Below are 57289 nucleotides of genomic sequence, written 5' to 3' on the forward strand. Positions count from 1 at the left end.
TATGGGCACTTTAGCCGCACTGCGCTTGATGGAAGAAATGGAATCTCATATACGCTCAGCCATTTTTATAAATCCTTGCTTTGATTTGAAGCATCATTTTAACCACGAAATGCAAAATCGTCTTTTCTTTAAGCGGCTAGTAAGGGAAATTAGTTCCGCTTACAATATAGAGGAACTTAAAATTGCCTCGCTAATTGATCAACTTCCTGAAATTATAGATTTATATGCAACAACACCCGTGAAAATATGGCATGCTGCAAGGGGAGTTTCATTTAATTTTAGAGATCATAGCAGAATTTATGAAAGAAGAAGACTCGAACTCAACGCTCCAATATCACTTTTAATCCATGTACCAGAAAATACATTCAATCCCGCTAGAGCCTTCAGGGAATTTTTTAGAGAAAATGAAAAAGTGCTATAACCCCATTGTTTCTTTTTAAAAAAGGGCAATGGGGTTTCTGCATGTAAAAAAAGTATCGTATTCTTGGCTTTTCTCCCATAGGATAATAAGAAGAGAAAAATGAAACTGGAGGCTCATACATGAAAAAGGCATTTGTTACTGGAGCAGCAGGGTTTATCGGTTTTCATTTGTGCAGCCGTTTGTTGGATGAAGAAGTTGATGTTGTCGGAATTGATATGGCAGAGTCACCAGACCGCATCGATTATATTGCACGCCATGCTGGTTTTCAATATCTGCCTTATGATATAAACGATACAGATCTGCAGCCATACACAAAAGACTGTGATGTTATCTTTCATCTTGCCTGCTCTATTAAACCTGCTGCACCGTGGGCAAATATTGAAGATGAAGTTCAAAGACATGTTTCCGTTCTTAAAAAAGTCGCTTCGTTTGCCAACCCGCAAACAAAGCTCATATATGTTTCTTCATATGATGTCTATGGAAAGAGGCAAGGAGAAGTAATCGAAAATTCTCCAAAGAATCCTGAAACACTTTTTGGTCTTATTAAATTAACAGAAGAAAATATGATAAAACAATTGGCAGAACAAAATGATTTTCCATTTGTCATTATGCGTTTGCCAACCGTATATGGACCAGGACAACCGGAGCATCACACCTATCAGCAAGTGATAGCCAAAGATGATAATAGACAAGAGCAAATATCAAAAGATACAGTTACTGAAGATGTTTTATTTGTAGAGGACGCTGCAGAAGCATTATTTTTAGCTGGTAAAGCTCCCGCCAAAAATGAAATTTACAATATTTCAAGCGGAAAACCAAACCATTGGCTCGAGGGCCTTACAGAATTAAAAGCCGAAAAGCTGACTTTCACAGAGAAAAGGAAAATGCGCATTAAGGGAGAGAAAGCTGAGCTTGAGCTCGGCTTTCGAGCAAAGACAAGGATCAAAGAAGGCATACAAAAACAGATCATGCATTTTAAAAACAAGAAGTCAAAGCCAAAATCAAATGAAATCTAAATTATGAAGATGGTTCCAGACAGTTTGATAAGTCTGGGACCATCTTTTAGTTCAACTGCAAAAAACTCATTGTCATAATAAAGTGTTTCTTGAATTCCTTTTTTTCTTTATAATATGAAGGGGCTAAATTATTGCCCATTTACATAAAGAGGAGGCAACTTTAATGATGAACAACGAACTTAACATGAAATTTATGCAGATTGCGATGTCTCATATGCCAGAGGCAAAAGCATTTTTAGAGCAAAAAGGCATTGAGCTGGGAATGGAAGATATTCAGCCGATGCTTCAGCTTTTAATGAACGTAATGAATGACGCATATGAACTCGGAAAAGAAGAAAACATATAAGATATGTAAACAAAAAGCCAACCTGAGCGGGTTGGCTTTTTTTACTTCTTTTTAAACGCAGAGAAAATTGGGGATATCTGCTGTGCAACTTTTACAGATTGATCAATCACGGCAAAAATTTTATTGTAGTCCAGAGATCCTTCCTGCGTTCTGAAAGAATGTAAAAATGGACGCGGTGGAAACGGCTGCTGAAACGGTGCAGGCATTCCTCTAAATCCAGGCCCTCCAAAGGATTGAGGAGGAATTCCCTGTCTCATATGAAGGGGCTGCTGCTGGCCGTGGCCGATTGGATAACGTCCAGGAAACTGCGGAGGATACATTGGCTGTTGTTGATGCAGAGGATTGTGCATTTTGAACCACTCCTAATATCAATTTCACCAAACTTACATTTTTCTTCTTTACAGGATATGCCCTAAGCCCTTTATTGGTGAAAGAAAACAACTTTAACTAGACAAAATAACGAAATTGGCATAAAATTAGTACCAGGTCATAATATTTGATATTAATTTATTTAAAACTATAGGCAAAGGGGTAATGGTATGAATGCAGGAATCATAGGGATGGGAAGTTATATCCCGGAAAAAATTCTGGCGAACTCCGACCTTGAAAAAATGGTAGATACGAATGACGAGTGGATTAGAACTCGTACCGGAATCGTAGAACGCAGAATTGCAGCAGAAACTGTAACAACTTCACATATGGCAAGACATGCTGCTGAAGAAGCATTGAAAGATGCAGGCATAAAAGCTGAAGACCTCGACATGATTGTTGTAGCAACCGTAACACCTGATAATCCTTTTCCTTCTGTAGCGTGTCAGCTTCAAGATTATTTAGGAGCAAAGAATGCAGTTGCAATGGATGTCAGTGCAGCATGTGCAGGTTTTATTTATGGGATAGTGGTTGCAAAACAATTTATTGAAACAGGCACTTATAAAAACGTACTAGTAGTAGGGGCTGAAAAGCTATCCAAAATTACAGATTGGAATGACCGCAATACAGCTGTATTGTTTGGTGACGGTGCAGGTGCAGCAATCCTTTCACCAGTAAGTGAAGGAAGAGGGATCCTTTCTTTTGAACTAGGTTCTGATGGGACAGGTGCTAAACATCTTTACCAGAATGAATTTATTCATATGAACGGACGGGAAGTTTTTAAGTTCGCTGTAAGACAGATGGGAGAAACATCGTTGAGTGTTGTTCATAAAGCAGGACTTACTAAAGAAGATGTAGACTTTTTGATTCCCCATCAGGCGAATATTAGAATTATGGAAGCGTCCAGAGAAAGATTGGAACTTCCGAAAGAAAAAATGATCGTAACCATTGATAAATTTGGAAATACATCATCAGCGTCAATTCCAATGGCATTAAAAGAAGCACTAAAAGATGGTAAAATAAAAGAAGATCATACAATCGTACTTGTCGGATTCGGCGGGGGCTTAACATGGGGTGCACTTGCACTTCGATGGGGCAGATAAGCTGAATTTAACAAACCTGATAAAGGAGAGTAGGTTTTACAATGAAAAAAAGAGTAGTCGTAACTGGTTTGGGAGCCGTAACTCCTCTTGGAAATAGTGTTGAAGAAACATGGAAAAAGATTTTAGAAGGACAAAGCGGGGTAGGACCGCTAACGAGAAGAAACGCTGAAAAGTTTCCGGTAAAAGTTGCTGCAGAAGCCACTGAATTTGATCCAACTGATTTCATGGATAAACGTGATGCACGCAGAATGGATCGTTTTACACAATTTGCAGTAGCTGCATCACTGATGGCAGTTAAAGATGCCAACCTGGAGATCACAGAAGACATTGCACCTCGCGTTGGCGTATGGATCGGTTCAGGTATTGGCGGAATGGATACACATGAAGAACAGTTCAGGATTTTTGAAGAAAAAGGCGTAAGACGTGTTAGTCCATTCTTTGTTCCAATGATGATACCTGACATGGCTTCAGGCCAGGTTTCAATTGCAATTGGTGCGCAAGGAATGAACTCTTGTACAGTAACCGCATGTGCTTCAGGTGCAAACTCGATCGGAGATGCATTCAAAGTTATTCAGCGCGGAGATGCTGATGTTATGGTTACTGGCGGTACTGAAGCACCTATTACAGATATGGCATTAGCAGGATTCTGCCAGGCAGGTGCTCTATCAACAAATCCGGACCCGAACACAGCAAGCCGCCCTTTCGATAAGAACCGCAGCGGTTTTATTATCGGAGAAGGAGCAGGAATTCTTATCCTTGAAGAATATGAATTTGCTAAAAAGCGCGGAGCTAAAATTTATGCCGAAATCGTTGGGTATGGAGCAACTGGTGATGCCTATCACATTACCCAGCCAGCTCCTGGCGGAGAAGGCGGTGCACGTGCAATGAAGCAGGCTGTTGAGGACAGCGGTCTTGCTTTAGAAGACATTTCATATATTAACGCACATGGCACAAGTACTGATTTTAACGATAAATTTGAAACAGCAGCGATTAAAGCTGTCTTTAATGAGCAAGCATACAAGATTCCTGTAAGTTCAACTAAATCAATGACAGGACATCTGCTTGGTGCTGCAGGTGGTATTGAAGCTATTTTCTCAGTAAAAGCGATTCAAGAAAACATTCTGCCTCCAACAATCAACTATGAAACACCTGACGAAGAATGCGATCTTGATTATGTACCGAACAAAGCAAGACAAGCAGAAGTGAAAGCTGTACTAAGCAACTCGCTAGGTTTTGGCGGGCATAATGCGTCACTTGTATTTAAAAAAATAGAAGAATAATGAATAAGAACCCCGTTTTCTTTGAGGAAACGGGGTTCTATTTTTCGATTTGCTAATTGCCTTATTTTAGAATAAAAAGGACAACCTCTGACTATACTGATTTTAAATACAAATCGGTAAAAAAGTGAGGGGTACAAATGTTATACTTACGTGATGTTTGGGTCAACTGGTTTGAAGGAGAAGAGAATGGCTATAACGTTTGTGAGTTCCATGAATGGAGAAAAGACGACTATATTGAGCTGCTGGATCAAGTACCCATTATCAAGATTGAATCAACACTTTTTCATTACATCGAAAATGATTTAAACGATCTTCCAGATGCATTATTAGAAGAAGTGCATCAAAAAGCGTATGTCAGAAAGAACAACCAGCGCGTACAGCTAGAACATTGCTTTATCATAACGGATGAGAAAAAATCGTTGATTGTAGATACAATGGGTTATAGAATACCAATACGAAAGAGCAGACTCATTCCAAGACAAGAACAGCTCGTTTTTGAGATGGCGGAGCAAACAGAAACAAAAGTTTACACATTCAGCGCAAAGCAGATGAGCAAAGAATATCACATATTGTCACCAAATCCAGACAGCATGAGAGGGCTGACAAGAAAGGAAAGACAGTTAAAACAACTGCTTTTTATGGCTCTTGATCAATTGCATTCGACAAAAAATGTAGCTGAAATGAGATATTGGTGCACAGAGTGGATGCCTGAACAATACGGGAAAATTCAACGAATGGATTTTGACGAAGCATGGGACGCACTTTATTGCGAATTAAAGAGCGGCTGGTCGAAGCAGCATTTAGATATGTGCGAAAGACTTGTAAAAGGACAGCCGTACTTTGAAAAGATTTGGGAACTTGAAAATGGAACTCACGTTAATTAATAAAACCAGCGGATTTTAGATTCCGCTGGTTTTTTGTATTTATTTTGGCTTTATAGAAGCAGATCTCCGCTTCAGATGCTCGTTTCTTGAGGAGAAAAGCCTTTTTACGGTACGTGTTCTTAAATCTATTTCACGTTCGCGCAAAAACCATGTACTTTCACGCAAAAGGATCTCAGTTTCACGCGGGATTACATGAGTTCCACGCCGAATCTCGCTGCTACCACGCAAAATAGAACTAGTTTCACGCAACAGACACAGCTTCAAGTAATCTTATACACGTTTACGGGCTAATCCCATAGCACGTTCAGCCTTATTCAGAGTTTTGTTTGCAACACGGTTCGCTTTTTCTGCACCTTTATCAAGAATGGCATCCAATTCATTAGACTCTAGATATTCTTTATAGCGTTCTTGAATTGGTTTTAAAGTGTTAATGATTGCTTCAGCTACACCTTGCTTGAAATCTCCGTAACCTTTTCCTTCGTATTTTTCTACAAGTGATTTAATGCTCTCACCAGTAAGCTGTGAGTAAATAGTCAGCAAGTTTGAGATACCTGGCTTCTTTTCTTTGTCATAAGCGACAACTCCATCAGAATCTGTAGTTGCTCGCTTAATCTTCTTTAAGATAACAGATTCGTCATCCAGCATAGAGATAAAAGAATTCTGGTTCGGATCTGATTTGCTCATCTTCTTCTCAGGATCAACGAGTGACATAATTCTAGCACCTTCAGAAGCAATACGCGGTTCAGGAATAACGAAGACTTCTCGGTATTTTTTATTAAAACGCTCGGCAATATCACGTGTCAGCTCAATGTGCTGTTTTTGGTCATCGCCAACTGGAACGATACTAGTGTTGTACAAAAGAATATCTGCCGCCATCAGTGGAGGATAAGTTAATAAGCCAGCAGAAACAGCTTCCTTGCCAGAAGACTTATCCTTAAATTGTGTCATGCGTTCTAATTCCCCGATATAGGAAACGCATTGCATCATCCATCCCATTTTTGTGTGCGCCGGCACCTCTGATTGAATAAAAATAGTTGAAATTTCTGGATTAATTCCAGCAGCTAAATAAAGAGCAGCTAAATTCCGGCTGTTTCTTTTTAACTCAACAGGATCTTGTGCCATAGTAATCGCGTGCTGATTAACTACACAAAAGTAGCATTCGTGCTCATGCTGAAGCTTAACAAAATGTCTCATAGCTCCAATGTAATTGCCGATGGTTAAGTTACCGCTCGGCTGTATGCCTGAAAAGATTACAGACATGATTCATCTCTCCTTTTTTTTAAAAATCAATATAAAAAGGCCCACTCGTCGCCTTATGCAAGGGACGAATGGACCGCGGTGCCACCCTTATAATTCTCACGTAATATGAAAATCACTCGAATACGTACAGGAAATACCGATACGCTGTCCATTTATATCGTGCGGACATATACACGTCTGAGCCTACTAAAAGGTTCGGTCAGAATGCTCCAAAGCCCATTCCATCATGATCCACTGCCTGTTTTCACCTGCCACAGGCTCTCTGAGAGCTTCTCATCATGTACTCTTCTTCATCATCACATTAGTCATTTATTTTTTAGTAGTATACACAAATTACAATACATATGCAACGGCAATTGAAAGAAATGTTAAAAATAATCCGCTATATAAAAAAGATTTCATATAAGAAACATTTACTCTTTCTGATAAATGAAAGTTGGTTTTAAAAGATACTTCATTATGAACATCAGGCGTTCTCGTTAATGCTTTCGCTACTTTTTTAAAACTGTATGAAAAAAAGTCAAAAAATCCACCTTTCACTACATATAAAGCAATACCGATCAATGCAATAGAAAGTGCAAAGTAAAAAAGAGTGTTTACGTATTTTTCAAGGGTAAATGGTCCAGAAGATAAGAGAGCAATGATCAAAGCAATGATCACAGGGAATGCAGAAATAACAAGAATTCTTCTTATGTGTACGTTCATTGATTAAGCCTCCAAGTAGTAAAAAATACACCATTAACATCTAAAAATGTACCACGAATTTCAAAATATGCCGTCAGACTATACTCCCATTGTAACAAATGAAATATAAAATTGACGAATTATAATTCAAAATGAGGCATTGTCTATCTGCACAGGAAATCGAGAATGTAATATTCATGCTAGTTTACATATAATTTTGGTAAAATTTGTAGAATAATCAGAAAATACACACTCACACATTATAGGTCTTTGTACCTATTTTTTGTTAAGGAAAAGTAAATATCATGGGCTTTTTGTAAAACTCTTAAAAAAAATAATTCCACAATTGTTTGAAAACTTGTATAATCGAACTTGTAGATGAAATGTCTGATAATTCTTGAGACTTTCGTCTGCTAACAAATTAACAGGATAAAAAGGGGAGGTCGACTCATGAAGAAGTCAAAATGGTCATTGCTTCTTACGCTAGTTCTTGTTCTTAGCATGTTCTTAGCTGCTTGTAGTGGCGGAGAAAAGAAAGAGACTGGCGAAAAGAAAGGCGGCAACGAAGGCGATAAAACTGAAAAGCCAGCTGAGCCGCAAGTACTTAACATCCTTGATGGAGAAGAAATTCCTTCAATGGACTCTTCACAAGCAACAGACTCAGTTTCATTCGAAGTAATGAACAACGTTATGGAAGGTTTATATCGTCTTGATAAAGAAAATAAACCAACTCCAGGTGTGGCATTAAGCCATGACACAAACGAAGATGGAACAGTTTATACGTTCAAACTAAACCCTGAAGCAAAATGGAGTGACGGATCTAAAGTAACTGCTAACGATTTCGTTTACTCTTGGAGAAAAGCTTTACACCCAGATACTCTTTCTGAGTATGCTTACATCATGGGACCTGTAAAGAACGCTAACGCGATCCAAACTGATGGTGACCCATTATTCGGTAAAGTAGAAGAGCTAGGTGTTAAAGCTGTTGATGAATCAACTCTTGAAGTAACTCTTGAAGCTCCAGCTCCTTATTTCTTAGGATTAACTGGATTCGCAACTTTCTATCCGCAAAAAGAAGAATTTGTTAAGGCTCAAGGCGACAAGTACGCTTTAGAAGCTAACACTCTATTATACAACGGTCCTTTCGTGCTTAACGAGTGGAAACACAACGAAGGATGGCAGTACAAGAAAAACGATAACTACTGGGATAAAGACAGCGTTAAGTTAGACGAAATTAACGTAAAAATCGTTAAGGACGTTGCTACAAGCGTAAACCTATATGAAACTGGTCAAACAGATATCACTGGTCTAAGCATGGAATATGTTGACCAATACAAAGATCACGAAGATCTTTACACTCGCGGAGAAGCTACAGTATTCTTCTTGCGTTTAAACCAAAACTCTAAGAATTCTGATGCTCTTAAGAACGCTAACATCCGTAAAGCGATCGACATGGCTTATGACAAGCAATCTATGGTAGATGTACTTCTTAACAACGGATCTACTCCTGCTTACTACCTAGTACCAGGTGAGTTCACTCCAGGTCCAGACGGAGAAGACTTCCGTAAAACAAACGGCAACTTCGGTGGCTATGATTTAGAAAAAGCTAAAGAACTTTGGGCTGCTGGTCTAAAAGAACTTGGCAAAGAGTCTGTAGAACTTGAACTATTGAACTACGATTCTGATGGTGCTAAGAAGATGGGTGAGTTCTTCAAGAACCAACTTGAAAAGAACCTTCCTGGAATCAAAGTTTCTATTAAAGCACAACCATTTAAGCAAAAGCTAGAACTAGAATCTAAAGGTGAGTATGACTTCTCTTATGCTGGTTGGGGTCCTGACTACCAAGATCCAATGACGTTCCTAGATATGTTCGTAACTGATGGGGCTCATAACCAAATGGGTTATTCAAATCCTGCATATGACAAGTTAATCAACGATGCGAAAAAAGAAATGGATCAAGAGAAGCGTTGGGAAATGATGCTTGAAGCTGAGAAAGTTCTTTTCGAAGATCAAGCGATCTCTCCACTATACCAACGTGGTGTAACTGGCCTTCAAAAGCCATACGTAAAAGACTTAGCTCATCACTTATTCGGAGCTGATGTTTCTTACAAGTGGGCTTACATTGAAGGAAAACAATAAGCTCTATTGAAAAATAGTAAATAGTTTTTCTCAGGAGAGTACATGTGTTCCTGACATGTACTCTCTTTTTGCCTTGTAAACAAGGATGGAATATATTGTGTGATGAAGAAAGAAATCAGAAAATGTCGAAAAAAAAATATTTTCTATTGATATAAAATATTTTGTCCCTTAAGATAGATATTACAGAAAGATTTCAGAACATTAAGTTTGAAACATTTGGGGGAGGTGTTTGTAATGTTGCGCTATATAACGAAGCGAGTGTTTGCGATGTTTTTAACACTGCTGATCATTGCAACGATTACATTCTTTTTAATGAAATTATTACCTGGTTCTCCTTTTAACAATCAAGAGAAGTTAACTGAGTCCCAGCGCTATGCACTTAACGAAAAATACGGGTTAAATGACCCGGTGCCTGTTCAATACATTAATTATCTAGGGAAATTGGCACAGGGTGATTTAGGATATACGTTCCAGTTTGATGGACGTACCGTTAATTCTATGATTGCAAACGGTATGGGCCCATCTGCAACAGTCGGGTTTGAAGCACTGGTGTTCGGAACATTAGTTGGCTTGGTATTAGGGATCGCAGCAGCATTAAAGCATAACTCGTTTATTGATTACGGGGCTATGGTCATGGCTGTATTTGGAATAGCAATACCGTCCTTCGTATTTGCAGGACTTTTGCAATACTACGTTGGGGTTAAGCTTGGATGGCTTCCAGTAGCATTCTGGAATGGTCCTGAGTATCACATCATGCCAGCATTCTCTCTATCCGTAGGAGTAATTGCTACAGTGGCACGTTTCATGCGTACAGAAATGCTTGAAATTTTAGGGACAGATTATATTTTAATGGCTAGATCTAAAGGGATTAGCAAACAAGCAGTTATTATTAAACACTGTGTACGAAACAGTATGATTCCAATCATTACAATCCTTGGACCTATGGCAATCGGCCTAATTACTGGGTCACTTGTAATTGAAAACATTTTTGCAATACCTGGTATAGGTGAACAGTTCGTAAAAAGTATCAACCTAAATGACTATCCAGTTATTATGGGAACTACTTTGTTCTATAGTTTCTTAATTATAGTAATCATCTTAGTTGTCGATATCCTTTATGGAATCATCGATCCTCGTATTCGTGTTGCGGGAGGTAAATCATAATGAGCATGTCTGAAAGAAAACTAACACCTGATTTATTTCGCCCTGCAAATTTAGGTACAGGTAAAGGCGATGAAATTACGAAGCCAAGCTTAAGCTTTTGGCAGGATGCTTTTAGACGATTAAAAAAGAATAGAGCAGCGATGCTTGGACTTTTTGCAATCGTATTCATTATTGTGTTTTCACTTATTGCACCAACGTTAAGTAAGTATGGCATGGACGATCAAGAACTAATGCGTGCAAACTTACCTCCTAAAATTCCAGGATTAGAGAAGATTGGATTCCTTGGAGTGGACGGAGTAGATATTCGCGGCGTAGATCAGTATGAAATGAAGAATGTACCAGCTGAAGATAAATTCTGGTTTGGTACTGACCCGCTTGGGCGTGACCAATGGGTTCGTGTTTGGAAAGGTACACAAATTTCACTTTATATCGCATTTTTAGCAGCAACAATCGATTTGATCGTCGGTGTTGCATACGGTGGAGTTTCTGCCTTTTATGGCGGCAGAGTAGATGACGCGATGCAGCGTGTAGTAGAAGTATTAGTAGGTATTCCGAATCTGGTTGTAATTATCTTGTTTATTATCATACTTGATCCAGGGATACTCTCAATCACACTAGCTCTCGTTATAACCGGCTGGATAGGAATGTCGCGTATCGTACGAGCGCAGATCCTATCATTAAAAAACAGAGAATTTGTATTAGCATCAAAAACACTCGGCTCAACAAACGGCCGATTAATTACAAAACACTTATTGCCAAATACACTTGGTGCAATCATTGTTACAAGTACATTTACAATTCCAGGAGCTATTTTCTTCGAAGCATTCCTAAGCTTTATCGGCCTCGGTATTCAACCACCGACCGCTTCACTAGGGGCTTTGATTGCAGACGGATTTAGATCATTGCGTATCTATCCTCACTTAGCTATCTATCCTGCATCCATCATGTGTATCCTGATGATCAGCTTTAACTTGCTAGGGGACGGATTGCGTGATGCACTTGATCCGAAAATGAGAAAATAGTACAGGAAGGAGATTTTATAAATGGAAAAACTTTTAGAACTAGAAAACCTTCATGTCTCCTTCCAGACGTATGGGGGAGAAGTAAAAGCAGTTCGAGGTGTAAGCCTATCTTTAGATAAAGGGGAATCACTTGCAATCGTAGGTGAATCCGGATCTGGTAAGTCTGTTACTTCAAAAGCAGTAATGCGTCTCTTGCCAAACAAAATTGGTTCAATTAAAGAAGGAGCGATTCGCTTCCAAGGCAAAGACCTCGCGAAAGCTTCTGAGCGAGAGATGGAAAAAATTCGCGGTGCTGAAATCTCAATGATCTTCCAAGATCCGATGACATCATTGAATCCAACGATGACAATCGGGAAGCAGATCATGGAAGGACTGCGTAAGCACCAGAACATGAGCAAGAGCGAAGCAAAAGAGCGTTCAATTAACCTATTAAAGCTTGTAGGTATTCCAAATCCTGAACTTCGTGTAGATGAATATCCTCACCAATTTTCAGGCGGAATGCGTCAGCGTGTTGTTATCGCGATTGCATTAGCTTGTAATCCGAAGGTATTGATTGCGGATGAACCGACAACAGCACTTGATGTAACGATTCAAGCTCAGATCTTGGACTTGATGCGTGATCTTCAAGACAAGACAGGAACTGCAATTATCCTTATTACGCATGATTTAGGAGTAGTTGCAAACCTCGCTCAGCGTGTAGCCGTAATGTACGGTGGTATGATCGTTGAGACAGGTACTGTTGATGAAATCTTTTACAAGCCGAAACATCCATATACATGGGGTCTGTTAGCTTCCATGCCAAAATTAAATGCAGATTCAAAAGAACTATTAGCAATTCCAGGAACGCCGCCTGACCTAATGAATCCTCCGAAAGGATGTCCGTTTGCAGCGCGTTGTCCTTATGCGATGGAAGTATGTTTGGAACATATGCCTGAGGCTACTAACGTTTCTTCATCGCACAAAGCTGCTTGCTGGTTGTTAGATGAGCGAGCGCCAAAAGTTGAACCGCCTGAAGCGGCAGTAGTTGGGGGTGCTCGATAATGGCAGTTGTAGAGAGAGAAAAGTTACTAGAAGTTAAAAATCTTAAAAAGTATTTCCCAGCTGGAAAAAAGGGCGTTTTACAAGCAGTAGACGATGTATCTTTTGATATTTATAAAGGTGAAACACTTGGTCTAGTAGGAGAGTCCGGATGCGGTAAATCTACTACAGGTCGTACAATCATCAGACTATATGATGCAACAGATGGAGAAGTATTCTATGAAGGTGAAGACGTTCACGGAAGAAAATCCCGTTCTGATCTAAAGAAATTCAACCGTAAGATGCAGATGATCTTCCAAGATCCATATGCATCATTAAATCCTAGAATGACAGTTAAAGATATCATTGCTGAAGGCATCGATATTCATGGCTTGGCAAAAACAAAGAAAGATCGTGACAACCGTGTTTACGAACTTCTTGAAACAGTAGGTTTGAACAGAGAGCATGCTAACCGTTATCCGCATGAGTTCTCAGGCGGTCAGCGTCAGCGTATCGGGATTGCTCGTGCACTTGCTGTAGATCCTGACTTTATCATTGCCGATGAGCCTATCTCGGCACTTGACGTATCCATTCAAGCACAAGTAGTAAACCTAATGATGGAACTTCAAAAAGAACGCGGTCTTACTTATCTATTTATTGCCCATGATCTATCTATGGTTAAACATATTTCTGATCGTGTAGGTGTAATGTATTTAGGAAATATCGTGGAACTTACAACAAGTGATGAGCTTTATGAAGAGCCTCTGCATCCTTATACACAAGCTCTTTTATCAGCGATTCCTGTTCCTGATCCTGAATTAGAAAGAAGCCGTGAACGAATCATCCTTGAAGGTGATGTTCCGAGCCCGATCAATCCTCCAAGCGGATGCCGTTTCCGTACTCGCTGTCCACATGCAATGGATGTATGTGCAGCTGTTAAGCCAAAATGGCAGGAAGCAAGAGAAGGACACTGGGTAGCTTGTCATCTTTATGATGAGGAAGCTGTTAAACAAAATAATTAACACATTTAAAACGGTCTCCGTCATTTCAGGAGGTCGTTTTTTATGTTAAACTAAATTGAGTGTGTAAAGCGTATACAAAATTATCGTTACACATCCCTACTATTGATTGAGAAGCAGAAAAGGGGTAAATTCATGAAACTAAGTTTTATCGTTGATAGCGCGAGTGATTTAAAAATAAATTCTGAAATAACGGATATTCCATTAACAATTGTCCCTCTAAATGTACAGTTTGGAGAAGATCACTATTTAGATGGGGTTAATATAAGAGAAGATGAATTCTATAAAAGAATGTCAAATGAACCGGATCTGCCTAAAACAAGCCAGCCATCACCACAATCATTTTTTGAGGCATTTCAAAAAGAATTGAACAAAGGCAATGAGGTTTTATATATCGGAATTTCTTCTAATTTAAGCGGTACTGTCCAAAGCGCAACAATAGGCAAAAGTATGCTTACAGAAGAGGAACAAAGACGAGTTACGATTATCGATTCTGGAATTGCTTCTGGCGGTGTACAGATTTTATTAAATGAAGCGATCGAGATGTCTAAAAAAGAAGTTTCTTTAAGCGAGATTGTAACGCGGATTGAAAAAACAAAAGCAGGAATTAAAGCGTATGTACTACTTGAAACACTAGAAAACCTAAAAAAGGGCGGTAGAATTTCAGCCGTACAAGGCGCTATTGCTGGTATGCTTAATATAAAACCTATGATTTCAATTATAGATGGAGTAGTTGCAACAATCGGCAAGTACCGAGGCAGTAAAAAAGGGTTAACGAAAATGAAAGAAATCATTTTAGAGTGGAAATCAGAAAACCCGGAGAAAACACTTTATTTAATTCATAGTTTTTCTTCTACAGAAGAAGTTAAAAAAGAATTTGATGAATTGTTTGCACTTGATAGCTTCCCTAAAGTAATCTATACCCGATTCGGAAGTACAATTGGAACGTATTCCAGTGAAAGAGCTATCGGTTTTGTAGCATATTAATATGTAAGGATGTTAAAAACACTCTTTTCCATTTTAGGAAACAGAGTGTTTTACTTTTTCTTCTTCATTATACTCATCTACCATTTCATCTAATTTTTTGATCATGGTTAATGCTTTTATATCACTGACTGTGCGATAGTGATGTGATCCGCCTGGTTCTTCGTCTGCTTCATCAGCAAGAGCAACAACCTGCTGCAGCGGATTTAAATTCAATGAGCCTGCCGGCAGATAAGAATCTGTATGAAGTAAAATAGCCAGGGCAATCTCTTTCGCTTTTTTGCGGTCTTCTCCCAACGAAACTAAAATACGGTGTGCGCGTTCGGCACCCTTAATGGCATGAATATCATTCTCTTTATACATGTCATAGTCCCAGTGGCCATTTTTATACCATGTATAATGTCCGATATCGTGAAGAAAAGCTGCCTTAGTTGCCATATCTGGATCCACACCATGTTTCACTGCTAAACGATAAGCATGATAAGCTGTAGAAATGGCATGTACCATACCTGAACGTTTAACGTATTTTTGTACATGAGGATGTTTATAAAGATCTAATAAGGTGATTTTTCTCATAAGTTTTTCTCCTTTCCTTAAAAATGTATATTGTTAAATACTTTACCACCGTTTGGACAATATATCAACTTATAAAATGCAAAAAGAAGCGTGAAAACGCTTCTTTTACTGTTTAAAATATTCATTCCATCTTTCAGTAACCTTTTGATCAATATCGGGACGAGTTTCAACAACATCCGGATAGAAAGGCTTCATCCTTGCATCAATGATTATCGTTCCTTCATATTTAATACGGTTCCGGTCAATCGTACTCTTAGCATAAACATCATATGCCGGATCGAAGCGGGTAAATGTTGTCCATAAAAACTCAGCTTGAGTTGCTGCGATGGAAGCATCATCTACTAAAAAGACGAGCGGCCAATCCTTAAAAGATTCATGACTGTTCGACAAAAGATGTTCAGCAAAATCTGGAGCTTCATCAAAGGATGGTCCGCTCACAGTTAAACAGCCTCCGCAGAAAACACCAACATCATTAATCCCTGATATCGTTCCGCCTTCATATGTTCTTTTTAATTCACGGACAGGTTCACCAAGGCCCGTCATGATTGCTTTAGAGCCTGTATTAAACTTACGTCCCGTATAATCCAATGTATCCATGGATGTATCATGAATAATCAGCAAATCGCGCTCAGGAAGGAATCTTTCTAAAACTCCTTCAGCTAATTCCGCGAAGTTTTGCAGGTTAACAGGTTTGTTGGTTACCATCAAAAACTTAGTTAATGTGAGCTGTCCTTCTCCCATAATTCGGAATGCATGAGCTAGACCTTCTTTATAATATGATTCACGAACTACAGCACCTGCTAATGCATGGAATCCAGTTTCTGCGTACGTCCATAAATCCCGCACACCATTCATGACTACCGGGAATAAAGGACTCATTAAACGCTGCAGATATTCTCCGATAAAATAGTCTTCTTGCTTTGGCTTTCCTACTACTGTAGCTGGATAGATCGCATCTTTTCGTTTCCACATTTTATCAATGTTGAAGACAGGAAAGTCATGCGCCCAAGAGTAATATCCATAATGATCTCCAAATGGTCCTTCAGGCTCGCGAACATGAGGGGGAACCACACCGCCAAAAGCAAATTCTGCCTCGGCAATTAACGGATGAGGGTGGCCATCAACATGAGCAAGACTTAATTTTTCTCCCATAAGCATAGATGAAAACATTAGTTCAGGAACTGCTTCTGGAAGAGGAGCTATCGCACTGATCATTAAAGAAGGAGGTCCACCTAAGAATAATGTAACAGGCAGTGATTGGTTCTTTTGTTCTGCTTCATAATGATGGAAACCGCCGCCTTTATGAATTTGCCAGTGAATTCCGGTTTTATTTTCTTCTTTAATCTCAATCCGATACATTCCAAGGTTGTGTTCGTGTTTATCTGGATGCTCAGTATAAACGAGCGGAAGGGTAACGAATGGATTACTGTCTAGGTGCCACCCAGTAAGAGCCGGAAGCTCCTTCATATTGACGTTCGTCGTAAATGTTTCGAGTACAGGAGATTTATTCTTGCCGACTTTTTTTGTTCCTAGAGATAAAACATCCTTGATCATCCCTTTTTTCTTCCATAGAACAGAAGGGGAAGGTGGCATAAGTGCATCAATAGATGAGACAAGATCTTTAACTAATTGTTCAGGTTTTGGACCAAAGGCCATATCTACACGTTTTATCGTTCCAAACAGATTCGTCACTACGGGTATGTTTTTACCTTTTACATTTGTAAAAAGCAGAGCAGGACCTTCTTCTGCAATTACACGTCTGTGAATTTCAGGGATTTCTAAATATGGATCGACTTCAGCATGTATCTCAAAAATTTCTTTTTCTTCTCTTAATTGACTAATAAACGTTCTAAGGTTTCTATGCATTTGTACACCTCTATTATGTATGTTACCCTTGTATTATAAAGCAGTTCGGGTAAAAAATGTGAAAAAACAACCCGAAAGTTCCGGGTTGTTCCGTTTAATTTCTTCTTTTTACAGGACTCCAGTTTTGCTGAAAAGACTTCGATTTATCCACGAAATGTGATACTTTCTTGCCGCCGAACAATTTTACCGCGATGACTTGGGAAATCGTTCCCATCAATGCTGTAATACCAACCACACATAAAGCTAACAACGTTAAATCGGTAAAGAATGATACCAAAGAGGATTCCTCCTTTTTTTACAACCTGTTCACCACGTACTTCTTTCTCTATTGTATCCCATGATAACAAAGGAAGAAAGAGGGAAAACTATATAATATAAAAACTTAAGGAGCTGATGGGGAAACAATGAATTGGTATGAGAAGTTAAATCAATATTTTCCGATTGAAGAGATGAAATCAAAAGAGCATATGGAACTTCTGCTGGATGAAAAGAGTGATATTTATCATAAAGATGAAGGGAAGCACCATGTTCTAATGTACGTTGAACTTCCAGACTTTGTTTTTATTGATTACTTATTTGTATCTAAAGATGCCAGAGGACAAGGACTTGGTCATAAGCTTATCGAGAAATTAAAAGCCAAAGGCAAACCGATTATATTAGAAGTTGAGCCGGTTGATTATGAAGATACAGACACTGAAAAACGTCTGCGGTTTTATACACGAGAGGGATTTGAACACGCATCAAGTATCGGGTATAGAAGGCGTTCCCTTGCAACGAATGAAGTGAATGAGATGGAGATCTTATTCTGGTCACCAACAGAAGAATCTGAAGAAACTATTTATGAAAACATGAAAAAGACGTATAATGAAATACACACGTACAAAGATAGTGAATTGTACGGAAAGTCTTATCAGCCAGCAAGTGAAGTGCTCACCTTGGATACAGAACCAGCGGCTCCTAAACCCGAAATGGTTAAAAATGAGTCTTCAGATACGCCAAGGGAATCCGCTTCGGAATAATTTTACTATTTTCCTTGTTAAAGGAGGAGCAGGCGCTATGAAACAAAAAGACAAAAAAAAGAAAACAAAGCGTGAATTATGGAAAGAGATGCTGAAGAAAAACCTGAAGAATCTTAAACCAAGTATTCCGCGAAAAGGTCCTGCATCACAAGTAAATAAAACCATAGCTTAACAAAAGAGTGGTTATTCCACTCTTTTATTTTTTTATGTTTTATGAAACTTATCTTCGGGTAATACGTCTATATATATGTATGGAAAAATGACGGATAAGTTGTGTAAGACATGCTGTATATGTATTACATTTGTATGACAAATTCGTAAAAATGTACAAAAGTCTGTATAACCTCTACCGAAAATGTAAAATGTGTAGTATACTATGAATGATGATTTAATAACTTTTTTAAAGTACCTAAATCAGAGAGAGGGGAAGGAGAGTTCCAATATGGTCACACTATTTACTTCGCCGAGCTGTACATCATGCCGAAAAGCAAAAGCATGGTTAAAAGAGAATGAAATTCCTTATCAAGAGAGAAATATTTTTTCGGAACCTTTATCAATAGAAGAAGTTAAGCAAATCTTGAGGATGACTGAGGACGGTACTGACGAGATTATTTCTACTCGTTCAAAAACGTTCCAGGAACTTAACATTAATCTTGAATCCATGCCATTGCAAGATCTATATCAATTGATTGCAGATCACCCTGGATTATTGAGAAGACCAATCATCCTGGATGAAAAGCGTCTGCAAGTTGGCTATAACGAAGATGAAATTCGCCGTTTCTTGCCAAGAAGAGTACGGACTTTTCAGCTTATGGAAGCACAGCGTCTTGTAAATGAATAAAAGAAAAACTTCCGCTGCTAAAAGTGCGGGAGTTTTTTTATGTTTTATAACTAACTAATTAACTAAAAGAATGTTGTTATCGCTTTTTTTCATTTCTCTTCATTGAAAGGTTGATTACAGCGAAGATCTAAATGGCGATTTTCTAAAAGATTGTTGCATTTTGCTCGTAACGTCATCATTTGCAAGTTGATTGGAGCGCAAGGTTGCCGACTCCTACGGGACGAGCGGTCAGGTGGAGACTCCTAATGGCGCAAAGCGGCAGGAGGCTCACCGCACGCCCCGTGGAAAGCGGCAGCCTGGAGCGGAAATCAACTACTTCCAAAGCAAACAATGTATGCGAAAATGGCCATCTTAATAAAAAGTCCTGCCAGCATGTGCCGGCAGGATTCTTATTCTTTACTTTGCTTTTCTTTTAATGGAGTTAGTCAATATACCTGCAAATAAGACACCGATGATTAAGAATAAATATAAACCATATTCAAGCATAGTGTTATCAGCAAATACTGTATGAAGCATTTTTTCTTCAATGATCATACCTGCTGCGGTAAAAGCGAGTACGCCTGAACCAATATAAATTAATACAGGAAACCGTTCCATGAAGTGCAATATTATTTTACTTCCCCATATAATGATTGGTACAGATACTAATAATCCAATTACAACAAGAATAATATTTCCGTGTGCAGCTCCTGCTATCGCTAAAACATTATCCAGACCCATAGCAATGTCTGCGAATACAATCGTTTTAACCGCATCAGATAAATTCTTCCCTGCTTTTACATCAAGCTCTTCATCTTCTTCAAGAATAAGCTTGTACGCAATGATTAGAAGTAAAATACCTCCTGCAAGGTATAGGAATGGAATATTTAATAAATAAACAGCTACAATGGTTAATACTACACGTACTACTATAGCCAGTCCTGTTCCTAAGAAAATCGCTTTATTTCTCTGTTTCTCAGGTAAGTTTCTGCTGGCAAGGGCTATAACAATAGCGTTATCGCCGCCAAGTAGAATATCAATTGCTATAATTTGCAAAAGGGATATCAGAAAATCCGTTTCCAAAAGTAAAACCCCCGTATGTAATGAAATTTCAAGTGAGTTATGGTACAATATGTTAACCTTAAAGACCATTGAATTATAGTCTAGCTTGACCACTTGCGTCAAGCAGCAGCAGTTTTTTCATCATGAATCTAGGCGTAAAAAAGGGCAGTAAATACGGGCCTTTTTTATTTCCAGATTAGCTGTTTTGTCATAGAATAAGGTACAAGAGGTTTAATTGTGATTGATGTATTTTTAGTTAGGGAATAAAAGGTAGTAAGTATTGCTTTTTTCTAGGGGTATTTATCCCTTCACGAACAAACCGGAGAGAAGGGAGAGAAGCAGAAATGGAAATTGAAAGAGTGAATGAGTTCACCATTAAATTTTTCATAACCTACAGAGATATTGAAGATCGCGGATTCGACCGTGAAGAAATATGGGCTGACCGGGAAAGAGGAGAAGAACTCTTCTGGGAGATGATGGACGAAGCACACCAGCAAGAACAGTTTCCATTAGAAGGTCCTCTTTGGATTCAAGTGCAGGCTCTGGATAAAGGTCTTGAAATTATAGTTACACGCGCACAAATGTCTAAGGACGGTAAAAAGATTGAACTTCCAATAGGTGACGATAAGTTAGACTTGCCTGTTGATCAAAATATTGAGAAATTGCTGGATCAGCAATTTCAATCAGAAGAAGAAGAGTTCGATGAACTGGAAGAAGCTGAAGATGATTACTTATCTTTCTTAATTTCATTTGGAGATTTTGAAGATGTCATACTTCTCAGCCATACAATTGATTCTTCCTCATTTGAGAATTCGCTGTATCACTTCGCAGGCAAGTATTATCTGTATGTAACATTCAACCCAGATGCGCCTGACAGAGAACAAGATGATCTATTAGCTCAACTGCTGGAGTATGGCAATGACTCAGATTTGTCAGTATACCGTATTCAGGAATATGGCAAAACAATTGTTGCTGAGGCTGCTTTGGAACATGTACAAAAATATTTCAAATTATAAGTTATAACCGATTTCAGTAACATTTGAAATCGGTTTTTATTTTTTTGTTCAAAGGAAATTCTCGATATCTAGTTTATTGAAAATTAATTTTAAGAAAAGGTCCAAATGTTTCTTATGCTCCTTTCATACATGATTAATTTAGAAGCTGAGGGGAGTGGTGACAGAAATGCTTGTTGCGCTTTATGAAAATCAATTTGTTGATATGACTGGAGAATCTTCAAAGGAACAGTGGTACTCAAAAATGAGAACAGGTATGCTTTTATGTCCCGTTTGCAAGAATAAAGTAATACCCAAGTGCGGTTCAAAAAAAGTATGGCATTTCGCACATCAGTCTCAAGGTGCTTGTGCTGGTTTACATGAAGCAGAAACGAACTATCACTTAATGGGAAAAAAGAGCCTGTTTCACTGGCTTATGAAAAAAGAAGAAAACCTATACCTCGAACATTATTTGCGCGACATAGCTCAAAGGCCGGATATTTACCTTGGTGAGAAAAATCATGCGATCGAATATCAATGTGCAACATTGAATGTTGATATGTTTACAAGCAGAATTTATGGCTATCAATCAATTGGAGTAGAATCTGACTGGATTTTTGGTATGAAAAGAATTAAGAAGAAGAGAGAGAATTTATATTCCCTGCAAATGACTGATCTTACCGCTGCCAAAAGAGACAAAACAGGTAAACTTTATTTAAATTATTTTTGTCCTTTGCAGCAGCAGTTCCTCCTTCTAAGAAATATTCTTCCGATCTCACAAAGAAAAGTAATAGCTGAGGGATATACGTTTGCTGCAAAAAACCTGGAACTGAGCATGATGTTTGATTCATTCAATAGTAAAAGTTACAAATATCAAAACCTATTGTGGAATAATCAGAAAAAGACATGGAGAATGACCGCTTATAAAAATGTTTCTCCTTCTATTATGTATGTAAAGAAAGTTATGTATTTTAATCACAGGTCAATCACTTTATTTTCTCCTTTAGCAGGAATGCCTTCTTATAACTATTACTTCATTGAAACTTCACCTTATATTTGGCAATCATATCTTTTGTTTATTATTGATAAATTATCTTCACCCTTTACTTTGCAGCAGCTTGAAAATGAGTGTAAGAGATTAATGGTAAAACGAATCTTTCAGGAAAGAAAACTTCCTTATTTAAATGGAAATTATCAATGTGCCATAAAAGGATATTTGAACTATCTGGAATCTGAAAACATTATTGAGCAGATAAATGACATCCATTATAAAAAGAAGAGACCCGTTCCCTATCCAAAAACGCTTGATGAGGCGTTCGAACAAGACAAAATTTTCAGTAAAAAAGCCGTAATTTTTGACTTTGTATAAGCATTTTCTGGTAATATGTAGATATACATAAGGAGAATGTTATGCATTTTCTTTAATTTCATATGGAGGTGTTTGTATGTCTCAAACAAAAACAAAATCATTGCCTAAACGTAATGAAGTTGCTGTTGAAGATACGTGGGATTTAGAAGCGATTTACGCTTCGGATGAAGTTTGGGAAAAAGAATTTGAGGAAACGAAGCAGATGCTTCCTGAACTTAAATCCTTTCAGGGAAAATTAGGTGAATCAGCCGAAACACTTTATACTTATCTGCAAAAACAAGATGAAGTAACTAAAAAGCTTGGTAAGCTTTATACATATGCTCATATGAGATATGACCAGGACACAACTAACTCCTTCTATCAAGGATTGAACGATCGTGCTTCCAATCTTGCAACACAAGTAAGCAGCACTGTTTCTTTTGCTGTGCCTGAAATTTTATCTCTTTCTGAAGACGCACTCAGTCAGTTCCTTCAAAGCTATGAGCCGCTTGCGCTTTATAAACATGCACTAGACGAGATCAACCGTCAGCGTCCTCATGTGCTTTCAAAGGAAGAAGAAGCACTTTTAGCTGATGTCAGAGAAGTGGCTAATACATCAAGCAATACTTTTGGTATGCTTAATAACGCTGATTTGAAGTTCCCTGTTATTAAAGACGAGAATGGAGAAGATATTGAAGTTACCCATGGCCGCTATATCCGTTTTCTTGAAAGCTCCGACCGCCGTGTAAGGGAGGATGCGTTTAAAGCGGTTTATGGAACGTATGATTCGTATAAAAACACATTTGCAAGCACACTTGCGGGTACTGTAAAACGCGATAATTTCTTTGCGAAAACTCGGCATTTTGAGTCGGCTCGCCAAGCAGCTTTAAATAACAATAATATTCCTGAAGCGGTATATGATAACCTAGTGAAAACCGTCAATGACAACCTTCACTTGCTACATCGTTATGTTCGTCTTCGTAAAAAAGCTCTAGGTCTTGATGAGCTCCATATGTACGACTTGTACACGCCGCTTGTAAAAGATGCAAAGATGGAAGTGAGCTTTAAGGAAGCACAGCAGCTTGTGTTGGACAGCTTGGATCCTATGGGTGAAGAGTATAAAACAATCGTTAAAGAAGGCTATGAAAAGCGCTGGATTGATGTTCATGAGAATGCTGGAAAGCGCAGTGGAGCTTATTCTTCGGGTGCTTATGGAACAATGCCATACATCTTGATGAACTGGCAAGACAATGTAAATAATTTGTTCACACTTACTCATGAGATCGGTCATTCCGTGCATAGCTACTATACACGTGAAAACCAGCCGTATCCGTATGCTGATTATTCTATCTTTGTTGCAGAAGTGGCATCGACATGTAATGAAGCCCTTCTAAACCACTACATGCTGCAAAAAACTACGGATAAGAAAGAAAAGCTTTACCTATTAAATCACCACTTAGAAGGATTTAGAGGTACTGTTTTCCGTCAGACGATGTTTGCTGAGTTTGAACAGGAAATTCATGTTCGCGCAGCAAAAGGAGAGCCTTTAACTCCAGAACTATTAACAAAGATCTATTATGATCTGAATGTTAAGTACTTTGGTGAAGATCTTGCAATTGATAAAGAAATTGGATTAGAATGGGCAAGAATTCCTCATTTCTATTACAATTTCTATGTGTATCAATATGCTACAGGTTTCTCTGCAGCCGCTTCCTTATCCAAACAGATCCTGGAAGAAGGAAAACCTGCAGTAGACAGATATCTGGAATTCTTAAAAGCCGGAAGCTCAGATTATCCGATCGAAGTATTGAAAAAAGCTGGTGTTGATATGACAACTCCAAAACCGGTTGAAGATGCTCTTAAAGTATTTGAGTCTATTTTAGACGAGATGGAAGAGCTGCTATTCGAGAAATAAAAAATAAAGGCTCTTTTCTAAAAGATTGTTGCTTATGACTCTTTTTTGCGAAGTCACTTCGTTGACCAGTTGTTTGGAGCGTAAGGTGCGAGACTCCAGCGGGATAAGAGGGACAGGTGAGACTCCTAAGGGCGCACGGTGCCGAGGAGGCTCACCGCACGCCCCGCGGAAAGCTAGCATCCTGGAGCGGAAATCAACCACTTCCACTAGCAACTAAATAAGCGAAAACAGCCAAAAAAAATCCTGTCCGGAATACCGGGCAGGATTTTCTAATGCTATAAAATTCTTTTAAGTTTTGAACGATAATTGTAGCATAGCATCGTAATTAATATTGCGATGAACAGACTTGGTACTGCAACAATTTTTGGGGCCATATTTAATAGAGAGAGTACAAAATAATAGAAACTCCCTGCTAATGAAATCAGACTAACAATGATCATTACGAAATACATTTAATCTCCCTCCTTAGTACATGTTTATTCTGTTTTATGGAGGATATGCAAGCATGTCCTGAAAGAAAACGAAACAAAAAAACCGCTGATTTCTCAGCGGGATTGAATATATCTCCAGAACGTTCCGTATTTTACGGGAACTCGTTCAACTTTTTGCTGTAATACAAGTCTCTTTAATTGTTTTTCAGCTTCTTCACAGCTGATTTGATAAACAACAGAGACTTCTTTTGTAGCGACAAAAGAGTAATTAGCAAGAAATTCTTCTAAGGCAGGAAGCGGTGCTGGTTCAATCTTCACACCAGACATTTCCCTTAGGATTTCAACATACACATCATAAGAATAACAGCCGGAAATTTTAATTCCGTCATCATCTGTTTTATCATTAAAGACAATGAGAGTTGGGATTTGAGTTATATCCATCTCTTGTGAAAACTTTAAATCGCATCGCAGCGCATTAATGGCAGCTTCTGAAGATAAATCATTTAAGAATTCTTCATCATCCAGTCCTACAGAACGGGCAATCTCCAAAAGAACTTCCTCGTTGCCAATGTTTTGTTTGTTTAAGAAAAGGTTTTCTCTTAGTTTTCTAAGAAACTTGATCCCTTGCTGTTTGCCTTGAAGTTCAGCTGCTTTGATAGCCAGAGTAGCTTTATGAGGTGACGATATCGGGTTCTCCAGCCATAGATCGCCATCACAGCTCATCCCTGATAATGATGCTGTTTTTTCCCATTTTTCAGCAATTTGTTCTGCGGTTTTTAATCCTTTTCTTTTAGGGACATAGGTATTTAAAGATTCAAGACTTCCACTAACAAAATGACGAAGTCTGAAATAGTGTCCATATTCAACTTGCAGTTTTTTTAGAACAGGTTCCAATGACCAGCATTCTGGACAAAGCGGATCGATGACAGAATAGATTTCCAATGGCTTTTGACATGCTTGACTTTTATTGTTCTCTTGATCGTCATAAAAGGAATTGGAATTATACAGTGTCAGCATTCTCGCCCCTTTCTGAATCTTCGTTCGTATTTACCATATGATAAGCTGTCATTTTTAGGCGGCTTAGTAAAAACTCTTGTAGTTCGGGTTCCAGTTTTTGAATAGTCATTGCTCGCTCCATACAGTTTATCCAAGCTTTTGCATGAGTATTAGTTATTGGGAACGGCATGTGACGGGCTCTAAGCATAGGATGTCCGAATTCCTCTGTATATAAAGGCGGTCCGCCAAAGAACTGACTTAAAAAACGGGTCTGTTTATAAGCAGTCTCGGTTAAATCATCTGGAAACAGAGGTGACAGCAAAGGATCTTTACTTACCAAACTATAAAAAGTAGTTACAAGTTTTTCGATTCCCTGCTTTTCTCCTAATAGGTAATATGGTGATTTCGTTTCATCAAACATGGTGCAAAAGCTCCTTGCGTTAATTTGTAAGTTTATTGTAGCAAGGTTCATGAATTGTAAGCAAACAATATGAACTCTTAGCAAAGTATTCTATCCGCTATTAACATTCCTTTAGCGCGTGTATTTATGTAATTTAGACAAAAAGAAAACCCTCCTAAAAGGAGGGTTAAGTCATCGTCTTATATGTATTCATGACCTTTTTAACATAGGCAATGGTTTCCTTAAATGGAGGGATGCCATTATATTTATCTACGTTTCCGGGTCCTGCGTTATAAGCAGCAAGAGCGAGCTGCTCGTTGCCATTATACTTTTCGAGCATCATTTTCAAATACTTAGTTCCTGCCTCAACATTTTGAACGGGGTCAAAAGAATTGGTGACTCCAAGACTTTTAGCAGTGGCAGGCATTAACTGCATGAGTCCTTGTGCACCTGCATGGCTTTGCGCTGTACTTTTGAAATTAGACTCATGCTTAATGACAGAGCGGATTAAATTTGCGTTCACACCATATTTCTCGGCAGTACGTTCAATCAAATCATCAAGACTCTTGGAAGGTATGTTCATCTTGCCTGAGGCTTGGAAAATAGGATCCACTGTAATACTATTCGATAGGTCAGGAGCAAAAGGTAATCTAACAGAAAGGGGACTGCTCATTGACTCAAACTGATTCATGCTCAATGTTGAATTTGAGTTTACCCCCGCTTTCGAGTAAGCTTCATTCAGCAATGCAGCAAAGGGGCTGGACCCTGAACCACTGTTATCAGATGAAATTGGATTTATATTGAGCTGCTGCAGAGCTTGGATTTCCATAAGTGCTTTAAAAGATTGGATATTCAAGATGTTTCCTCCTAATAGGAATACGATAAGAAACTCGTTGTAGTATTTGATTCCTTCAACGGTTATATTTTTGCTGCTTTTTCTGCAAAGAACCGATGGATCTTACTTTTTGTTTCACGTACTGGAATGTTTTTTGATTCTAACAACTCCAGAAAATTTTGCTGTCCTTTCTTATAATCGGCAGATTCGTATTCTAATTCATAGTCGATTTTACCTAAATAATGATTTTCATCTAGGACGAGTAAACCCTCTCGGTAAGGAAGTTCGACCCTGTTCGTTGTTAATTCTCCTAAAAATTTTATTTCAGAAGTATCAATTTTCAGTTTGCGGATTTCTTCTGTCACTTCACCTTCCGGGAGCGGCATTCCACTAAGCACTTTGGGAAAAATGTCATTATCAATTGTTTGATGGGTTTCAAGTATGTGTTTGTCAAACTGCTGTTTTAAAGTAAGAGTGTATGTATTCTTTTTATAACGAATTCTTAATGCGCTTTTATGATTCTTTAATTGAAAATCTTCTGTATCAAAATAATAGTTTGTCTGTTCATTAAAATCGGATTTTTGGACCTCGAATGCACTAATGAGCTGTAAAAATTCTTCATATGTTAATAAGTTTTTAAACTCGATCTCTATTTCTTGTGACACAGCCGGATTCCCCCCTGTTGCAAAATTAAGTTAAACACATTATCTCATAGCAATACCCGCTTCTCAATTTCTTAATAAATTCCTATTTTGTGTTACACTATTAGTGAAGAAACAGGAGGTTTTTAAGATGATGCCACTACGATTGAATGTGCAGTCAACTGCATGGGAAGAAAACAAACTTTACTTAAATGTATCAGATGAAGTGAGCCAGCAGCTTTCCGAGTGGAAAGACAGTGAGAGAATGCTTGTTGATTCTGATGGTTTAGCATTTATTTATGTACTCGAAAACAATGAAGGCTTTATCCATATCGCGATAGGCAGCAGCCATTGGGCCGATGCAAAAAAAGCATTGTTAGAAAGGGCTGCTGTTGTCATTCGAAATGTAAAAGGAGAAGAGCTTGAATTAACTGCTTTCTCTAGCGAAATGGATTATTTGACTGAGAATATTCAAGGTAACGCAAACTATGGTCAGCAAATGGAAGAAGAAGTGATTAGGATTTTTGGTACAGAGGAAAAAGCTCAATGAGTATGGACTGGGAAGCTCTATTAATTCCGTATAAGCAAGCTGTTGATGAACTGAAAATTAAGTTTCGCGGGATTCGTGAACAATTTGAAAGATCAAACCAGCATTGTCCTATAGAATTTGTAACAGGAAGAGTGAAGCCAGTTAAATCGATTGTTAATAAAGCGTATCAAAAAAATATTCCAGATAACTGTTTGGAGCAGGAAATACAGGATTTAGCCGGTTTAAGAATCATGTGTCAATTTACTGATGATATTACGACCGTAATTAATCTGCTCAGACAGCGCAACGATTTTAAGATTGTTGAAGAAAGAGATTATATTACACATAAAAAGCCAAGCGGCTATAGGTCTTACCATCTAGTTATTGAGTATCCTGTACAAGTTTTAGACGGTGAGAAAAAGATATTAGTAGAAGTTCAAGTAAGAACCCTTGCGATGAATTTTTGGGCGACGATAGAACACTCGATGAACTATAAGTATCACGGACAGATCCCGGAAGATATTCGTCAGCGTCTGCAAAGAGCGGCTGAAGCGGCAAACCGACTGGACGAGGAGATGTCTCAGATCAAAGGTGAAATCCAAGAAGCACAGCTTGTGTTTTTGGAACGCAACGATAAATCCAGTGAAACCAATCTAGGATCATAAAGGATGGAGAGAGAATGAAATTTGCCATCATTTCAAAAGGCGATAGCAAATCAAATATCTTAACGGAAAAAATCCGTTCGTATTTGGAAGAATTCGAATTAGTTTATGAAGAAAAAGAACCCGAAATCGTGATTACTGTTGGCGGTGACGGAACATTGCTTCATGCTTTCCATCATTATGTACACCGTATTGATCAGACAGCGTTTGTTGGTGTTCATACCGGCCATCTTGGATTTTTTGCAGACTGGCTGCCTGAAGAGGTGGAGAAACTCGTAATACATATTGCAAAGACACCTTTTCAAATTGTGGAATATCCTCTATTGGAAGTAACCGTTCGGTACATTGATGGAATTGACGAGAAAAGATATTTGGCAGTCAACGAATGTACGGTGAAAAGTGTAGAAGGTTCACTTGTTATGGATGTAGAGATCAAGGGTGAAAAGTTCGAAACATTCCGCGGGGACGGCTTATGTATCTCTACACCTTCAGGGAGTACTGCTTACAATAAGGCTCTTGGCGGTGCGATTATCCATCCGTCTCTTGCTTCGATCCAGCTATCAGAGATGGCATCTATCAACAACCGTGTATTCCGTACAATAGGTTCGCCGCTTGTATTGCCACAGCACCATACATGTATTTTAAAGCCAGTAAACGATGTGGATTTTCATATCACGATAGACCATCTGTTTTTAGTTCAGAAAAAAGTCAAGTCAATTCAATATAGAGTTGCTGAAGAAAAAATAAGATTTGCCCGATTCCGACCGTTTCCATTCTGGAAGAGGGTAAAAGAATCGTTTGTCAGTGAATAGCATGAATAAGTTTTTTGAAATTTCATGGGTTGTAACTGAAGCTGAAGCACCTGTCTTATTGAGAGAGTTTTTGAAAAGTAAACAAATATCTAAAGCAGCGCTGACCGATATAAAGTTTCACGGCGGCGCTCTTTTTGTGAACGAAAAAGAAGTAACGGTAAGGACCTTTCTATCAAAAGGGGATGTCGTTAAAGTTTACTTTCCGCCTGAAAAACAAAGTGAATCTATGGAAGCAGAGAATACTACACTCGATATCGTATATGAAGATGAGCATTTTCTGGCAGTAAATAAACCACCAGGAATGCCTACTATACCTTCCCTTTATCAGCCGAAAGGTTCGCTTGCAGCAGGAGTTTTGTTCTATTATCAGCAAAATGATATTCCGGGTACTTTTCATGCAGTTAACAGGCTGGACAAAGATACATCAGGCATCGTGCTGGTTGCTAAACACCGGTTTGCTCATTCACTGATGTCCAAGCAGCAAAGAGAGAAGACAATCAAACGTGAATACATTGCACTCGTTCACGGAAAATTGGAGCAAGATAATGGGACAATCACAAGTCCGATTGGAAGAAAACCAGACAGTATTATTGAACGAATGGTAAGAGAAGATGGGCAGCCTTCGATCACTCACTATGAAAAATTAAATTACCTTTCTATTTATCATATTTCAGTCGTCAGACTTAAACTTGAAACAGGAAGAACACATCAAATCAGAGTGCATATGGCCTCAATTGGTCATCCTTTAATTGGAGACGACCTATATGGGGGAAGTAGGGACATAATTAAACGCCAGGCGCTTCATAGCGAGACTGCAAGATTTGTACATCCATTCAGTGATAAAGAGGTTTTGATCAAAGTTGATTTGCCATATGATATGAGGAAGTTATTAAAATAAATTTAACTTTTTGCTGATGTGAATTTATATACATTAATTCGAAACTGTACGCTGCCACCTTATCAAAATTTCTATGATGCGGAAACGAAAAGGTTAGTGTTCGAAATTTATGAACAAGATTTAATCATGCTAGGTTTTGATCCAGATCAGTTAATGTAAACAAAAGGAGTGTAGTTTATTAAAAACTAACACTCCTTTCGTATTAATCATCAAATGAACGAAATTTCTCAGGTACAAACGGCATCGTGGAAGGTACACTAACTGATTTCATCTCAGGGTACCTTAGTGCACTTAACTTACCGCCAAATACACATCCGGTATCAATATTCCATGTGTTTTTTATATGGCGGACGTTTTCTACAGGGGTATGACCATAAACGATAGTTAACTCACCATGGTGTTCCTTCGCCCAATCTCTCCTTACAGGTGAACCATCTGGATTGGTTTCACCCGTTATGTCCCCATACAATACAAATGTTTTTACTTTTTTGCTTGTCTGTCCTACATAATCGGCTCGGATGCCAGCGTGAGCCACTACCAAATTACCTTCATCAAGCTCTAAATAAAGAGGAGCATTTTCATACAAGGTGCAAAAATGTTCACTCACAGCTTTTCGCTTAGCAGCATCGAGCTCTTCAAGTTCAGCAACAGTAGTTTCTAATCCGTGCTTAACCTGAACATTTCTTCCCAACAAATACCGGTAAAGTTTATTACAGTGATTGCCTGGTGTGTATAGTGCAAGATTCTGATCAACAAGTTCATAGACATGTTCCATCACTTTTATAGATTCAGGGCCTCTGTCAGTTAGATCTCCTAGGAAGACGAGTTTTCTGTTTTCTTTGTGTTTAGGCAATCCGTCAGCCCAATTATAGCCTAATACTTCTGTTAGTTCCCGGTATTCATTAAAACAGCCATGGATGTCGCCGATGATATCATACTTCATATTTTCACCTCATTCTATCTTAGGATACTTCAATGACATAAGAAAAACACCTGAAAAATCAGGTGTTATTCAAACATATATTTGGTTGTTCTCGACCTTACGTTTAACACGAGTCCAAAGGCGATCATGTAAGCAAGTATCGAGCTGCCTCCATAACTGATAAACGGAAGCGGAATACCGGTGATCGGCATTACTTGTATGTTCATACCGATGTTTTGGAACACTTGGAATGTAAGCATTCCGATTACTCCAGCACATAAATAGCTGCCGAAAGCTTCGTTGCTCTCAAGTGCAGTGTTAATCATTCTGTATACCATTAGGAAGAATAATGAAATCACGATACTCGTTCCTAAAAATCCAAATTCCTCACCAATAATCGAGAAAATAAAGTCAGTCTGGGCTTCTGGAAGATAAACGGAACCTTCCGTAAAGCCTTTACCGAAAAGCATACCGCTCCCAATTGCCAGCAACGCGTTACGGGTATGATATCCAGCATCTTTATGTTCATAAGGTTCCAGCCAAGCATAGAAACGATTCAGCTGATATTGATCAAGGATATGATCTACGAAAAACTGCGGAAAGGTAAAATATATCCAAACTAGGATTGATATGAACAGAATAAAGGAAAGAATAAGGAATAGAATAATTCTCCATCTCACACCCGATACGAGTAATAGACTGCCTGTGATCGCCATAAAGACGAGACTTGTTCCAAGATCGGGCTGCATGAGAACCAAAAGGGTAGGGAAGCCGGCAATTAGGGCTATTTTCCCAAGCAATAAAAGGTCTTCATGCATGGTACGGATAATATACTTTTCATTATGTGTAGCTATTGTATTTGCAATAGCAATAACAAGTGAAACTTTTACAAGTTCTGACGGCTGCAAGGCAAAGGGACCAAATCTGTACCAGCTCTGTGCACCGTTAATGTTAGGAACAATGCTCTCTGGTGCAGCGAGTATGCCGAGAAGCAGTAATATTCCAAGTCCGTACAAATACCAGGAAAGCTTTCTGAACTGATCGAAATCTAATACCATTACTCCTACAACAGCGATACCGCCAATGAAGTACCAAACTAGCTGTTTGATTACAAAGTTGCTTCCATACTGATCCATCATTTGAGCACTGTAGATGGCAATACAACTTGTAATGACCATGAGGAACAAAATGAACAAAAGATTGTAATCAAGCTGCTGCCATGGAGATTTATGGTTATTATGCATGTGGGATCGACTCCTTAAAGTAAAACAATAACATGTATTATCTTACCTAAAAACACAAGCTTTGCAAATCATTTTGAGCACAATCGTTTGACTTTTCTTTTTGGGGTTTAATATAGTAAACCAATAATATCATGGAATTTACGGAGGTCCTATGGAAGAACATGCTTCTTTTACTTCATTAGTATTAGTTATTCTTACCGCATTTTTTATACCGATATTGTTAACCAAATTCCGATTACGCGTTATTCCTGTTGTTGTAGCAGAAATCATTGCGGGGATTATTCTTGGAAAAAGCGGCTTTGATATTGTCCATCCTGACGCGTGGCTAGAGATTCTATCAGTCCTTGGCTTTATCTTTTTAATGTTTTTAAGCGGTCTTGAGATTGATTTTAGTATCTTTGCTGGCGGAAATAATCAAAAGAAGAATAAAGTAGAAAATAAAGAACCGAATCGGATATTTGTTTCATCAGTGATTTTTCTTTTCATTCTAATCCTTTCATACGGTTTATCTCTTCTATTCGTATGGGGAGGATTTGCGGAAAGTGCGTTCTTTATGACTCTTGTTATATCTACAATATCATTAGGTGTTGTGGTACCAACACTAAAAGAAGAAAAGTTATCTAAAACGACAATCGGACAGATCATACTATTAGTCGCTGTCATTGCTGATCTTGTTACAATGATCCTTCTGGCTCTTTTTGTTTCGATGCAATCAGGAGATCCAGGCAGAATGTGGCTGCTGCTCATTTTATTTGCAGCAGGGGTAATCTTATACTTTGTTGGCAAACAGATGAGGCATCGATCTTTTCTTGAGACTATGTCTAAAGGAACCATACAGCTTGATACAAGAGCAGTATTTACTCTGATTATAGTATTAGTCGGTTTATCTGAAACTGTTGGGGCAGAAAATATCCTTGGTGCATTCTTAGCCGGGGTACTTGTTTCACTTCTGTCACCTAATAAGCATCTTGTACACAAGCTTGATTCATTTGGTTATGGATTCTTAATACCTATCTTTTTCGTAATGGTAGGGGTAGAGCTTGATATCCGATCCATTTTCTCAGATCCTAAAGCACTGGCACTTATACCCTTGCTGCTCGTTGCATTGTTAATTTCTAAGTTCCTTCCAATTCTGTACTTAAGAAAATGGTATGACTGGAAAACGGTAACTGCAGCTGGTTTCCTATTAACTTCCACGCTGTCACTCGTTATTGCAGCAGCAAAAATTGGTGAACGAATTGAGATTATAGATGCCAGAACATCTTCCGCACTAATATTAACAGCAGTTATCAGTGCAATCATCACACCGATTTTTTTTAAAAAGTTTTTCCCACGGAAAGAAGAGGAGGAAGCAGCCAAAGAACAGCTTGTTATTGTCGGTGCTAATCAATTCACCTTGCCTTTAACAACAGAGCTCGATACAACAAGATTTGAACAAAGGATCTACCACACAAAGCAAGAAGAAAAAGACCAAAAGCAATTAGAAAGCTTCAATATAAAAGAACTTGAAAATTATGAAGGAAACACACTAAAGGAAGCAGATGTATTTAACACAGACGTCATCATTTGTGCAACTGGTCAGGATGAAACAAACGAAAAACTTGCTCTCCTAGCAAAGGAAGAAGGAGTAAAAAGAATTATTGCTCGCATAGAAGATCCATCAAAACGTGATGGATTAAAAGATGAGGGGATAGAAGTTTACTCAGTTTATTTCTCATCACAGGTTTTATTAAAAGCGTTAATAGAAAATCCTGCTGTTGTTGATATTCTTACTACTCAAGACAACAGCTTGAATGAAATCATTGTAAGAAACAGTTCGTATCACCGCACGGCATTAAGAAATTTCCCATTCCTGGGAGACAGTATTATTGTTAGGATCTATAGAGGAAAAGAGTCCATTAATCCTCACGGTGACACTGAAATCATGCTGGGAGATAAAATGGTTGTTACAGGAAGCAAACAACAAGTTCATCAGATGAGAGAGATTCTTTCATAATAAAAGTGCTGGCTTATGTCGGCGCTTTTTTATTTTTGGAAAAATGGAGCATGCTAGTAATAAAACAATAGAAAGGTGAAATTTATATGATTCCAACTGTTTATTGCCCAAATTGTGAGGCGCAGCATAACCTTAACGATGAGATTTTAATCGCCCAATCGAACCAGAATGTCATTTACCGCTGTCATTCATGCGGTTTTGAAGTGAAAAATATTGAGACAAGCAAAGGTTAACTAGTGAATTCTCTCTTTTTATCTGTTATACTAATTAGGACTTGGTACTAATAACAAATACTAATTACTAATTATTAATTTTAATGAAACATAGTCCATGGGGAGGAGATTTTTTATGTATCAACTATCATTACAAGATAAAACGTTTGTTGTTATGGGTGTTGCAAACAAAAGAAGCATTGCCTGGGGAATCGCTCAATCTCTATCAAAAGCAGGAGCGCGCTTAGTCTTTACATATGCGGGTGAAAGGCTTGAAAAGAACGTACGTGATCTTGCGGAATCGTTAGAAAGAAACGATTCTATCGTTTTGCCTTGTGATATTACAAATGATGAAGAAATCAAAAAGACGTTTGCTCAATTAAAAGAAGAAGTTGGAGTAATCCACGGTTTAGCACACTGTATTGCATTTGCAAATACGGAAGAGTTAAAAGGTGAATATTTGAATACAACACGTGAAGGGTTCCTTCTAGCTCATAATATCTCTTCTTACTCACTTACGGCTGTTGTAAAAGAAGCCCGCTCATTAATGACAGAAGGCGGAAGTGTCGTTACATTAACCTACCTTGGTGGTGAAAGAGTCGTATCCAACTACAATGTTATGGGTGTTGCGAAAGCTTCTCTTGATGCTAGCGTGAAATATCTAGCTTCAGATGTAGGGAAGGATGGAATTCGTGTGAATGCGATCTCAGCAGGACCAATCAGAACACTTGCTGCAAAAGGAATTGGAGACTTCAACTCTGTATTAAAAGAGATTGAAGAAAGATCTCCGCTTAGAAAAGCAAATACACAAGAAGAGGTAGGAGATGCCGCCCTTTTCTTAATGAGTGACTTAGCACGCGGAATTACAGGTGAGATTCTTCACGTGGATAGCGGCTATAACACAATTGCTCGATAATTAATTTCATGCAAAAACCCCGAATGCTCACGATGGGATTCGGGGTTTTTTATTTGCATCTGGCTGCCGCTCACATTGGGGGCATGTCCTGGAAAAGAGGATTTGTACTAATTAAGCTACGCAGACAATACCGCAGATACAACGAGAATCTGTAACATACGTTCTAGTAATTGCTGCACCAGTTCCATCAACATCAGCATACGTGAACACAGCACAACTTGTTGCTACGTCAAAACGTATTAGTGTAAATTCGGTTGGAGTTGTTGCTCCTCCTAAGTCTAATGGAGATACTGCTCCTCTAGGAATAATTAGAACACGATTGTTTTGTCCAAGGGAACAAAAGTTATTGTTACCGTTCGCCAACTGATTTAAAAGTTCGCTAACACAACCATTTAGTCTTTGAGTTCCTGCTGCTTGACCATTACCGCAACAAGAGTTTTTGATTAGGCTCATTAAAATGTTGCCTCCTTTATTGAATGAGATACATGTACCTGATTCCTCGATCAGGGTTAATATACTATATACAATAATTGGTAATATTGGAATGAGAAATAAACCTATTTCTATGAAAATATGTAAATGCCTAAAGGTTGTCCATGTGTTCGTACATTATTAAAAATATTTTTAAGTTATACGTTATTCGTCCAAACAACCTGTCCACCTTTTACATATACAATAAGGACTAGTATTTATTGCTAGTTTTTTAAAATGAAAGGGGATAATTTAGTATGCCAATTGTAGATCGTTTAGCACTTAGAGCACAGTTAGCATTTCTAGCTGCTTCTGGACAAGTTATTAATGAGGTTTTTGTTTTAGGAACACAAATTCCTGGAGAACCAGATTTAACGGGTGTAACTGTAAAGAAAGTTAGTGGGAACACTGTAACATTTAATCAGGCCGCATCTGGAGCCATCATTGGTGACATCGTGGTTGTTATCGACAAGATTGTAGCACTTGACTTAGTTACTTAATGTGCGACAATAAGGCTCCTTTGAAAGGAGCCTTTTCATTTAAATACAAATAAATATTAGGTGACAATTAATGAAAAAAATAAATCTATTATTCATAACAAAAGATAGGTCAAAATATCTGGAAAGAAGCAGTTGCTATTTGATAGAAGAATTATCAAAAAGAACAAATTTGATGATTTGGTCAACTGAAGGATCGATTCTTGATATATTAGCAAACTTACCATTTAAACCAGACTTCATATTGTTAAATGATTACCATCCGGATTATTCCCCTAGGATTTTCGGACTGAACTTAACATCAATCCCGAAAGGCATTATCATGCATGAGATACATTACAGAAAATTTCATAGGAAGAAATTTATCGAACAAGGAAATATTCAGTTGGTATTTACACATTACCGGGATGCTTTTCTTAAATGGTACCCAAAACTTGCTCCAAAAATGGTTTGGCTTCCTCATTTTATTAACCACAGTATTTTTAAAGATTATAAAATTCCAAAATCAATTAACTATTTAATGATGGGCGCAGTTTTCCCACACTTATATCCAGTCCGAAACAGTTTTTTACATCAATTGAAAAAAGAACCTGGCTTTATTACTCACCAGCACCCTGGCTATAAGATGCTTCCAACTAGAGCGGGAATTAAAGGTCATGAATATGCGATGGAATTAAATCGAGCTAAGATGTTTTTTACGTGTGATTCAACCTATCACTATCCGGTAATGAAGTATTTTGAAGCTTTAGCCTGTAACACTTTACTAATAGCTTCCGCATCAAAAGAATTAACTGATCTTGGATTTATTGATGGTGTTACATTCATAGCAGCAAATCCTTCTAATGTATTAGAAAAAGCAAGATATTTAAATGAAAATGAAAATCTGCGTAAAAAAATTTCATTACAAGGTTATGAAATGGTAATGAAACGTCACACGGTAGAGATTAGAGTTGGAGAACTTTTGCATTGCATTAAGAGAGTTATCTTGTAAGGAGAGGTCAGGGAAATGAAGGTTAGCATCATCATACCATTTTACAATTGTGCATACATTGACCAAGCAATAAAGAGTGCCTTGAGTCAAACTTATAAGAATATAGAAATTATAGTCGTTAACGATGGCTCGACGAAACATGTGGAAAAAATCAAACCATTTCTGAACCAAATAAAATATTTGGAAAAACCAAATGGAGGAACTGGCTCAGCTTTAAATCTAGGGATACGTCATGCAACGGGTAGCTATTTTGCATGGTTAAGTTCTGATGATATCTATTATCCTCAAAAAATAGAAAAACAGCTGCAATTTATGCACACAACGGGTGCTATGGTTAGTTATACAAATTATTTTGTAATCAATGAACTGGGAAAAAAAATATCTAGCCCTATGGGGGTTTATTTTCATGATAATAAACAATTTTTAAGAATCTTAAGAAGACGTTGTTTCATAAATGGTTGCACGGTGATGATGAAAATGGAGATATTTAAAGAATTTGGATTATTTGATGAATCTTTAAAGTTTACACAAGACTATGATTATTGGCTTCGAATAGTACCAAGGTATAAATTCCATTACTTTTCCGAACCATTAATTCATTATAGAATGCATGTAAATATGGGTACAAAAAAGTACAAAAAAGAACAGCGGGTTGAGATTCAAGAAACAATTAGACGACATAAAGATGCTATTAATCATACATTAAAGATGCTTTATCGGTAATTCAAATAGTAAAACGCTTTATATACTAAAAAAAGGTGTAGTTATATGCCGTTTTTTATTAATAAGTACATGTGTCCCTTTCAAAAAGTTGAAAAATTCATATTTTAGTATATCTAGTTTTTGTTGAGTTGGAGGTAATAAAAATATATGAAAATACTGACTGTGCTAGGTACTCGACCAGAAATTATCAGACTAAGTCTGGTCATTCAGAAATTAGATGATTTAGCAGATAAGCACATTCTCGTTCATACCGGGCAAAACTTCACTTATACATTAAGCGAAGTCTTCTTTAAGGAAATGAATGTACGTCTTCCTGATTATACGCTTACTGTAAAACATCCATCTTTAGGTAATCAATTATCAAATATGTTTTTGGAACTGGAAAAAATTTTGCTTAATGAAAAGCCAGATAAAATGCTGGTATTGGGAGATACAAATAGTGCAATGGCAGCTATATTAGCTGAGAGAATGAATATTCCAGTCGTTCACATGGAAGCAGGTAACCGGTGTTATGATCTGAGGGTACCAGAAGAGAAAAATAGAAAAATTATCGATAGTATATCTTCCTTTAATCTGCCCTACACTCCTCAAAGTAAACAGAATCTCCTAAAAGAAGGAGTCCCTGTAAACCGCATTATGCTATCAGGCAATCCTATATTTGAAGTGTTACGATCTTTCGAAAATCAGATCGACCAAAGTTCTATTTTAAATGAACTTGCTTTAATAAAAAACGAATATTTTCTCGTTACTACACACCGTGCAGAAAATGTGGATGATCCTTACTCGTTGAACCAAATTTTAGAAGGATTAAACCTTGTTGCACAAACTTATAAAAAACGGGTTATTTGTTCCATTCACCCTCGTACAAAATCAAGAATTGAGAATTTAACAAACACTAAAATGAACACCTTAGTAGAGTTCTATGAACCTTTTGGTTTTTTTGATTTTGTACATTTAGAAAAGAACGCTTACTGTGTATTAACAGATAGTGGAACAGTCCAAGAGGAATGCTGTATTTTTCGCGTGCCTACAGTAACTATTAGAGATAGTACAGAGAGACCAGAGACTATAGATTGTGGCAGTAATACTGTCTCAGGTGTTAACGCGCATCAGATCTTGAAAGCAGTTAAGGTAATGGTTATGCAATCCAACCAATGGCAGCTTCCAGCCGGATACGATGATCTTGATGTATCAAGTAAAGTCGTGAAATTTATTTTAGGAGGAAATAGTTTTGTTTAATAGCATTATTTTAATCACAGGTGGGACAGGCTCATGGGGACATGAGCTCGTAAATCAACTGTTACCAAAAAACCCGAAAGAAATTCGGATTTTATCAAGGAATGAAGCAAGTCAAGTAGCCATGCAGAGACAGTTTGATAACAACAATAAATTAAAATTTATAATTGGCGATATTCGTGATAAACAAGCCATAGTTAAGGCAAGCGAGAATGTAGATTATGTCTATCATTTAGCAGCTCTTAAACACGTTCCTATTTGTGAACATCAACCTTATGAAGCATTAAAAACAAATATCATTGGAACACAATGTGTAATTGAAGCAGCCATTCTGAATAAAGTGAAGAAGGTCATTTATATTTCTACAGACAAATCTGCTAATCCTTCAAATTTTTACGGGATGACTAAAGCGATCGGAGAAAAATTAATCATACATGCCAATCTATTAGATTCCGGTACAAAATTTGTATGTGTCAGAGGAGGGAATGTTTTAGGAACGAATGGAAGTGTAATACATGTTTTTAAAGATCAAATAAACAAAAAGGGAGAAGTAGGAATTACCGATAAAAGGATGACACGCTTCTTTTTAACCCTTCAAGATGCCATCCAGCTCCTTTTTAAAGCTACCTATGAGAGCCGTGGGGGAGAAATATTTGTAATGAAGATGCCGACATGTAAAATTACTGATCTAGCAGAAGTTCTTATCGAAGAATCTGGTAAAACCAACATTAAAATGGTTGAGTTAGGAATCAGGCCTGGTGAAAAGCTGCATGAACTTTTACTATCTGAATATGAGAGTACAACCACAGTCTATTATGATGAAGAATACTTTGTTATTTTGCCTGCAATCGATATTAAAGACCTTAAAGAATACTACGCCTCTTTTAAAAAGGTAGAATTGGATAGCTATAGTTCTGCAGAAAATTTAATGTCGAAGGATGAGATTAGAAATATGCTCATCAAGGGCGGTTTTTTATCGTGAGGGTACTCGTTCTTGGAGGAAAAGGAATGGCCGGACATATGGTTACTTCTTTTTTAAAGAAAAACACACCCTATCATATCTCTCACACTTCGAGAGATCTTGAAGATGCAGAAGGGTATTTTTTAGATGTTATGAACTTAGAAAGAGTAAGAGAATTACTATTAAGTACGAAACCTGACATCGTGATTAACTGTGTGGGAATATTAAATGAATTTGCTGAAAAAAACAAGAATCAGGCAATACTTATAAATAGCTATTTACCCCATTTTATCTCCTCATTGCTAGATTTGTATGGAGGCAAACTAATAGCGATCAGTACAGATTGTTTATTTAGTGGATCTAAAGGAAACTATACAGAAACATCAATTCCAGATGGTACTTCAATCTATGCCAGAACTAAAACACTTGGAGAGGTAACAACAGGTCGGCACTTGACTCTTCGTACCTCTATTGTGGGTCCTGAACAAAAAAATGGTATAGGACTTTTTCAATGGTTCATGAAGCAAAAAGGAGATATAAAGGGATATACGAATGTGTTCTGGAATGGGGTTACTACTTTAGAGCTTTCCAAAGCGATAGCAGCAAGTATTGAACAGGATCTTATAGGTCTTTATCAATTAACTGCACCAAAAATTATTTCTAAATACGAATTACTAAAACTTTTCCAATCTGTATTTAAAAAGAACGATGTAAATATTTATCCCTATCAGACTGAATTCTGTAATAAAACGCTTCAATGTACCCGGAATGATTTTCAATATACTGTTCCATCATACAATCAGATGCTGGATGAGCTAAAGGAATGGATGGAGTGTGAGTAAACCAAAGCCCGTTATTTTAATTACAGGTGCGGGAGGATTTACAGGTATTCATGCATGCTCCTATTTTTATAAAAACAACTATGAGGTTACTGGTATCTATAGAAATTTAATAAACGTAAATAACGGACAATGGAATAAATTACAGATAGATTTGCAATGTTATCAAAGTATTTTAAACGCGGTAAAAAAAATCAGACCAGATTATGTCCTCCATTTAGCTGGGAGTAATTCTGTTACAGAATCATGGGAAGATCCATTTTCTTATTTTAATTCGAATGTTATAAATACACTTCATTTACTGGAAGCAGTTCGAAGTGTTTCCCCTCGAACCAAAATAGTCATAACCACATCCTTACTGCAGTTTTCTCCCCAAGAAAAAGAACTACCTAATCATCCATATGGAGTTACTAAATTAATCCAAAAATTATTAGCTGAATATTGGTCTGCTCTTTTTTCGTTAAATGTAGTAATAGCCAAACCTTCTAATCTTATTGGTCCAGGTCCCTCTAAAGGAATATGCAGGATATTGGTAGAGAAGATCGTTTCTGCAGAAAAAGGAAAAGGCAAACCGATCATTGAAGTAACAAACCTTCAGAATACACGGGATTTCCTTGATGTTCGAGATGCAGTCAGAGCTTACGAAATATTGCTTCAAAAAGGATTACATGGAGAAGAATATGAAATTACTTCAGGTTATCCTCGTACACTTGAAAATGTTATTTCGTTAATTAACGGACATACAAAACATGATTTAATCATTCAACAACAAGAAAATACCAAACCTGATATTTATAAATCTTCAAATGGAGAGGCAATTGTTGCATTAGGGTGGAAACCTATTATTTCTTTTGAAGACTCCATTGAAGATATTTTCTTATATGTAAGAGAAGAAGCTGAATAGCAAATCCTCTTCGTAAATTCTGTGGTAAGCCAATAATAATAGGGAACAGGTGGAAAAATTTGAAAGAACAAAAAGGTGAAAACTTTACAAAAAAAATAGAATTGGATGAAGTCGCTTTTTCAGATCTTTACATGATTCATATAGGAGCTTATGACCCTCTAAAGGGTTTTATGGTAGAGAGTGATTATAAAAGCTGCTTAGATAATATGCGTCTAAGTAATGGGGAAGTATGGAGTCTTCCAATCGTACTCCCAGCGTCTAGAGAAGAAGTGCAAAATTTGTTAATCGGTGACAAGGTTCAGCTCTCTTTTAATCAATTCATCTATGGAGAGATTGAGGTTGCGGATATCTACAAAACGGATCAGGTTGAAGAAGTAAAAAAAGTTTTCTTAACCGATGATCTGAATCATCCAGGAGTCAGAATGGTGTTTGATCGTAAATCTTACTATGTAGGCGGAAAAATTTTTATGAAACAGAATGTTAGAACCCCATTTCATGAATACCCCCATACTCCAAAAGAAATACGTAAGTTTTTTGAAAAAAAAGGCTGGAAAACAATTGTAGGTTTTCAGACTCGTAATCCCATTCATCGTGCACATGAATATCTACAAAAATGTGCACTCGAAACCGTTGATGGTCTTTTTATACATCCGCTTGTAGGCAAAACAAAAGCTGATGATATTCCACCTGAAGTAAGAATGAAGAGTTATGAAATTCTAATAGATCAGTATTATCCAAAAGACCGTGTGTTACTTGGTGTCTTTCCAGCAAGCATGAGATATGCCGGACCAAGAGAAGCCTTGTTCCATGCAATCGTTAGGAGGAATTATGGATGTACCCATTTTGTTGTGGGAAGAGATCATGCAGGGGTTGGAAACTTTTATGGAACATATGATGCACAGCGAATCTTTCAAAAATTCACTTTAGAAGAATTAGGAATAACTCCCTTATATTTTGAACACAGTTTCTATTGCAAAGAATGTCAGCAAGTAGCCTCTTTAAAGACTTGTCCGCATAATTCTGATTCTCACATTATTTTTTCTGGTACAAAAGTAAGAGAATTACTTAGGAAAGGAATAATTCCGCCAAAAGAGTTTACTAGGAAAGAAGTTGCTGAAGTACTTATTGCCGGCATGAAAAAATACAAGTCAAATGAAAGGTGAAATATGGAGAAAAATATTTTTTGGTATAAAACGAATATTACTAAAGCAGACCGCCAAATCAAACATGGTCACAAAAGTGCAGTTTTTTGGTTTACAGGTCTATCCGGATCTGGAAAATCTACATTAGCCAACAGAATAGAACAAGAACTATACCACTTAAATTATTCTACCTACCTACTTGATGGAGATAACGTACGGCATGGCTTAAATGCAGACCTTAGTTTTACAAATGAAGACCGAAAAGAAAATATAAGAAGGATAGGAGAAGTTTCTAAACTTTTTGTAGATGCTGGACTCGTGGTCTTATCTGCATTTGTTTCTCCGTTTGAAGCAGATAGAAAATTTGTTCGAGACCTATTTGAGGAATTTGAGTTTTATGAAATATATGTTGAATGTCCAATAGAAGAATGTGAAAAAAGAGACCCAAAAGGATTGTACAAAAAATCTCGCGAAGGAAAGTTAAATGAATTTACAGGGATTGGGGCCCCATACGAAGTCCCAGAATATCCGGATCTCATAATTAATACCATGGAAAATAATTTAGAGGAATGTACTACTAAACTCATTAATTTTATACATGAAAAGCTGCTAATAACAAATAAATAACATGAAAGGGTATCATAACGATGCACGAAAGCCGGAACCTATTTTGTTCCGGCTTTTTGAATGTGTGCCCGGCATGGGTACAGGCTATAGGGTGCAAGTCCCGAACTGTGAAGGCAGTAGTAGCAGTAGCTTAAGACAAGGCGATGTGAGGCGACTCGCATAGCTGAAGGAAGTCGGCGGCAAACTTCCGCCCCAAGGAACACGAACTTCATACGAGGCTAGGTGACATTGGATGAGACTGCATTACAAGTCAAAGTCCTTACTGCCAAAGGTGTCACAAAGTAAATGAAGTGGGGACATGGAAGGAAAGTCTGTATCCTTACCCGGGGAGAGCCTGCCGGCACGCCATGCACTCATGGTAAGCGTCGTTGTGAGATGACGTTGAACGGCAGGAAGTCAGCAGAAGCCATAGTACTTTGCATCTCGCGAAGGAAGGGCTGAACTTGTTAGGAAGAATGGCACCTGCACGTACATCTCATTTGATGAAACAGAAAAGAAATGCCTACTTGAAGGAGGAGACGGTGAGTCCCGTCGGGGACTTCAAGAGGGTGGAGAATGAAGATGACGCAAACAGGAAGAACATTCACGCAGGAGGAATATCTAATGATGGAACGAATCGTGTCACGCGAGAACACTTTGCGTGCACTAAAACGTGTAGAAAAGAATAAAGGGAGCCACGGAGTCGACCAAATGCCTGTACAAAACCTACGAGCGCATATGGTGGAGAACTGGAACGACCTGAAAAGTTCTCTTCTGTCAGGAACCTATATCCCTTCTCCCGTACGTCGAGTCGAAATCCCGAAACCAGACGGTGGAGTAAGGAAACTAGGTATCCCGACCGTGACCGATCGTTTTCATCCAACAAGCGATTACCCAAGCTTTAACTCCGATGTACGACCCGACATTCTCACCGTGCAGCTTCGGATTTCGACCAGGAAAACGTGCACATGACGCGGTCAAGCTCGCTCAATCTTATATCCGAGAAGGATATCGTTGGGTTGTAGATATTGACTTAGAAAAGTTCTTCGACAAGGTCAACCATGACCGGCTGATGACAACATTGGCGCGAACCATAACAGACGTTTCTCTCATTAAAGTTATCCGAAGGTACTTACAAGCAGGGATTATGGAGAACGGGCTAACGACGATGAACGTCGAAGGAACACCTCGAGGTGGTCCCCTGAGTCCTCTTCTCTCAAACATCGTGCTAGACGAATTGGATAAAGAATTGGAACGTAGAGGTCATCGCTTTGTAAGGTATGCGGATGATTGCAATATCTATGTGAAATCAAGAAGAGCTGGCGAACGGGTTATGAACGCCATAACGTCATTCATCGAAAAGAAACTGAAGCTAAAAGTTAACCGTACCAAAAGTGCCGTGACCGCCCTTGGAGAAGAAAGTTCCTGGGCTTCAGTTTCACGAACCATAAAGAACCTAAAGTGCGAATATCACCTTCCTCTATCAAACGGTTCAAGAAGAAAATTCGAGAACTAACGAGTAGAAGATGCTCGATAACTATGGAGCGTAGAATCAGAGAGCTAAACAAATATCTGGTGGGCTGGATGAGTTATTACTCTCTAGCCGAAACACGCTCTATAATAGTGAGACTCGAGGCATGGCTAAGTCGAAGACTTCGAATGATACGCTGGAAAGAATGGAAGAACCCGAGAACTAGGGTAAGAAATCTGAGCAGTTTAGGAGTTCGCAACGATAAAGCTTATGAATGGGGAAACTCGAGGAAGGGTTATTGGCGTATTGCAAAAAGCCCAATCCTACACAAAACCCTCGGGAAAGCCTATTGGCTCTCCCGAGGGCTAAAGAGTTTAACCGCGAGATACGATTCTCTACGTCAGACTTAACAGGAACCGCCGTATACGGAACCGTACGTACGGTGGTGTGAGGGGATGTGGAGGCTAGGCGCCTCCCCCTATCTCAATTATTTTATTCCTAAAGATCTGAGCATAGTAATGAAACTTCTCCCATATTGCTCTGGGCTAAAATGACTTTTTACATGTTCAACGCCACAGGAACGAATATATTCTCTTAGTTGCTGGTTTTTCATTAATGCTGTTCCTTCTTCTACAGCATGCTGTATGTTTCCGATTACGTAATATTTACCCGTTTTATTATGAATGATGGAACTTCTGACCCCACCAGAATCCGTTGTTAGAATAGGGCATCTGCAACTCAATGCTTCAAGCACAGAATAGGGAGCACCTTCTGATTTGGATGTTAAACAGAAAAAACCTCCAGAGTCTCCAATAATTGAAAAATACTCTGCCATTTTATGATTTGGGACATTATGAAGGATGAAAAGATTTTTTTGTAAATTCAGCTCGACGATTAGTCGTTTAAATTCAATACGATCTTTCGCATCAGCAAGTGTAGGGTCTTCAAACATATACAGCTTTATATTAGGATTTACTTGTTGAATAAGTTGATGCCCAATGTATAAAAATTCTTTCCAATTTTTATTATCTACAATGCGCCCAATCCATGCGATGATCGGGTGAGGGGATATAGGTAATTTTTTATAATTAAAATATTTTGTATCGAAACAATTATTGTAACTGAATTTTGGAATGGTTGGAAATAGCTCATTATATAATTGTTCAATAATCGGAGTTTTAGGGTTTAACAATGCATCAGCATGATTTTTAATGGCGGATACACCGTCGGTTAGAAAATTTCTTGCTCTATCTTTTGAACCAAGTCCTTGAATTTCAATAATTAGTCTCCCTTTATAACCTAATTTTCTAAACAAAGGTAGAATTGTGTAATCAGAGACAATAATAATTGCACTATATTGCCATTTGTCCAAAATTTGTTTTATCATGTTTGGATCTTTTCCTATAAAAATATTACCGTTAAACGAGTTTATTTGATCTCTTAGTTTTTGGTAGTAAAGGCAATGGCACTCGATATTGTATTTTTTTAATGCAGCACTTCTCTGACGGTTTAAGGTCTCTACTCCGCCACTAGGTACATAAAAAACAAATAATATTCTCATTCAGTTCCTCCCTTATCGGAGTTACCTCCAAATTTTAAACTGTCTTCATTTGATTAATGATGTTTGATAAGGAGTGAACATTAGTGAGATTGATATTTTTAGAATAAACAAGCTTTAAAGGAGTCATAGGTTTGTATGTTTTATCTAAATTACTAAATTCTGCATCAGACACTTCTATCACTGTTATCCTCGGATCTTTTACTCCCGTGTTTTTTAGCTTAGGTTGTATTTGTTTTGTTTTATCAATAAAAATTAGTTGGTAATTATGGTATTGCTGTTCTAGAATATTTTCAATCTCTTTAATCGTAACATCATTATTTTGAACAGGAAAAATGATTGTGGTTTCATAAGCAATTTTTCTTCGTTTACGGGCCATATGTCTTGCTATATTAAACTGATTTCGCCACCAACGATGTTTATCTATATTAAATAAAATCTCTTTTGACAGGCTTAATCTGGAATTCAATCGATAGCCCATTAGTTCTTCAGGTATAAATTCAATGTTACAAATCTCAGTGAGTCTAAGCCAATAATCATAAGTTTGAACTGGGTCTAAATAGTAGCCTCCTATTCTTTCAGCAAATGCTTTTTTATACATAAAGGATGTTCCGATAAAACTGCTATCCAGCAGATCATTTATTACTTTGTTCTGTTGCCATTTTCGGATATTTAATTGCTGTATGTTGTTATGCATAATTTTTCCTCTGGCGTTTATATGGTGAAAGGAACTATAAACAAGTCCAACGTCAGGTGGAGCATCTTTAAGTTTTTTTCTTAGTTTTTCAATAAAATGAGGGTAAACGATATTATCACTCGAACCCCATGTTAAAAATTGAACTTCATTAAGTTGAGATAAATAATCAAATCCTTTGTTCAAGGCATTTGAGATTCCTTGGTTTACTTTATTGTCAATAATGATAATTCTCGGGTCATTTTTAAATTGGTAGATTATATTTCTGGTTAGAGCGTTTGCACCATCGATAACAATGACTAGATAAAAATTTTTATATGTTTGTTGAAGAACAGAAATTATCGATAATCTTAAATATTTAGGTTCTTGATTATAAACTGGCATTACCATACCAACATCATTCATTGTAATACCTCCATTGATCGTGAGAATTTCTTAAAATAGATCACTACTCATCCTCACTGTGAATTGAGAAGACTGCATTCAAGTTGTATTGTTCAAGTTCGTGTTCCCAAAGTAATTTTCCATGCTTTAAGTCATAACAGGCAATTCTAGTTGGTAAAACGGCATCTAACTGATTAAATTTTTGTTGATCCTCTAAAGGATATTTAGATGGTCTTATTCGTGTGAAGCCTACTATTACAGTGTCGTCACCAAGCACCTTAATCCCTCTGCACCAACCTAATGGACTATTATGATTGCTAAAAAGACTAAGGTAATAATGGTTTTTCACTTGAAGAGTTTGAACATCAACCGTTACTACTTGTCCATCAACCTTTGTAAAATAAAGTGTATCTCCAGCTAATACACCATCATGAATGTAAGAACCACCAATATTTATTATTTGGTCAGGTTTTGTTAAACAAATAGCATCTTGTTGCAAACAACGTGTTGCCCATATATCATTTCCGATTTGAAAAACAAAATTTGGGTGAGATTGATGAGGTTTTGTAGTAGCGATTTTCCGATAATCAACATTAGGAGAAAAACGATCCCATGGAGGTTGGTTAAGCACATTCCAAGAACGTAGAACATTCCCAGAACTATTAATTTCTAAGACCATATCCAACCCTGTATTGACTACCAATAAATTTCCGTTGTGATTTGGCCGCACATGGTGAAGATCATTAAAGCAGGGTAATGATAAATAGTCTATCTGTTTCATATTAGGAAGGGAAAAAATTATTACTTCTGTTTCAGTACAAACATATAACTTTTTTTTACTAATTGTTCCTGCTTTAAACACGATCGAGGGATCGTTATCAGGACAAACGTTTGGAGGAGATGTATATTCCGTGCGTTTTATTAATTCATATCTATCTATATCTATTTGCAAGACAACACCTTTTTCGTACTGGTGCCAATCCTCAGTAATTCTATCTTTTTGTTGACCTCCGATAACATAAATTTTTCTCAAACACCTTCACTTCCTTACTATACTTTCTATACCCATTAAATTAGTTAAATCTAGTTTTATACTATTTTCATTTGAAATTCTGAATGAAAAAATCTGTATAAAAGATTAAATCAGGATATTATCGAGAAAATATGACAAATGATAAATATCTGCCTTCTTATAGTATATGTAGTTATACAAGTTTCGGTATGGTTCATACACATAATTTATATAGTAAAATGCAAGTGATTATTAACTATTAATATTTTAAAAAAAAAACGAACAACTAATTATATCGTCTATACCAAGATAGAAAACGAACATAGCTTAATAATAAAAGTAGAAAGGGAGTGGTTCTTTGACAGTTACCGATCCATTAGTAAGCGTTATTATACCTTTTTATAACTGTCGTTATATTGGACAATCTATAGAAAGTGTATTAAAGCAAACCTACTCTAATATCGAGCTAATCGTTGTTAATGACGGTTCTACTGAGCACCAACATTTAATTACTCCCTATCTTTCTCGTGTTGTATATATAGAAAAAGCAAACAAAGGAGCTGCCTCTGCATTAAATGAAGGAATTAAAAAAGCAAAAGGAGAATACCTTGTTTGGTTAAGTTCAGATGATATTATTAACCCTTTTAAGATTGAATACCAGTTAAAATTTATGAAATCACGAAATTCTTTTATTTGTTTTACAAATTTTAATAAGGTTGATAAGGATAATCAAATAATTAAGTACAATTCGGGTATACACTATAAAAGTAATTTGGAAATTATAATAGCATTCAAGACTTACAACCCAATCAATGGTTGTACGGTCATGATGTCTAAAAAAGTTGTTGATACCATTGGTTACTTTAATGAAGCGTTAAGGTATACCCAAGATTATGAATTTTGGATGAGAGTAGCATTTCATTTTCCGATTGATTACTATCATATAACGCTGACAAATCAAAGGATTCATGAAGAAATGGGTACGAAACGACACCTTTCTGAAATACTGAATGAATTTAAAATAGTAAATAATAATTATAAAAAAAGTTTAGAAGAATTAATTAGAAAAATGCAGGGGGCATAAACAGGTTAAGGTTGCAAAGAACCACAATTTTTGTTATTTCATACAAAAAGGCTTAACAACTTGGTTAGTTTGTTAAGCCTTTTTAGATATTTTTAAATCATAATCCTGTCGTCCAGAACAAAGATATAATAGATTACTTAATTGTTAGATTTCATATAATACTTGTATGTTTCTTCTAATGCTTCTTGAATGTTCATCTTAGGTTCCCAATTTAGCAAGGTATAAGCTTTTCTATTGTTAAGACAACTGTGTTTGATATCGCCTTTCCTAGCTTGAACATATATAGTCTCAATTTTTTTGGTATGAATTTGGGAAAAAATTTTTATTAAACTTTTAATTGTCGTTCTTTCTGAAGTACTAACATTGATCGTTTGTTGATTCCCTTTGTCAATAGCCGCTAAATTTGCTCTAACGATATCTTTTACATAAACAAAATCTCGAGTCTGTTTGCCGTCACCATGAATATTTAATGGTAATCCTTTTCTTATTTGTTCTAAGAAGACGGATACAACACCTCCTTCTCCTTTTGGTTTTTGTCTTGGTCCGTATACGTTTCCATAACGAAGTATGGTGTAAGGCAAATGATAAACCTCATAAAACAGACGGATGTATAATTCTGCAGTTAATTTAGATAATCCGTAATAGGAGGTAGGCACTGACAAGTCGTTTTCTGAAATCAAGTCTTTTTGTAAATTTCCATAAACTGCAGAGGTAGAGGCAAAGATTATTTTTTTAACTTTTGAATCTCTGCAAGCTTGAAGAATATTTATCGTTCCATTAATATTTACATTCGCATCATAGTTAGGTTCTTTGATGGATCGTTCGACATCTGCTTGGGCAGCTAAATGAAACACAATATCAGGTTTTTCATGGTATATTATTTTTCTGACATTTAAACTACAAATGTCTTCATGATGAAAAACTGCTCTGGGGTGTAAATTCTGTACAGTTCCAGTTACCAAGTTATCTAATACATGAACATCGACTTTATCCGATATAAGTTCTTCTACCAGATGAGAACCTATAAATCCTGCTCCACCTGTTACAAAAATTTTCATGGATTTTTAACCTCTCTTTACTGAAATTAGTATAGTACATTCCTTTTCTATAAATAGAACACCCCCTTCATCAATATTTGAATGAAAAGGGGGCGAAAAAAATTAAGCTTTATCATTATGTTTTATTTGGTTTCCAAGTTACCTTCCCGCATGATCCGCATCCCTTTTTTGTTGTAGGGTTAATAAGGCTGGGGTCGTTATGAATTCCTTTTGCTTTATTTGCTTTTATTTCAGTATATAACTTTTGCAATTCATCCTTGTTCACTTTCCATCTCTCCTCTGTCTAAATATCCTGGATGCTTTGTCATTATATTCTCGGTTGATGGACGGGGTGTTTTGATTTGACTGAAATGGACGGATGACGGATTTTTGGTTTTTATTTTGGTTTCCGTTAAAAGGCTGAATAGGCTGTTTCTTTAATGGACTTGATTTAAAAGGATTAATTGGCTGAGCATTTTGAGAAATGAAATCACCTTGTTCAAATGGTTTTGGTATATGATTTGTTATTAATGATCCTGAAGCCGAAAACGGCCGGATTGGAGGTACAGTCACTTTTTGATCAGGATGTTTAGAAGGAATAACAGCTTGCTTTGTTTCTTCCTTATTATTCATTACCTCTTTATGGGCGGACGGTGCTGTTTGTTCATTATTATTTGATTTGAAACCCTCGCCAAAGGAATTATGGCTTTTTGGAATCTGAACATCTGCAAAATTACTGTTCACGTGATTCAGAATTTTATTGGCACATGAGGTAAAGGTTGGTTCTGAGATTGAAGCCAGTGATTCAAACGAAAAGCGTAAGAAGGATTGAATGACCAGGTAACTGATCCATTCGGCAACTTGTTTCTCAAATTCAGGCTTAACTGCTAAAAATAACGGTCCGTCTTTTCTCTTTAATGTAATTCTTTTATGAATGGCAGCTTGAACGGGCAAGCGGAATGAAGTAGCGGGATTTAAGTAATACAGCTGTTTTTCAGGTGTATTTAATGCTAATGGCATGGGGTGACCTTCATGAAAATCTACGTAAAACCTTTGGTCACATTTTTTACTATCGTCTGTTGTGATGGCTATGCCAGTATGGTGTAACAGTTGGTCTAATTCTTTTACCTTTTGTTGTGTTAGTCCTTGAATGCCTATCACAAACTTGGAAAGAGCTCCTGAGATGGTCTCACCATCTGGATTGAGCTGTAAGCCCCAATATGGCAATAGAAGACAAAGAGCGTCGTATTCTATAGGTGTTAAGTCACACACTTTATGATTGTTATGCCAAACAGATTTCATATTGTTCCTCCTTTAGCTTTTCTTAACGTGAAAAATAGGCTTTCGTTCTTGTGTCATTACCTACTCTATTCCCATAGTATGTATGGAATCTTTAGAACATGATGAGGAAAGGAAGGGAAACGATGGGAACAAATCATAATCACTTGCAAGACGAGTGTATCCGCGTCCAGAAAGTTTACGACTGGGTGACTGCAAGGCTTGATGTAAGAAAAACAGTTTCTTTAACAGATGAACAACTCACCGCAATAGAAGCAGCACTAGATGATCCTTCACGTCGTCCATTAAGGTTCTTAGCAAAGGTACCTAAAACTTCACCATCGACTGAAAATGCAGAAGCTGCTGAACTTTATCTTTGCGAACAAGTAGGAGATAAAAGAGATGTAACAGCTTTGCTTAACGGAGGTCAGCATACAGAAGCACAGCTCGTTGAGCTTTTGTTTACAACAGAAATAAAGGTGCAAGTTGTCGATAGAGAAGGGACAGTTGTGACAGAAATAATGGCAAATGCTTCAGTATTTGAACCTTTTGTCTTGTGTTATCCAGACGGAACAGAGCTTTATGCTCAAATTTCTAAAATTATTGCTCGTATTCCATCTGGTACTGTTTTGTTAAATAGTCCAGCACCTGCTTCGTTTGCTTTGGATATTTCATTCTGTGTCGATATCCAAGTAGAGGCGGAAGTGAGGCTTGAGGTTCTTGCGAAATTCTGTGCCCCTCGTGAGAATGATTTAGCTGCAGCAGAAGGCGAGGGAGAACTATGTCCAGTACAGTCGTATCCACAACGATGTCCTGACATATATCCCAGGCCAGGCTGCATGTGTAGAGCCAGTGGAGACGCCAGCGGACTAACAGTTAATGGTGTGGAAGGAGCAACCGAAAGTGGCCGTGCAACTGTTTCGATTAACATTTGCCCGAATTATCATATAGCAAACAGTTCATTTAAGTTAAACTTTATAGAAACGGGTTCTACAGAAAAACCAAGAGAGTTTAACTTTACAGCCACGGAATTTACTCAAGATTCACTTTGCTGTATTGAACACAATGGCGCGCCTAAAATCATCATTTCTGGAAAGGGAACTGTTGATACCACAGGGGAACAACTAGACTTTAATCTGGCTATCGTACAAAATGGAGAAAGCAATCTTTTTGAAGTCGAATTAATTAATTCCGAAACATTTTCAACAGGAATCGTTTCTGTGGATCAAGGAAGTATCGTTGTAGACAATTGTATGCAGCATAATTAATATATGAAACCAATTGGCCAATAGCCAGTTGGTTTTTTATGTTGTAAAAAATAGTGAACGAATAGAAACAGGTTACATACAATAAAGAAAAGAGCCTATTTTTACAAGGGGGAAGAAGCATGGGGACTAAAGATAAACTTAGCTATGATCGGCTCATTTCGAGAGTTGAATATTATAAAGAAAAGGCACTTGATTTGGAAAAAAAACTAGTATTTGCCGAAGAAACAATTGAAAAGTTAGAAATGAATAATTCTTTACAGGTGATAGAAAAACAAGAAGAAGAAATCATCCAGTTACGAAAACAAGTTGAAGAGCTCACAAAAAAACTAAATCGTTTAGATGTTCAAGAAATGGAAAAAAGATTGCAAAGCTATGAAGACTTATTGAAAACAATCCAAGATGAATTAAACGATAAAGATCAGCAAATTGATCAATACCAGCAGCGAATTAAAAGCATGGAAAAAAGACTTAACATAAATCGTACTTCAGAACCTGTTATAGAAGGCTCAGAAAGTTCAAGTAATACAAAGGAATCAAGAATCCTTGAAGGAACAAGCTGCATCAGTTATTTTGATTACTCTGTGATTCTTACTAAAGATAAAACAGGCTTTGTCAGAGGATCATTTTATATAGAAAATACAGGAACTGATGCTCTAGATAATCCATATATCTGTTTTCGTTTTCAACCTGCAGAATCAGCTGCTTTAAAAGGAAAAATCGTTTCATTAATTTCAGGACCAACTCAAGATGAACTTACTCAATTCACATGGATGTTTATGGATAATGAATGGGCAGAACAAGCAAAAGACAGAGGTGAGATTTGGGTTTGTCCGCTTCGGGAAACAAAACTCAGCAGTGGTGAACGTCTATCTCTCAATGATTTTCAGATCCCAATTAAAAGTAAAATAGATAATAATATTATGGTAGAAGCATTTGTTTATTTTCATAAACAAAACTACAACGCAAAAGCAGTTAACCATATAGCAATTAATTTTTAGGTAGAGAGTCTATAACCAACTCGTTAGACATGCATAAAATGTACTATACGAGGAGGTTGAAACATGGAAGATTGTTTTTTCTGTAGTCAGGAAAAGAAGAGACAGAAGAAAATTTATGCAAATAAAGTAATTATCAAGGCTGGCAAGGTTATCATCCACGATGATGAAGATCATGAAGAATCTTCAAGCTCAAGCTGTTGTTGTTGTTGTTGTTCCAGCTCCAGCTCCAGCTCAGGCCATTGTAAGTTTGAATCCAGCAGCCATAAAAAGCATGAATCTTCTTCGTCCAAACATGAATCAAGTCATAAGAAAGATGATTCTAGTCATAAGAATCAAACGTCAGGTCATAAGAAGCATGAATCTTCTTCCAGCTCCAGCAATTTTTACGACCCTTGGGAGTAAGCAATTAACATGTTTTTAAAGAGTGCCCAAAATAAGGGTGCTCTTTCTTTAATTAAATGCTTTAAGATAGGAGGAAAAGGGAAAAGAATAAAGAAATACATAAAAAAAGGAGATGAAAGCAGATGGGTTATATTTTACCGTATGTCCCAATCCAAAATATCCAATATGCGGTTCGGATGGAAAAGCCACAACGAGGTCTTCCGGTCGTCTCTGCTGTTCCTCCAATTCAAAACGAAACGGTGCCTACACCATCCAGCCAGAAGAATCATGATCCTTCAGGAGTAAAAAAGAGATTTCATCAAGTCTTGAGTGAAATAGAAGGAAAAGGATTGATTATTAACGAAACCATTTAATAGGTTTCTTTTTTTTTGGTCTTAATCCGAAAAAGAGTTACCGAGACAGAAAAAACTATTAACTAACATCTGAGGTGATCCCGTTGGAATTTATTGAAATTAAAGAGGGTTGCTTTTATATTAAAAGTGCTGTCAATATAGGTTACATCGTTAGCGAGGATAGAAGTGCAGGTATGCTGATCGACGCAGGTCTTGAGTCATCTGCTGCAAAAAAAGCAATTAAACTGCTGCAGGACAAAAAGCTTCCAATTACGCATTTGTTTATTACTCACGCACATGCTGACCATTTTGGAGGCGCGCAATATATACAAAAAAACCATAAAGTTCATACAATAGCTCCTTCACTTGAAGAAGCCATTATGAGATATCCTATTCTAGAACCGATGTACTTGTTTCATGGCAATACACCATTAAAAGAGATGCGGAACAAATTTTTAGAAGCTCCCTCCATACAAATTGATGAAATTTGTGAGTCAGGAATTTGGAGCGATGGTTCGTTTGAAGTTGAATTCATTCATTTGCCTGGTCATAGTCATAATCAATTCGGGATTTTATACAATGAGATACTTTTTGCAGCTGATGCGTTTCTCGGCATGGAAGTTATAGAAAAACATAAGATTCCTTTTATCGTTGACTCCGCTTCAAATTTCTCAACACTAGATTATCTCCTTCGTGTAAAAGTTGACGGAATGCTCCCGGGACATGGTGCTTTTTCAGATAAGTACAAGGATACGATAAGAGGGAATATTGAAGTCCACCAAAGACTATTGAGCCAAATGAATAATTTCTTGATCGCGTGTGGCGATCGCGGTCTTTCGTTGGAAGACCTCATTGCAAAAATGCTTGTTAAACATGAGATTGAACCTGCAAATTTCGGAATGTATTCTTTATTCAGAACAGCTATAACAGCATACTTAATTCAGCTAATTGAAGAAGGGAAAGCGGTTTATACCATAAAAGAAGGGCGACCTGTTATTTTTTCGGGTCAGTCATCGGCATGATTAACAGTTTCCCTTCTGAAAATTCTGCATAAAGAACCTCTTCAACAGATTTATAACCATGCTCATGAATCTGATTTAATAGTTTCTTTTTTGATATTCCAGCGGTTGAAAGATTATCCGTATTTATTTCTCCATCTAGAATTAGAGTAACAGGAAGTTCAGGCTGTTGTCCTGTTTGCATATTCAAGTCTTGTCTATTTGGTGATCCGTATTGATATTTCGGCAATATGCTAAGTGTGCCGTTTGTTTCTAAGATGGCATATTCGACTTCGCGAAGACTGAAGTATCCTTTTTGCCGGACTAAGTTTTGCAGCTGATTTATATCAAGCTTGCTCTTCTTAAGCTGATCTCGATCTAACAATCCTTTGCGGATAACAATAGTAGGCGCACCTTCTAGCACTTTACGAGTACCTTTGAATTTTTGTGAGATGATCTCTATCAAATATACGAGAGAACCCCATATTAAAATAGCGTACAAAATGACAAAAATAGAAGTCTCGTCATCATACATTGCATTACCCACTAATTCGCCTAAAAAGATGGACGAAATAAAATCAAATGGAGTAATCTGTGAAATTT

At 37.4% G+C, this 57289-nt stretch carries 62 protein-coding genes, 1 pseudogene and 1 other annotated feature (2 of these 64 cut by a window edge); of the genes and pseudogenes, 41 read left to right on the plus strand and 22 right to left on the minus strand.

Annotated features, from left to right (window positions below; translation table 11 throughout):
• The 3 genes from ABE41_RS08460 to ABE41_RS08470 form a co-directional block, all read left to right on the plus strand.
• Positions 1–421 carry the 3' portion of a hypothetical protein gene (locus ABE41_RS08460; RefSeq protein ID WP_066288776.1) on the plus strand. Its footprint begins 320 nt before the window's first position, so the window shows 421 of its 741 coding nt (coding positions 321–741); the start codon falls outside the window, past its left edge; the stop codon is at positions 419–421.
• 119 nt (positions 422–540) lie between these two features.
• Positions 541–1437 (plus strand): NAD-dependent epimerase/dehydratase family protein, encoded by an 897-nt coding sequence (locus tag ABE41_RS08465; protein ID WP_066288779.1) that lies wholly within the window; start codon positions 541–543, stop codon positions 1435–1437.
• 163 nt (positions 1438–1600) lie between these two features.
• Positions 1601–1783: a ComZ family protein gene (locus ABE41_RS08470; RefSeq protein ID WP_066288782.1), complete on the plus strand. Its 183-nt coding sequence runs from the start codon at positions 1601–1603 to the stop codon at positions 1781–1783.
• A gap of 41 nt (positions 1784–1824) precedes the next feature.
• Here the strand turns inward: ABE41_RS08470 and ABE41_RS08475 are convergent, their stop codons facing one another.
• A complete protein-coding gene (locus ABE41_RS08475; protein WP_066288785.1) occupies positions 1825–2133 on the minus strand; it encodes a YppG family protein in 309 nt (102 codons plus the stop codon).
• A 189-nt stretch (positions 2134–2322) separates the two neighbouring features.
• On the opposite strand from ABE41_RS08475, the gene ABE41_RS08480 reads away from it, so the two are divergent.
• From ABE41_RS08480 to ABE41_RS08490, 3 genes are all read left to right on the plus strand, one after another.
• Positions 2323–3255 (plus strand): beta-ketoacyl-ACP synthase III, encoded by a 933-nt coding sequence (locus tag ABE41_RS08480; protein ID WP_066288786.1) that lies wholly within the window; start codon positions 2323–2325, stop codon positions 3253–3255.
• A 41-nt stretch (positions 3256–3296) separates the two neighbouring features.
• On the plus strand, positions 3297–4535 hold the full coding sequence (fabF, locus tag ABE41_RS08485; RefSeq protein WP_066288790.1) for a beta-ketoacyl-ACP synthase II: 1239 nt from the start codon (positions 3297–3299) through the stop codon (positions 4533–4535).
• A 137-nt stretch (positions 4536–4672) separates the two neighbouring features.
• On the plus strand, positions 4673–5419 hold the full coding sequence (locus ABE41_RS08490) for a YjbA family protein (protein WP_066288792.1): 747 nt from the start codon (positions 4673–4675) through the stop codon (positions 5417–5419).
• A 270-nt stretch (positions 5420–5689) separates the two neighbouring features.
• Here ABE41_RS08490 and trpS read toward each other — a convergent pair whose 3' ends face one another.
• A complete protein-coding gene (gene trpS, locus ABE41_RS08495; RefSeq protein ID WP_066288795.1) occupies positions 5690–6679 on the minus strand; it encodes a tryptophan--tRNA ligase in 990 nt (329 codons plus the stop codon).
• Between the two features lie 57 nt (positions 6680–6736).
• Positions 6737–6985: a binding site (T-box leader), on the minus strand.
• 27 nt (positions 6986–7012) lie between these two features.
• Positions 7013–7384, minus strand: a complete 372-nt coding sequence (locus tag ABE41_RS08500; RefSeq protein WP_066288797.1) for a DUF3899 domain-containing protein — start codon at positions 7382–7384, stop codon at positions 7013–7015.
• Positions 7385–7813: 429 nt separating this feature from the next.
• Here ABE41_RS08500 and ABE41_RS08505 point away from each other — a divergent pair, with 429 nt between their 5' ends.
• The 6 genes from ABE41_RS08505 to ABE41_RS08530 all read left to right on the plus strand — a co-directional run bounded on the left by ABE41_RS08505 (position 7814) and on the right by ABE41_RS08530 (position 14711).
• Positions 7814–9502: a peptide ABC transporter substrate-binding protein gene (locus tag ABE41_RS08505; RefSeq protein ID WP_066288799.1), complete on the plus strand. Its 1689-nt coding sequence runs from the start codon at positions 7814–7816 to the stop codon at positions 9500–9502.
• A 234-nt stretch (positions 9503–9736) separates the two neighbouring features.
• Positions 9737–10666 carry an oligopeptide ABC transporter permease gene (gene opp3b / locus ABE41_RS08510; RefSeq protein WP_066288801.1) on the plus strand — a complete coding sequence of 310 codons (930 nt, stop codon included), beginning with the start codon at positions 9737–9739 and terminating at the stop codon, positions 10664–10666.
• On the plus strand, positions 10666–11688 hold the full coding sequence (opp3C, locus tag ABE41_RS08515; protein WP_066288803.1) for an oligopeptide ABC transporter permease: 1023 nt from the start codon (positions 10666–10668) through the stop codon (positions 11686–11688). The genes opp3b and opp3C overlap by 1 nt, the downstream gene beginning before the upstream one ends.
• A gap of 21 nt (positions 11689–11709) precedes the next feature.
• A complete protein-coding gene (locus tag ABE41_RS08520; protein ID WP_066288806.1) occupies positions 11710–12729 on the plus strand; it encodes an ABC transporter ATP-binding protein in 1020 nt (339 codons plus the stop codon).
• Positions 12729–13727 carry an ABC transporter ATP-binding protein gene (locus ABE41_RS08525; protein ID WP_066288809.1) on the plus strand — a complete coding sequence of 333 codons (999 nt, stop codon included), beginning with the start codon at positions 12729–12731 and terminating at the stop codon, positions 13725–13727. The genes ABE41_RS08520 and ABE41_RS08525 overlap by 1 nt, the downstream gene beginning before the upstream one ends.
• Positions 13728–13859: 132 nt before the next feature.
• The gene (locus ABE41_RS08530; protein ID WP_066288812.1) at positions 13860–14711 is read left to right on the plus strand and encodes a DegV family protein; all 852 of its coding nucleotides are present in this window, start codon (positions 13860–13862) and stop codon (positions 14709–14711) included.
• Positions 14712–14744: 33 nt separating this feature from the next.
• On the opposite strand, the gene ABE41_RS08535 is transcribed toward ABE41_RS08530, so the two are convergent.
• The 3 genes from ABE41_RS08535 to ABE41_RS08545 all read right to left on the minus strand — a co-directional run bounded on the left by ABE41_RS08535 (position 14745) and on the right by ABE41_RS08545 (position 17427).
• On the minus strand, positions 14745–15284 hold the full coding sequence (locus ABE41_RS08535; RefSeq protein WP_066288813.1) for an HD domain-containing protein: 540 nt from the start codon (positions 15282–15284) through the stop codon (positions 14745–14747).
• A gap of 105 nt (positions 15285–15389) precedes the next feature.
• Positions 15390–17150, minus strand: coding sequence for a UbiD family decarboxylase (locus ABE41_RS08540; RefSeq protein ID WP_066288814.1), 1761 nt, complete (start codon positions 17148–17150; stop codon positions 15390–15392).
• A gap of 94 nt (positions 17151–17244) precedes the next feature.
• Complete coding sequence (locus ABE41_RS08545; RefSeq protein ID WP_066288815.1) at positions 17245–17427, minus strand: hypothetical protein; 183 nt, start codon at positions 17425–17427, stop codon at positions 17245–17247.
• Between the two features lie 127 nt (positions 17428–17554).
• Here ABE41_RS08545 and ABE41_RS08550 point away from each other — a divergent pair, with 127 nt between their 5' ends.
• The 3 genes from ABE41_RS08550 to spxA all read left to right on the plus strand — a co-directional run bounded on the left by ABE41_RS08550 (position 17555) and on the right by spxA (position 19010).
• A complete protein-coding gene (locus tag ABE41_RS08550) occupies positions 17555–18169 on the plus strand; it encodes a GNAT family N-acetyltransferase (protein ID WP_066288817.1) in 615 nt (204 codons plus the stop codon).
• A gap of 37 nt (positions 18170–18206) precedes the next feature.
• Positions 18207–18341 carry a hypothetical protein gene (locus tag ABE41_RS21450; RefSeq protein WP_281249401.1) on the plus strand — a complete coding sequence of 45 codons (135 nt, stop codon included), beginning with the start codon at positions 18207–18209 and terminating at the stop codon, positions 18339–18341.
• A 270-nt stretch (positions 18342–18611) separates the two neighbouring features.
• A complete protein-coding gene (spxA, locus tag ABE41_RS08555; protein ID WP_066288819.1) occupies positions 18612–19010 on the plus strand; it encodes a transcriptional regulator SpxA in 399 nt (132 codons plus the stop codon).
• Between the two features lie 396 nt (positions 19011–19406).
• Here the strand turns inward: spxA and ABE41_RS08560 are convergent, their stop codons facing one another.
• Complete coding sequence (locus ABE41_RS08560; RefSeq protein WP_066288821.1) at positions 19407–20072, minus strand: TerC family protein; 666 nt, start codon at positions 20070–20072, stop codon at positions 19407–19409.
• 323 nt (positions 20073–20395) lie between these two features.
• Here ABE41_RS08560 and mecA point away from each other — a divergent pair, with 323 nt between their 5' ends.
• The 3 genes from mecA (at position 20396) to pepF (ending at position 24306) form a co-directional block, all read left to right on the plus strand.
• A complete protein-coding gene (mecA, locus tag ABE41_RS08565) occupies positions 20396–21067 on the plus strand; it encodes an adaptor protein MecA (protein ID WP_066288823.1) in 672 nt (223 codons plus the stop codon).
• Between the two features lie 166 nt (positions 21068–21233).
• Positions 21234–22412: a competence protein CoiA gene (locus ABE41_RS08570; protein ID WP_066288827.1), complete on the plus strand. Its 1179-nt coding sequence runs from the start codon at positions 21234–21236 to the stop codon at positions 22410–22412.
• Positions 22413–22488: 76 nt separating this feature from the next.
• Positions 22489–24306: an oligoendopeptidase F gene (gene pepF / locus ABE41_RS08575; protein WP_066288830.1), complete on the plus strand. Its 1818-nt coding sequence runs from the start codon at positions 22489–22491 to the stop codon at positions 24304–24306.
• Positions 24307–24581: 275 nt separating this feature from the next.
• Here the strand turns inward: pepF and ABE41_RS21025 are convergent, their stop codons facing one another.
• From ABE41_RS21025 to ABE41_RS08595, 5 genes are all read right to left on the minus strand, one after another.
• The gene (locus ABE41_RS21025; RefSeq protein WP_156774254.1) at positions 24582–24758 is read right to left on the minus strand and encodes a hypothetical protein; all 177 of its coding nucleotides are present in this window, start codon (positions 24756–24758) and stop codon (positions 24582–24584) included.
• A 93-nt stretch (positions 24759–24851) separates the two neighbouring features.
• Complete coding sequence (locus ABE41_RS08580) at positions 24852–25754, minus strand: ClpXP adapter SpxH family protein (RefSeq protein WP_066288833.1); 903 nt, start codon at positions 25752–25754, stop codon at positions 24852–24854.
• A complete protein-coding gene (locus tag ABE41_RS08585) occupies positions 25738–26154 on the minus strand; it encodes a globin domain-containing protein (RefSeq protein ID WP_066288837.1) in 417 nt (138 codons plus the stop codon). The genes ABE41_RS08580 and ABE41_RS08585 overlap by 17 nt, the downstream gene beginning before the upstream one ends.
• A 166-nt stretch (positions 26155–26320) precedes the next feature.
• Positions 26321–26989 (minus strand): lytic transglycosylase domain-containing protein, encoded by a 669-nt coding sequence (locus ABE41_RS08590; RefSeq protein WP_066288839.1) that lies wholly within the window; start codon positions 26987–26989, stop codon positions 26321–26323.
• 62 nt (positions 26990–27051) lie between these two features.
• Positions 27052–27633, minus strand: a complete 582-nt coding sequence (locus tag ABE41_RS08595) for a CYTH domain-containing protein (RefSeq protein WP_066288842.1) — start codon at positions 27631–27633, stop codon at positions 27052–27054.
• A 127-nt stretch (positions 27634–27760) separates the two neighbouring features.
• Between ABE41_RS08595 and ABE41_RS08600 the strand changes: the two genes are divergently transcribed.
• Genes ABE41_RS08600 through ABE41_RS08615 form a run of 4 tightly spaced genes read left to right on the plus strand, consistent with a single transcriptional unit; the run spans position 27761 to position 30510 of the window.
• A complete protein-coding gene (locus tag ABE41_RS08600; RefSeq protein WP_253805462.1) occupies positions 27761–28159 on the plus strand; it encodes a UPF0738 family protein in 399 nt (132 codons plus the stop codon).
• Positions 28156–28803 carry a GTP diphosphokinase gene (locus tag ABE41_RS08605; protein ID WP_066288845.1) on the plus strand — a complete coding sequence of 216 codons (648 nt, stop codon included), beginning with the start codon at positions 28156–28158 and terminating at the stop codon, positions 28801–28803. Before ABE41_RS08600 ends, ABE41_RS08605 begins: the two co-directional genes overlap by 4 nt.
• 14 nt (positions 28804–28817) lie before the next feature.
• Positions 28818–29612: an NAD kinase gene (locus tag ABE41_RS08610; RefSeq protein ID WP_066288848.1), complete on the plus strand. Its 795-nt coding sequence runs from the start codon at positions 28818–28820 to the stop codon at positions 29610–29612.
• Position 29613: 1 nt separating this feature from the next.
• The gene (locus ABE41_RS08615; protein ID WP_066288851.1) at positions 29614–30510 is read left to right on the plus strand and encodes an RluA family pseudouridine synthase; all 897 of its coding nucleotides are present in this window, start codon (positions 29614–29616) and stop codon (positions 30508–30510) included.
• Positions 30511–30712: 202 nt separating this feature from the next.
• On the opposite strand, the gene prpE is transcribed toward ABE41_RS08615, so the two are convergent.
• The gene (gene prpE, locus ABE41_RS08620) at positions 30713–31453 is read right to left on the minus strand and encodes a bis(5'-nucleosyl)-tetraphosphatase PrpE (protein WP_066288853.1); all 741 of its coding nucleotides are present in this window, start codon (positions 31451–31453) and stop codon (positions 30713–30715) included.
• 65 nt (positions 31454–31518) lie between these two features.
• Complete coding sequence (locus ABE41_RS08625; protein ID WP_066288855.1) at positions 31519–32676, minus strand: FtsW/RodA/SpoVE family cell cycle protein; 1158 nt, start codon at positions 32674–32676, stop codon at positions 31519–31521.
• A gap of 151 nt (positions 32677–32827) precedes the next feature.
• Between ABE41_RS08625 and ABE41_RS08630 the strand changes: the two genes are divergently transcribed.
• From ABE41_RS08630 to fabI, 3 genes are all read left to right on the plus strand, one after another.
• Positions 32828–34672, plus strand: a complete 1845-nt coding sequence (locus ABE41_RS08630; RefSeq protein WP_066288859.1) for a monovalent cation:proton antiporter family protein — start codon at positions 32828–32830, stop codon at positions 34670–34672.
• A gap of 86 nt (positions 34673–34758) precedes the next feature.
• Positions 34759–34905: a hypothetical protein gene (locus tag ABE41_RS21225; protein ID WP_172827344.1), complete on the plus strand. Its 147-nt coding sequence runs from the start codon at positions 34759–34761 to the stop codon at positions 34903–34905.
• A gap of 115 nt (positions 34906–35020) precedes the next feature.
• The gene (gene fabI / locus ABE41_RS08635) at positions 35021–35800 is read left to right on the plus strand and encodes an enoyl-ACP reductase FabI (protein WP_066288861.1); all 780 of its coding nucleotides are present in this window, start codon (positions 35021–35023) and stop codon (positions 35798–35800) included.
• Positions 35801–35911: 111 nt separating this feature from the next.
• Here fabI and ABE41_RS08640 read toward each other — a convergent pair whose 3' ends face one another.
• Positions 35912–36253 (minus strand): hypothetical protein, encoded by a 342-nt coding sequence (locus ABE41_RS08640; RefSeq protein ID WP_066288864.1) that lies wholly within the window; start codon positions 36251–36253, stop codon positions 35912–35914.
• A gap of 275 nt (positions 36254–36528) precedes the next feature.
• Here ABE41_RS08640 and ABE41_RS08645 point away from each other — a divergent pair, with 275 nt between their 5' ends.
• The 10 genes and pseudogenes from ABE41_RS08645 (at position 36529) to ltrA (ending at position 46051) form a co-directional block, all read left to right on the plus strand.
• Complete coding sequence (locus ABE41_RS08645) at positions 36529–36771, plus strand: hypothetical protein (protein WP_066288867.1); 243 nt, start codon at positions 36529–36531, stop codon at positions 36769–36771.
• A gap of 70 nt (positions 36772–36841) precedes the next feature.
• Positions 36842–37759, plus strand: coding sequence for a glycosyltransferase (locus ABE41_RS08650; RefSeq protein WP_066288868.1), 918 nt, complete (start codon positions 36842–36844; stop codon positions 37757–37759).
• 15 nt (positions 37760–37774) lie between these two features.
• Positions 37775–38482, plus strand: a complete 708-nt coding sequence (locus tag ABE41_RS08655; RefSeq protein ID WP_066288870.1) for a glycosyltransferase — start codon at positions 37775–37777, stop codon at positions 38480–38482.
• A gap of 147 nt (positions 38483–38629) precedes the next feature.
• Positions 38630–39721, plus strand: a complete 1092-nt coding sequence (gene wecB, locus ABE41_RS08660) for a non-hydrolyzing UDP-N-acetylglucosamine 2-epimerase (protein WP_066288873.1) — start codon at positions 38630–38632, stop codon at positions 39719–39721.
• The gene (locus tag ABE41_RS08665) at positions 39714–40700 is read left to right on the plus strand and encodes a polysaccharide biosynthesis protein (RefSeq protein ID WP_066288874.1); all 987 of its coding nucleotides are present in this window, start codon (positions 39714–39716) and stop codon (positions 40698–40700) included. Before wecB ends, ABE41_RS08665 begins: the two co-directional genes overlap by 8 nt.
• Positions 40697–41521, plus strand: coding sequence for a dTDP-4-dehydrorhamnose reductase family protein (locus tag ABE41_RS08670; RefSeq protein WP_066288877.1), 825 nt, complete (start codon positions 40697–40699; stop codon positions 41519–41521). Before ABE41_RS08665 ends, ABE41_RS08670 begins: the two co-directional genes overlap by 4 nt.
• Entirely contained in the window at positions 41514–42422 is a 909-nt protein-coding gene (locus ABE41_RS08675) for an NAD-dependent epimerase/dehydratase family protein (protein ID WP_083207739.1), read from the plus strand. Before ABE41_RS08670 ends, ABE41_RS08675 begins: the two co-directional genes overlap by 8 nt.
• A gap of 32 nt (positions 42423–42454) precedes the next feature.
• A complete protein-coding gene (gene sat, locus ABE41_RS08680; protein ID WP_083207740.1) occupies positions 42455–43585 on the plus strand; it encodes a sulfate adenylyltransferase in 1131 nt (376 codons plus the stop codon).
• Positions 43586–43588: 3 nt separating this feature from the next.
• Positions 43589–44191, plus strand: a complete 603-nt coding sequence (gene cysC / locus ABE41_RS08685; RefSeq protein WP_066288882.1) for an adenylyl-sulfate kinase — start codon at positions 43589–43591, stop codon at positions 44189–44191.
• 603 nt (positions 44192–44794) lie between these two features.
• Positions 44795–46051: pseudogene (gene ltrA, locus ABE41_RS08690) on the plus strand (group II intron reverse transcriptase/maturase).
• Between the two features lie 77 nt (positions 46052–46128).
• Here the strand turns inward: ltrA and ABE41_RS08695 are convergent.
• Genes ABE41_RS08695 through ABE41_RS08705 form a run of 3 tightly spaced genes read right to left on the minus strand, consistent with a single transcriptional unit; the run spans position 46129 to position 49310 of the window.
• A complete protein-coding gene (locus ABE41_RS08695; protein WP_066288887.1) occupies positions 46129–47202 on the minus strand; it encodes a glycosyltransferase family 4 protein in 1074 nt (357 codons plus the stop codon).
• A 34-nt stretch (positions 47203–47236) separates the two neighbouring features.
• A complete protein-coding gene (locus ABE41_RS08700; protein WP_066288889.1) occupies positions 47237–48298 on the minus strand; it encodes a glycosyltransferase family 2 protein in 1062 nt (353 codons plus the stop codon).
• Positions 48299–48341: 43 nt separating this feature from the next.
• Entirely contained in the window at positions 48342–49310 is a 969-nt protein-coding gene (locus tag ABE41_RS08705; RefSeq protein ID WP_066288891.1) for a hypothetical protein, read from the minus strand.
• Positions 49311–49647: 337 nt separating this feature from the next.
• Between ABE41_RS08705 and ABE41_RS08710 the strand changes: the two genes are divergently transcribed.
• Positions 49648–50373, plus strand: coding sequence for a glycosyltransferase family 2 protein (locus ABE41_RS08710; RefSeq protein ID WP_066288892.1), 726 nt, complete (start codon positions 49648–49650; stop codon positions 50371–50373).
• A gap of 137 nt (positions 50374–50510) precedes the next feature.
• Here the strand turns inward: ABE41_RS08710 and ABE41_RS08715 are convergent, their stop codons facing one another.
• The 3 genes from ABE41_RS08715 to ABE41_RS08720 all read right to left on the minus strand — a co-directional run bounded on the left by ABE41_RS08715 (position 50511) and on the right by ABE41_RS08720 (position 52712).
• Positions 50511–51431, minus strand: a complete 921-nt coding sequence (locus ABE41_RS08715) for a GDP-mannose 4,6-dehydratase (RefSeq protein WP_066288895.1) — start codon at positions 51429–51431, stop codon at positions 50511–50513.
• Between the two features lie 115 nt (positions 51432–51546).
• The gene (locus tag ABE41_RS21030; protein WP_156774255.1) at positions 51547–51696 is read right to left on the minus strand and encodes a hypothetical protein; all 150 of its coding nucleotides are present in this window, start codon (positions 51694–51696) and stop codon (positions 51547–51549) included.
• Complete coding sequence (locus ABE41_RS08720) at positions 51693–52712, minus strand: hypothetical protein (protein WP_066288898.1); 1020 nt, start codon at positions 52710–52712, stop codon at positions 51693–51695. Before ABE41_RS08720 ends, ABE41_RS21030 begins: the two co-directional genes overlap by 4 nt.
• A 122-nt stretch (positions 52713–52834) precedes the next feature.
• Here ABE41_RS08720 and ABE41_RS08725 point away from each other — a divergent pair, with 122 nt between their 5' ends.
• From ABE41_RS08725 to ABE41_RS08745, 5 genes are all read left to right on the plus strand, one after another.
• Positions 52835–53956, plus strand: coding sequence for a BMQ_0737 family morphogenetic spore coat protein (locus ABE41_RS08725; protein WP_066288900.1), 1122 nt, complete (start codon positions 52835–52837; stop codon positions 53954–53956).
• A gap of 119 nt (positions 53957–54075) precedes the next feature.
• Positions 54076–54954 carry a hypothetical protein gene (locus ABE41_RS08730; RefSeq protein ID WP_066288903.1) on the plus strand — a complete coding sequence of 293 codons (879 nt, stop codon included), beginning with the start codon at positions 54076–54078 and terminating at the stop codon, positions 54952–54954.
• 160 nt (positions 54955–55114) lie between these two features.
• Entirely contained in the window at positions 55115–55375 is a 261-nt protein-coding gene (locus ABE41_RS08735) for a hypothetical protein (RefSeq protein ID WP_066288904.1), read from the plus strand.
• A gap of 103 nt (positions 55376–55478) precedes the next feature.
• On the plus strand, positions 55479–55709 hold the full coding sequence (locus ABE41_RS08740; protein WP_066288908.1) for a hypothetical protein: 231 nt from the start codon (positions 55479–55481) through the stop codon (positions 55707–55709).
• Between the two features lie 83 nt (positions 55710–55792).
• Complete coding sequence (locus ABE41_RS08745; RefSeq protein WP_066288910.1) at positions 55793–56710, plus strand: MBL fold metallo-hydrolase; 918 nt, start codon at positions 55793–55795, stop codon at positions 56708–56710.
• Here the strand turns inward: ABE41_RS08745 and ABE41_RS08750 are convergent.
• A protein-coding gene (locus tag ABE41_RS08750; RefSeq protein WP_066288913.1) for a DUF421 domain-containing protein crosses the window boundary here: on the minus strand, positions 56682–57289 show its 3' portion. 88 nt of this gene lie beyond the right edge of the window; the window shows 608 of its 696 coding nt (coding positions 89–696); the start codon falls outside the window, past its right edge — the gene reads right to left on this strand; the stop codon is at positions 56682–56684. The genes ABE41_RS08745 and ABE41_RS08750 overlap by 29 nt on opposite strands.

The sequence above is a fragment of the Fictibacillus arsenicus genome (assembly GCF_001642935.1).
Lineage (GTDB): Bacteria > Bacillota > Bacilli > Bacillales > Fictibacillaceae > Fictibacillus > Fictibacillus arsenicus_B.

Bases quoted from the DNA above. Each gene is read 5' to 3' on its own strand.
- ABE41_RS08465 (WP_066288779.1), top strand. From the start codon at position 541: ATGAAAAAGGCATTTGTTACTGGAGCAGCAGGGTTTATCGGTTTTCAT.
- ABE41_RS08470 (WP_066288782.1), top strand. From the start codon at position 1,601: ATGATGAACAACGAACTTAACATGAAATTTATGCAGATTGCGATGTCT.
- ABE41_RS08475 (WP_066288785.1), bottom strand. From the start codon at position 2,133: ATGCACAATCCTCTGCATCAACAACAGCCAATGTATCCTCCGCAGTTT.
- ABE41_RS08480 (WP_066288786.1), top strand. From the start codon at position 2,323: ATGAATGCAGGAATCATAGGGATGGGAAGTTATATCCCGGAAAAAATT.
- fabF (WP_066288790.1), top strand. From the start codon at position 3,297: ATGAAAAAAAGAGTAGTCGTAACTGGTTTGGGAGCCGTAACTCCTCTT.
- ABE41_RS08490 (WP_066288792.1), top strand. From the start codon at position 4,673: ATGTTATACTTACGTGATGTTTGGGTCAACTGGTTTGAAGGAGAAGAG.
- trpS (WP_066288795.1), bottom strand. From the start codon at position 6,679: ATGTCTGTAATCTTTTCAGGCATACAGCCGAGCGGTAACTTAACCATC.
- ABE41_RS08500 (WP_066288797.1), bottom strand. From the start codon at position 7,384: ATGAACGTACACATAAGAAGAATTCTTGTTATTTCTGCATTCCCTGTG.
- ABE41_RS08505 (WP_066288799.1), top strand. From the start codon at position 7,814: ATGAAGAAGTCAAAATGGTCATTGCTTCTTACGCTAGTTCTTGTTCTT.
- opp3b (WP_066288801.1), top strand. From the start codon at position 9,737: ATGTTGCGCTATATAACGAAGCGAGTGTTTGCGATGTTTTTAACACTG.
- opp3C (WP_066288803.1), top strand. From the start codon at position 10,666: ATGAGCATGTCTGAAAGAAAACTAACACCTGATTTATTTCGCCCTGCA.
- ABE41_RS08520 (WP_066288806.1), top strand. From the start codon at position 11,710: ATGGAAAAACTTTTAGAACTAGAAAACCTTCATGTCTCCTTCCAGACG.
- ABE41_RS08525 (WP_066288809.1), top strand. From the start codon at position 12,729: ATGGCAGTTGTAGAGAGAGAAAAGTTACTAGAAGTTAAAAATCTTAAA.
- ABE41_RS08530 (WP_066288812.1), top strand. From the start codon at position 13,860: ATGAAACTAAGTTTTATCGTTGATAGCGCGAGTGATTTAAAAATAAAT.
- ABE41_RS08535 (WP_066288813.1), bottom strand. From the start codon at position 15,284: ATGAGAAAAATCACCTTATTAGATCTTTATAAACATCCTCATGTACAA.
- ABE41_RS08540 (WP_066288814.1), bottom strand. From the start codon at position 17,150: ATGCATAGAAACCTTAGAACGTTTATTAGTCAATTAAGAGAAGAAAAA.
- ABE41_RS08550 (WP_066288817.1), top strand. From the start codon at position 17,555: ATGAATTGGTATGAGAAGTTAAATCAATATTTTCCGATTGAAGAGATG.
- ABE41_RS21450 (WP_281249401.1), top strand. From the start codon at position 18,207: ATGAAACAAAAAGACAAAAAAAAGAAAACAAAGCGTGAATTATGGAAA.
- spxA (WP_066288819.1), top strand. From the start codon at position 18,612: ATGGTCACACTATTTACTTCGCCGAGCTGTACATCATGCCGAAAAGCA.
- mecA (WP_066288823.1), top strand. From the start codon at position 20,396: ATGGAAATTGAAAGAGTGAATGAGTTCACCATTAAATTTTTCATAACC.
- ABE41_RS08570 (WP_066288827.1), top strand. From the start codon at position 21,234: ATGCTTGTTGCGCTTTATGAAAATCAATTTGTTGATATGACTGGAGAA.
- pepF (WP_066288830.1), top strand. From the start codon at position 22,489: ATGTCTCAAACAAAAACAAAATCATTGCCTAAACGTAATGAAGTTGCT.
- ABE41_RS21025 (WP_156774254.1), bottom strand. From the start codon at position 24,758: ATGTATTTCGTAATGATCATTGTTAGTCTGATTTCATTAGCAGGGAGT.
- ABE41_RS08580 (WP_066288833.1), bottom strand. From the start codon at position 25,754: ATGCTGACACTGTATAATTCCAATTCCTTTTATGACGATCAAGAGAAC.
- ABE41_RS08585 (WP_066288837.1), bottom strand. From the start codon at position 26,154: ATGTTTGATGAAACGAAATCACCATATTACCTATTAGGAGAAAAGCAG.
- ABE41_RS08600 (WP_253805462.1), top strand. From the start codon at position 27,761: ATGATGCCACTACGATTGAATGTGCAGTCAACTGCATGGGAAGAAAAC.
- ABE41_RS08605 (WP_066288845.1), top strand. From the start codon at position 28,156: ATGAGTATGGACTGGGAAGCTCTATTAATTCCGTATAAGCAAGCTGTT.
- ABE41_RS08610 (WP_066288848.1), top strand. From the start codon at position 28,818: ATGAAATTTGCCATCATTTCAAAAGGCGATAGCAAATCAAATATCTTA.
- ABE41_RS08615 (WP_066288851.1), top strand. From the start codon at position 29,614: ATGAATAAGTTTTTTGAAATTTCATGGGTTGTAACTGAAGCTGAAGCA.
- prpE (WP_066288853.1), bottom strand. From the start codon at position 31,453: ATGAAGTATGATATCATCGGCGACATCCATGGCTGTTTTAATGAATAC.
- ABE41_RS08625 (WP_066288855.1), bottom strand. From the start codon at position 32,676: ATGCATAATAACCATAAATCTCCATGGCAGCAGCTTGATTACAATCTT.
- ABE41_RS08630 (WP_066288859.1), top strand. From the start codon at position 32,828: ATGGAAGAACATGCTTCTTTTACTTCATTAGTATTAGTTATTCTTACC.
- ABE41_RS21225 (WP_172827344.1), top strand. From the start codon at position 34,759: ATGATTCCAACTGTTTATTGCCCAAATTGTGAGGCGCAGCATAACCTT.
- fabI (WP_066288861.1), top strand. From the start codon at position 35,021: ATGTATCAACTATCATTACAAGATAAAACGTTTGTTGTTATGGGTGTT.
- ABE41_RS08640 (WP_066288864.1), bottom strand. From the start codon at position 36,253: ATGAGCCTAATCAAAAACTCTTGTTGCGGTAATGGTCAAGCAGCAGGA.
- ABE41_RS08645 (WP_066288867.1), top strand. From the start codon at position 36,529: ATGCCAATTGTAGATCGTTTAGCACTTAGAGCACAGTTAGCATTTCTA.
- ABE41_RS08650 (WP_066288868.1), top strand. From the start codon at position 36,842: ATGAAAAAAATAAATCTATTATTCATAACAAAAGATAGGTCAAAATAT.
- ABE41_RS08655 (WP_066288870.1), top strand. From the start codon at position 37,775: ATGAAGGTTAGCATCATCATACCATTTTACAATTGTGCATACATTGAC.
- wecB (WP_066288873.1), top strand. From the start codon at position 38,630: ATGAAAATACTGACTGTGCTAGGTACTCGACCAGAAATTATCAGACTA.
- cysC (WP_066288882.1), top strand. From the start codon at position 43,589: ATGGAGAAAAATATTTTTTGGTATAAAACGAATATTACTAAAGCAGAC.
- ABE41_RS08695 (WP_066288887.1), bottom strand. From the start codon at position 47,202: ATGAGAATATTATTTGTTTTTTATGTACCTAGTGGCGGAGTAGAGACC.
- ABE41_RS08700 (WP_066288889.1), bottom strand. From the start codon at position 48,298: ATGAATGATGTTGGTATGGTAATGCCAGTTTATAATCAAGAACCTAAA.
- ABE41_RS08715 (WP_066288895.1), bottom strand. From the start codon at position 51,431: ATGAAAATTTTTGTAACAGGTGGAGCAGGATTTATAGGTTCTCATCTG.
- ABE41_RS08720 (WP_066288898.1), bottom strand. From the start codon at position 52,712: ATGAAATCTGTTTGGCATAACAATCATAAAGTGTGTGACTTAACACCT.
- ABE41_RS08725 (WP_066288900.1), top strand. From the start codon at position 52,835: ATGGGAACAAATCATAATCACTTGCAAGACGAGTGTATCCGCGTCCAG.
- ABE41_RS08730 (WP_066288903.1), top strand. From the start codon at position 54,076: ATGGGGACTAAAGATAAACTTAGCTATGATCGGCTCATTTCGAGAGTT.
- ABE41_RS08735 (WP_066288904.1), top strand. From the start codon at position 55,115: ATGATGAAGATCATGAAGAATCTTCAAGCTCAAGCTGTTGTTGTTGTT.
- ABE41_RS08740 (WP_066288908.1), top strand. From the start codon at position 55,479: ATGGGTTATATTTTACCGTATGTCCCAATCCAAAATATCCAATATGCG.